This is a genomic window from Brevibacillus sp. MS2.2 (genome assembly GCF_013284345.1).
GTDB lineage: Bacteria > Bacillota > Bacilli > Brevibacillales > Brevibacillaceae > Brevibacillus > Brevibacillus brevis_C.
On record NZ_JABSUZ010000038.1, the window covers coordinates 1 to 51,273 of the forward strand.

A 51,273-nucleotide genomic window follows, 5' to 3' on the forward strand; every position below is an offset into this window, starting at 1 on the left:
ACGTATGTGCTCCACCTGCTGACAAGCGTGCTATCTTACTTTCAACACTAACTACATGCACCATGGCATTTATGATTTTTCCTGAATGAGCAATCGTAATAGAGGTACTTCCCACTTTTAAACCTGTTAACAATCCATCGGTAGTAACAGAAGCAATTGTTTGATCTTCTAATGAATACGAAGCTTTATTCGTTATGTCCACTTCTGTACCATCCCAAAAAACTGCTTTTACAAGTAAATGCTTTGTACCGTTTTCTAGCATTAAAATCTTTTCTGGGGTAACCTTGATGTCTTGCATTACATTCTCAGTAGCAACAACAACAGGCACAACCACACTCGCTCCCCCAAAGGAAACAGTGATGTTCGTACTACCTACCTTAACAGCCGTAACCACTCCGTTTGAATCAACAGTTACCACTGTGGCATCTCCTGGCAAGTAGTCTGCTTGCCCTGAAACATCAATATTTTTGCCATCCTTATAGGTCGCTGTTACTTGTAGTTGTTGCGTCTTCCCAACTAACATGTTCAGACTGACTGGTGTAACCACCAAGCTCTGCACAGGCTCTGTGACCTGAACAGGAATCGTAACGATTTTCCCACCAAAATATACTGCTACAGTTGAAGATCCGACCGCCACCCCAGTAACGGATCCACTTGCTCCAACACTTGCAATAGCAGGTTGCGAACTCTGATAAGTCGCCTGATTCGTTACAATCGTTTGGCTGTTATCACTGTAGGTCGCCTTCACTTCCAACTGTTGGTTGGCTCCTTTGCCAATGCTCACTGTCGCTGGCGTAACAGTCAAAGACACGAGACTGATGGCATTTCCTGAAACCGTAATAGGAATGTTAGTACTTCGCCCACCGTAGCTTACAGTGATTTGTGTATCTCCTGGCGAAAGTGCCGTAACCAGTCCACCAGTATTCAGTGTTGCAATATTGGCATTAATGATTGAGTACATTACTTTATTTGTAATATTTTCCTCTATCCCGTTAGAGTAGGTCGCCGTTACATGAAGTTGTTGAGTACCACCTGGAATCAACGATACTTGCATTGGAATTACTTTAATTTCTTGGATAGTAGCCCCTTGAACATTTACCTGGCTAGATGCATGTTTACCATCATAAGAAACAGAAATAGTTGCTGCTCCTGCTGTAATACCTGTTACGACACCCTGGCTGCTTACCTGAGCAACAGATGAATTCGAGGTGTCATAGCTAGCATCGCTACTAATGTCTCTGGTACTTCCGTCTGAGAAATAAGCGGATGCGTACAAGCGTTGAATCTGACCTTCTGTAATGGTAGATTGCACTGGTGTAAGACTGATCGCTGTCAAGTGAACGGCCGGTGCATCAACCGTAATGGTTAACATCTTCGACTGCCCTCCGTAAAACAACCTGGCTCGCGTCGTCCCACCGTTAACTGCAAACACAATCCCCTTGCTGATGTATGCAACCGAAGGATCCTCCACGACATATACAGCCTGTGAGCTTACATCCACCTGATTCCCATTGTCCAATGTTGCCATGACCTTAATCGTTTTGGAATTACCGGGTGATACATCCACTTTCTCCAGATCAAGACTTAAGGCAGAAGCCTTGGGTGGTGGTGAAGCTGTTTGTTTTGTGCTACTTGTGATATTTCCATTCTCATCATGCGAAAAAATAACGCTTTCGACGCCATTTTCTTTTATCGCCTTAATACGATTATTTTGGTCGTACACATACTCGTAAACAGTGCCCCCAGGCGCTGGAGCAAAGACAGTAAAAATTACGTTGACTGGATAACTTTCTGTGTTGACCAATCTAATCACATAGCGTCCAGGAACCAAATCATAAATGACTTCAGATGTACTTGGCATCTCCTTTGGGGCCACTTGCTTTCCGTAAGAATATACCGTTAAGACAGGATATTTATCGCTTGGATTTTTCAATTGTGTGACCATGCGATACCTACCTGAAACTGGGGCATTCATGTTAATATCTACAAGTTGTTTACCTTGAATCGTGATATCGTTTGGCTTATTAAAGACAAAGGAATCGCCTCCTGGCGTTGCCAGAAGCGTGCCGTAAAAGGTACTATTCCCTACAATCTTCAAATAATAGGTTTTCCCTTCAACAAATACTGGGTTCACTCTTCCATTACTGCCTGAAGAGACTTCCTCATGCGCCTGCAAGCCTGCCCCTTTATAAACAGATATTATTGCGTCTGCAGGTAAACCTGAGTCATTGTTTAATGTGAACTCATACACTCCGTTCGTTCTCGCTGTGATTTTAAAGTATTTAGCCTGGTTAGCAGGAAAATGCATTCTTACCGGGTTATACTCGACCAACAGATTAAAATTACTTTCTGCTGGTTTCGTTTCAACCGTAATAGAACTGCTATAACTGCCGATACCAGATGAATTGTATGCCCAAAGCCTAATGGTATAAGCTCGTGCCGGTTGTAGGCCCGTGATCGCATAATCAGTAACATTACCTACCCGCTTAATCCCACCACCATCTACTTGTACTCCGTAGTCAGTTGCTCCTATGACAGGACTCCAAAATACTTTAATAGAATTGGTATCTGCTTCCACACTGATAATACTCGGCGCATCTGGTTTATTTTCAACAGTTAAGCTTCCGGGGTAAACTGCTACAAAACCACTTTGACTTGTTACTTCAATGTTCGAATAGGTACCCTGTCCGAGCTCTCTTCCCGTCCAGCTTAGAGACCAATGTCCAGAATTTCCACTGGTAACAAATTGTTTAGGACCTTTATTTCGATTCACTCTTCCTGAGATGATATCTCCTGAGTCAAGACGGGTATAGGTTCCATCCAATGTAAAGGTCTCATCAATATCAATGACTCTTTTTACCCCTGGGGTATGGATTACAATCTTTGGCAGAGCATCTACCAATCGAACAGAGTAATTAACTGGTGTTGTCCATGCCCCTCGATTATCCTGTGCCTGGACAGTCCAATAAACGGTCTGATACAACATATCTTTTGTGATTGGGAAAAAGTATCGATTACTCGCATACCTATCTTGGGAAGCTTCGGAAATCATCTCTTCTTTCTCCCCGAGTTCGTTCCCACCCGGTGTCAGACCTACTCTTAATTTGGTAGATACGATTTTGTCTGTAACATCATTCTCTTTAAACGAATAATTGATTAATCCTTGACGACCACTGTCCATCATTTTTAGCTCTGAAATATCTACAACTGGTGCTTGATTGGTAGTTAGTACATTGAACTCCAGTTTAGCGGTACCACCAAAGACATAGGGAGGAAGATCATCCTCCATTATCGCTCTCACTCGCACATCGATAAGTGCGTTTTTCTGTATAAAATTTGTATCGAATACATAAGAGCGTGCTGTTCCCGTTAACTTTTCATCTACGATTGAAGTGACATACCCGCGCTCGCTAATATAAATTGTTAATTCTTGTGAGGCAATTCTACTTGAGAACCCTCTATAGCTAGAGTAATCCCAATTAATTGTAACCTGGCTTCCTTTTTGAAATTCTTCTCTATCTTTAGGAGATTTCCAATGGGCGGTAACAAGTATATCTTCTCTCTCAGCTTGAGCTCTCATATCCAAATTAAAGTCGACTTTTTCAACGAGAGACTTACTGGATTTATGATCCACTGCCCAGACACGCAGGGAGTATAGATGATCCGCTTTCAAATTGCTGATGGGCAAATTGTACAAAAATTCATTCGAGCTCTCCGTTGCCGTAAATCGAGTTAGTTCTTGAGGATCTTCGCCATCAAGCTGATACCAAACATGAACTTGATCCCCCATATTCGGATCATTCGCCAAACCGGATATGACGATGACATCCTCAGAATCAATGGTTGAGACAGCCTTACCAATAACAGGAGAGGTCAGATAAATTTGTGGAGCGGAATTATCGTTCACCTCATTTGTCATATAGGTGATTTCAGGTGTCCACTTAAGAAGATCTCCCACACTGCTTTCTTTCTGATTCACTTGGAAAATCAGCACATCGCCTTCTTCAACAACAAGCTTCTCTTGGAGTTCAACACCAATGTCATCGTTAAAGTCAATCGATTGCCAACCTGAGGATGGCCAGATTTGAAGATCATCTTTCATTAATCTGACGTTGACTCCGTCTCCCTCGTCGACTTGAATCTTGGAAATCCAACCGCTAACGTGAATTTTTCCTGAGCGTGGCGCCTTCCATTTAAAGACAGGATCTGAGCTCCCGACTTTTATCCAGGTATTTCCGATTGCCGTTCCGCTACGTTCACTCTTCCACTCTTCTGCGGCTTTATCCCAACTCAAGTCAGTAAAGCGACCTTCACTTACCTCTTCATAGGACCAGTTGTTCTTTCCTTGTTGATCAGAAAACTGTAACCATAAAGCATAAGTATCATGTATGGGTTCAACAACAGTGATTGTCTTCTCCATATTCGTTTGTTTTCCATCTTTTTCAGTGACTAGGACATTCAATTGATGTTTCCCCAATTGCATCTGGTCAACTTCCAACAGATAGGAGAAACCTGGCTTCAGATGAGGTGACTCTGGGTATTGACGTAGAATATCTGGTCGTTCAAGGCTATATTTCGCCTCGCCCAGCTTTTCTCCGTCCATCAAAACTTCTACTTTCTCAACACCACTAGAAGAAACGAACCATCCTGTAATGTTGTAATCCTTACTAATCAGTTCATTATCTTGCGGACTGTCAATAGCGCCCCCTGTAATCAAAACGTTACCATTTACCTGTATGGGGTACTGCTTAACTATGCCAGCATAAGAAACAGTAAGGACAGTACTCCCTGATGAAAGACCTGTTATTAATCCAGCTGCATCTATTTTAGCAATAGTTGGATTGTCGATCGTGTAGGTTACTTCTCCTGTTACATCCTTTGTACTCTTATCCCGATAAGATGCAACAACTGTGAATAATACCGTCTTATCTTTCTCCAAAGAGACATTGGTATAATTTGCTGTAATTCCAGTAACAGGACCAATGCTTACGTTTTTTTCGAGCACGAGAATTTCCGAACCAATATTTTCTATTACTTTAACCGTTATTTTGTGATTGCCTTCCGGAAACAATGACGTATCTAATAAATATTGGAAACCGGCATTGGCATTCTTATAGAGTGGATACATTGCCAAGATATCTGGTCGAGGTCCTCCATAAACTGCCGTTCCCTGTAATTGCCCGTCCACGAAGACTTCGATTTTTGAGACACCATTTGGATTAAGCAGCCATCCTTGTATTGTTGTAGTCCCGCCAATAACTGTATTTTCCAATGGGATATCAATTTGCCCTTTGGCTGTCAGAGAACCTGATTGTGTTTCTGTCACTACAACAGGGATGGTAATTGTCTGACTACCATAGTTGACAATTATTTTTGTCATTCCCACCTTCAGCCCTGTTACATTACCCAATGGGCTAACATAAGCAACATCCGGGTTCTCGACTGTATAAACAGCTTCTCCTGTAATGTCTCTCGTGTGTTGTTGAACTTCAAAACTTGCAGTAATTTGTAGTTTCTGAATAGAGTCTTTTGCTAGGTTAATAGCTGGCTCTGCACTTTGCAAACTGACCGCCGGAACGGTATTTCCGATTACGAAGCTTTTTTCTGCTAATGGATATTCTTTGCCTTCACTATCCTTCGCGATAACAGAAACCGTATGATTACCTGGCTGCAGTTCAGATAAGTCAACTGAATAACTGAATCCTGCATGCGTGTTTTTATAATCCGGATGCAGCAGTGCAATATCAGGTCGGGCGATACCCAGTTCTGCTTTCCCGCTTTCTAATCCATCAATGAGAACTAGATACTCCGTGATCGTAGAAGGATGCAGGAACCATCCTGAAATTTTATTGGTACTACTAACAATCGCACCATTTACAGGCGTTTCTATCTCACCAATGGTCTTGAGTGCTTCTGCTTCTGTCACCACTACAGGGATTTTGATATTCTTATCCCCATATTTAACAGTTACACTTGTATTTCCTTGTGTTAAAGCAGTAACAAGCCCGCCTGTGTTTATCATAGCTATCGATTCATTTTCTATGTTATACAAGGCCAACTTGGTTACATCATGCGTACTCTGATCATCGAGTACCGCCATGATTGTGAATTGATGAGTTTTCCCTTGAGGAATTTTTAGCTCTGTAAGGTCTGCCTTTAATCCTATAGCTGGTAGCAATTTAACTACTTGAATCGTTCTATGTCCTAGCATGACTTGATTTCCGGACTTACTCGTTCCTCTAACAGAAATAGTGTGTGACCCTTCTTGCAGATTTCTTGTATCGAGACTATAGGAAAATCCAACGTTTCCGTCAATCATAGAGACATCCGTAATTTCTATCTCTGGACGAGGAATGCCATACGTCGCTTCACCACTAACGACACCATTGACTAATACTTCAACCCGTTCAACTCCAGTCGAGTCTATAAACCAGCCTGTGACGGGATAAACACCACTGATCAATGCATTGTCTGCGGGACTGTCAATTCCTCCTTGTGTCAGACCTGCCGCAGCTTTGACCAAGACAGGTATTGTGAGCGTTTGTTCTTGGTACTTCACGATTACACTTGTTTGACCTACTTCAAGACCCGTAACTACACCTTTGTCAGAAATGCTGATGATTGAAGGATTCTTAGCAGTGTATTGAGCCTCTCTAGTCACATCTTTCGTTTGTTGATTCTGTAAAACAGCAGAGATAAATAATTGCTGTGTATTGCCTTGTATTAAATCAATTTTGCTTACATTTGCCTCAAGACTTACGGCAGGTTCTGCGCGGCCAATTTTGACTTCACGTTCTGCAAGAACATGCTGAGCGCCATCCTGTTTGACGGCCGTTACCTTAATGGAATGTATCCCTTCATTTAACTGTGTTGTATCAAGAGAGTATTCAAATCCAGCAGTAGCATTCTGGTATTGAGGATAAGAAGCTTCGATATCTGGACGGTTAAGCCCATAAGTAGCCTCCCCTATCGCTTCTCCATTTAAATACACTTCTATCTTTGATACTCCTGATGGTTCTAGGTACCATCCTCTTATGAGTGCAGTCCCTGATATCGTGGAATTACTCACTGGCGTTTCTACTTCCCAACGCGGTGTCAGTGGTTCTTCCTTTTTAATCGTGACCGGAATCGTAATAGATTGCCCTTCGTAACGAATGGTAACAACTGTATTACCATACCCTATTCCTTTTACAACGCCTGTAGAGTCTACTGTAACGATGCTTTCATCCGAAGAAGTGTATTCTGCAAGACTCGTAACATCTTTTACCGTTTTATCTTCTAAAACAGTAGACACAACTAGCTGATGTGAGGCTTCAACTGTCAGGTCTAAACTGGTCACATCTGCATGAAGTCCACTTACGGGTTCCATGTCTCCAACATAAACTGTCGTTTCTTCTATAACAGTTTGTTGTCCATCAGTATTTTGAACTTTAACCGAGACGGTGTGCGTACCAACAGTTAAAACTCGCGTATCCAATTGATAATGAAACCCTGCATTACCATTCTGATAGGCTGGATATTGAGATTCTATGTCTGGTCTTACATCTCCATAGGAAGCCTCTCCTATTTTCACCCCATCAATCAAGATACTGATTGTGGATACACCTCTTGGATCAAGATACCATCCCTTAAGTGTATATGTGCCGCTGATTAACTCGCCGTTCTCGGGGCTATCTAGAGCACCTCTTGGGATTAATGGAGCGCTTTCAGTTACAGAAATGGGAATATCAATGCTTTTTTCACTTAACTCAACGGTCAGTTGTGTATCTCCAATTCCACTTGCCGTTACTAAACCTGAAGGCGCTACCTTCGCGATATTTTCATCTTTACTCTTATAAGAAACTTCCTGGCTGACATCTCTGCTGCTGCCATCTGTCATAATCGCTGTAATCTTCAGTTGAAAATTTCCGCCCTCTGGCAGACGCAATTCTTTTGTAGAGGATTCGAGTGATGCAATCTGAGGGCTCTCTATATTCCCTACTCCCAAAGCTTTTTCCAGATTTACAAGGCCTTTTCCATAAAAGCGCGACTCCCCTAGATCTGTTGCCGTATCGACTAAAAGATCACGTACTTCTTGATTAGTGGTATTCCCCATTTTTGACCAAATGACAGCGGCTGCACCAGCTACATGAGGAGTTGCTAAAGAAGTGCCTGAACGTTGTTCATATTCTCCATTAAGCGATGTACTTAGGATATTAACACCAGGAGCCATTAGGTCCAATCCTCTACCAACACTTGAAGAACTAGCACGCTGATTATCCTGATCAATAGAACCAATGGACAGTGCCTCATCATACTGAGCAGGATATAGCTGGGTCTGTCCACCCATTCCTTTATTTCCAGCTGCCGCAATGACTAATATTCCGTGATCGTTCGCTCTTATTATCTGGTCATGTAAAGCACGACTATCTATAGAACCACCAGCACTAATCGAAATGATATTCATCTCGTTCTGAATCGCCCACTCAATACCTTGGATCATACTGGAATACTTACCATGACCTTTTTCATCAAGTATCTTAATGGAATAAATTTCAGCTTCTGGCGCAACGCCTACAATACCGAAGTCATTATTTTTACCAGCTATAACTCCGGCCACTGAAGTTCCATGTCCGTGATCGTCAGAAAAATCTTCATTTCCCTCTACAAAGGAAATGCCTCCACTCACTTCGATGTCTTCATGATTGGATATACCCGTATCCAAAACTCCAATTTTGATATTTTGACCAAAGTAATTCTTCTCGTGAGCTTGAGGTGCTCCTATGTGCGCAATCCCCCACGGAATCTTCTGGTTTTCTGACACGCTTGTTTCCGCTAACTCTACTTCACTATCTTCTTCAATGTAGGCTACATTCTCGTCCTGGGACATTGCTTCCATTTCACTCTCAGTTAACTTAGCAACCATAACTTTTGAACTAAGTTGCTGAACAGATGACCTCTGAATTGCTTTTACTTTCGCTCTCTTGTTTTCTTTAAATCCAATTAAATACGTTTTGCTATTTGCACTTGCCATACCATGCTCAGGTACAAGTTGTAAAAACAGTAAAGCAAGCAGTAGGAATACATTTACACTACTGATTGAGCGGATGAATCTCTGGTTCATTCCTATAGCTCCTTGTCTTATTGTGATGAACTTAGGTACTAATCCTTATTTTTTTATAAACACCTCCAGTCACTTTCCATCTCCTCCATAAAAGTAAGTACAGATAAAAATGTAAATTTTACCTAAACAATGCATTTAGAATTATAAATAATTCCTCATATGGGATCAATAGGAACTTAGTTCAAACTAACTAATATCTAGTAAAGTGACATACTTCTAGCTGTAATATGTTACAATTTGCTTCTATCTCAGTACCCTTTTGAACATCATCAATCTTTTTGGAAAAGCATTCGTTACACTTATGTCAATAGAATTTTTTATAAACCATTAATTAAACAAAAAGACGCCCTTCTGGAAGAACGTCTTTCCCAACCACATATTATCCCCTCATCTGCCCCGCGATCGTCAAATGCGCCTCACCTGCTACCCGAATAACCGGCTCCTCTCCAGATCGATCAACCGTTACATACAGCTTTCCTGGCCGACCAATCGCATGTCCTTGCCCTACAACGAGCTGTGTCACTTTTCCAGCAGGTAGCCTTTCTTCCAATGCCAGATAGCCAGCCAGTGCGCCGTTTGCAGCACCTGTTACAGGGTCTTCCGCAATCCCGATTGCAGGCGCAAAATCCCTTGTATACAAGTCATAGCCTTCAGGAGCATCACACGTAAACAAATGGGTGGTTGTGATACTGTGTTCCCTGTTCATTTCTGCTAGTGAAGAGAACAATGGCTGCGCTGCATCGATTGCCTGACGAGTGCGGACTGGAACGAGTAGATGCCTATTACCTGTGGAAGCGAGCTTCATCGGATAGCGATCGTCCAGATCAGCCAGTGTAATACCAACCAGCCTCGCTACCTCTTCTCTGTCTAAATCAATTTCCTTCACAGAAGGCTTGATTTGAGTCATTTCCACTCGCTGTAACTGACCATCCTCCCTCACCAATTGAACAGGAATCAACCCAACGTTTGTCTCAAACACGATACGGCTTCCCTTTTCCAACCATCCCCGTTCTGTCGCCAATAGCCAAGCAGAACCCACTGTCGCATGGCCGCAGAAATCGATCTCAACGGAAGGAGAAAAGTAGCGAATACGAAAATCTGCTTCCGGATGGTCGGACGGCATCAAAAAGGCAGACTCAGGAAGATTCAACTCATTGGCAATTTTCTGCATTTGTTGTAAAGTCAAAGTACCTGCTTCCGGGATGACACCTGCTGGATTGCCAGCAAACGGCTCTCTCGTAAAGGCGTCCACATGGTATACACTCACATGATTCATGGTTGTCTCTCTCCTTTTTTAAACGAATGCTTCTCTTGCTTTTCATCTTAAAGGGATGTAACTGCGCTGTAAAATGAAGCTTTCGCATACGAACCATGATAAAAACTTCATGAAAGGAGCAGCTCCATGACTTTGTTTCAGATGGAAGTCCTTGTGGCGGTCACGAACGCTGGTAACTTCACGCGAGCAGGAGAACAAATCGGATTGAGCCAGTCGGGAGTGAGTCATACCATCGGCGCACTGGAGAAGGAGCTTGGCATTTCCTTGTTCACCCGCAATCGCAGCGGTGTTAAGCTGACCACAGCCGGTGAAAAAATTGTCGCCGCTGCCCGGACCATATTGGAAAACGTCTCGCTGATAAAACAGGTGGCTGCCGAATCAAGCGAGCATTTGGAGGCAATGCTCCGGATTGCTTCTTTTCCCAGCGTAACCGCTCAGCTCCTGCCTAAATTGCTAAAGGCGATGCAGAGTCGCTATCCACATATCCAAACAAAGCTATATGAAGGAAGCTATCAAGAAATCAAAGAATGGGTTCGCTCAGGGGTTGTCGATGTCGGTTTTCATGTGTGGCCCGATGACGAGCTGGAGGGAATCCTGCTGACGACAGACGCCCTGTATGCTGTCGTGCCAGCCAATCATCCTCTGGCAACGGAGCGCTCGCTTACCTTGGAACAATTAGCCTGTGAATCGTTTCTCATGCCCATGGCGGGCTGTCACTTGTTGATTGGCGCGGAGTTTGCCAAGGCTGGGCTTACGCCGAATGTTTCCTATGAAATCGCCGACAATACAACGATACTGGCCATGGTAGAAAGCGGTGTCGGGGTGACAGTCGTGCCGTCACTGACTCTACCCACGCAACTACCCGATGTCGCTGTCATACAAATCACGCCGCCTCTCTCCCGGCAAATCGGCTTGGCTGTACGTTCGCTTCGTGAAGCCCCACCTGCCGTTCAAGCTTTTTTGCGGGAAGCAGAGCGCATTGCACCCACACTATAAAAAGGACGTGCTTCTTCGTTGAAAAAATGGCTCATTCTCCTACTTGCTCTCTCCGTGATCAGCAGTGTGATTTTAGGAATTACCATTCAAGCCGGTACGTTGGTGCCGTTGATTAATCAGAGCTTTTTAATCGGTCTTTTCCTGTTAATCGTTGGGAGTATTGCCGTCGTTACACGCTCTGGATTTTTCACTATTTTCCTGCGTGGATTCAAGCAACTGAAAGGGATGTTTTTCCGCAAACCGCGCATGATGGACAGTGACATCGTTCAAGCTATCGACCCTGCTTTCGAGGAAAAGAAAGAGTCATTCGTACGAATCGGAACCTCGCTTTTTCTCACATCAGGTACTGGACTGATTGTCTTCTCAATTGTTCTCACCTGTTTCTACTATTTATAATCTCACTAGAAAGGGCTGTCCCATCGATCGGGAACAGCCCTTCTTTCTCTCCTACGACTCTATCAAATGACAAGCCACCCAATGCCCGGGTTGCGCCTCCTGCCACTTCGGCACTTCTTCCGCACAACGAGGTTGTACGAGTGGACAGCGTGTACGAAAACCGCAGCCACTCGGCTTGTTGGCTGGACTCGGCAAATCTCCTTGCAAAACGATACGCTCTCGCTTCACCGTCGGGTCAGGCACCGGCACAGAAGAGAGCAAAGCCTGCGTATAGGGATGCAACGGACGAGCGTACAGCTCATAGCTCGATGCCAGCTCAACCATTTTCCCTAAATACATGACGCCAATCCGGTTGGAAATATGTTTGACCATGGACAGATCATGCGCGATGAACAAATAGGTCAATTCGCGATCATGCTGCAAATCCTCCAATAAATTGACGACTTGCGCTTGAATCGAGACGTCGAGAGCGGAGATCGGCTCATCGGCAATGATAAATTCCGGCTCTACTGCCAACGCCCGCGCGATTCCGATCCGTTGACGCTGTCCCCCACTGAATTCATGCGGAAAACGCTGCGCATGATCCTTATGCAAGCCCACTAGCTGGAGCAGTTCCGCCACACGCTCTCGTCTCATCCCGCGATTCAAATGATGGATGTCCAAGCCCTCTGCAATGATGTCCTCCACGGTCATACGCGGGTTCAGACTTGCTTGCGGGTCCTGGAAAATCATCTGGGCATCCCGATTGAACTGCCCCGCTTCTTTTCCCCGAAGCTGATGAACATTCTTCCCTTTGAACAGCACTTCGCCATCTGTATGGTCATACAGGCGAATAATCGTCCTGCCTAGCGTAGACTTCCCGCAGCCACTTTCGCCGACCAGACCGAACGTCTCTCCTTTGTTAATCGTAAACGAAACACCATCGACTGCTTTCAAATCAAATCCCGTTCCAAGCGAAAAATACTTCTTCAAATCGCGAACATCAAGCAAAGCCTCTGTCATACGCCCTGCCTCCCTACTGCCACTAGGTCCTCTATTCGCGGTGCTCGTGGATCGTGGAGCCAGCAAGCTGCCTGATGTCCACGCCCGAATTCCCCCGTCACGGGCATCTGCTGTTCGCATATCTCCATCGCAAAATCACAGCGGGCAGCAAACGGACAGCCGACTGGCGGATGGAACAAATCTGGAGGGCTGCCTTCGATGGGAATCAGCCGTTGCTTTTCGCCCTCATCCAGACGAGGGAGGGAGCGCATCAGTCCCCATGTATACGGGTGACGAGGATTCGCAAAAACGTCCTCAACCGTCCCAGTCTCGACAACCATCCCCGCATACATGACAACCATGCGATGAGCGATCTCGGCTACGACTCCCAAATCATGCGTAATAATCACAACGGATAACTCCTGTTCCTCTTGCAGTCGCTTAAGCAAATCCAAAATCTGCGCCTGAATCGTCACATCCAGTGCTGTCGTCGGCTCATCAGCAATCACCAGCTTGGGTTGGCAAGCAAGAGCAATCGCAATGACCACACGCTGACGCATACCTCCGCTGAATTGGTGCGGGTACTGATCGATTCGCTTTTCCGGATCGGGAATTCCTACGAGCGAGAGCATCTCGATCGCTCGCTTTCGCGCTTCCTCTTTTGATACCTGGTGACTGCGAACGAATCCCTCTACGATTTGTGTCCCTACCTTCATCGTGGGATTGAGTGCTGTCATCGGGTCTTGAAACACCATGCCGATCTGCGTTCCGCGAATACCCAGCAGCTCTTTTTTGGGCAGATGACTGATTTGGGCTCCTTCAAATACAACCTTTCCCCCGACGATTTTTCCGGGTGGATTAGGGATTAAGCCCATAATCGCTTGAGCCGTAACGCTCTTGCCACACCCACTCTCCCCTACGATGGCAACTGTCTCCCCTTTATCCACGTAAAAGGACACGCCCCGCACGGCTTGAACCTCGCCGCCATACGTCTTGAAATTCACCCGCAAGTTATCGATTGTCAGCAAATGCTGATTCATCCTCATTCCTCCTGTCGTCTCTAATCGCGTAGACGCGGATCAAGTGCATCCTGCAAACCGTCGCCAAATACGTTGAAGGCGAACATCGTCAACGAGATCATCAATGCCGGAAAAAACAGTCGCCACCAATCACCCGTCAAAATAACGCCCAAGCCATCGTTTGTCATCGTACCCCAACTGGCGACGGGAGCTTGTACACCGAGTCCAAGAAAACTGAGAAAAGATTCCGCAAAAATCGCCGATGGAATCGTAAAGGTCAAATTGACGATAATGACGCCAAATGTGTTGGGAATCAAATGCTTCAGCAAAATTCGTGAAAACTTCGCTCCCAGTACTTGGGCAGCCAAAATGAACTCTTGGTTTTTCAATTGCAGGATTTGCCCGCGCACTAACCGCGCCATGCCGACCCACCCAGTAGCAGATAGGGCAATAATAATCGTCAGCATACCCGGCTCCATCACAACCATGAGCAAAATGACGACTAGCAAATACGGCAGCCCATACAAAATCTCGATAATACGCATGATAATCGTATCGATGCGATCCCCTCGTTTGCCTCGTCCTGCCATATAGCCTGCAATTCCCCCGACAGTCACTCCAATGACCAGGTCAATTAATGCCGCGACAATGCCAATCGTCAAAGAAATCCTCGCCCCATACCACGTACGGGCAAACATGTCACGTCCCAGCTCATCCGTACCGAACCAATGCTCCGCGGAGATTTCCTGATTTTTGGTCAGCAAGCTCTGGTCGGAATAACTATACGGCACGAGATTCGGTCCAATGATCGCCATGCCAACCAAAGCGAGAATAATGAACAGCCCGAGCATAGCCAGCTTGTTTTTTAGCAGCTTCCGAACGACCTGCTGCCCATTGCTGAGACTCGGTCGTGCAATGACATTCGCCTGCGTATTTTTCGTCAACGGGCGAAATAACGGGTCCACTTTGTGCTCCATCGCCACAGTTTATCTCTCCTTGTTGGTCAGCTTGATTCGCGGGTCAATCAGGGTGTATGCGATATCAATCAGGAAAATGGTAAAAATCAGAATCGCACTGTAAAAAATCGTCGTACCCAAAATGACCGGATAATCACGGTTGAAAATGCCGTCTACGAAATACTTGCCAATGCCAGGAATCGCAAAGATTTTCTCCACGACAAAGGTTCCCGTTATCAAACTGGCAATCAAAGGTCCGAGAAAGGTGACAACAGGCAGAATCGCATTGCGAATTCCATGTCTGACGACGATGATAAACATGGGAATCCCCTTTGCCTCTGCTGTTCGAATGTAGTTCTGGTTCATAACTTCAATCATGCTGGCACGCATATAGCGGGTAATGACCGCAACTGGACCAAAGGCAAGCGCCAGTGACGGCAGTATCGTATGCATCCAGGTACCCCATGTCGCAACGGGAAAGAGCGGCAGCTTGATCGCGAAGAAATTGATCAGAAGCGGTGCCATAATGAAGCTCGGAATCGCTACCCCCAATACAGCAAGCGCCATAGCCACGTAGTCCAGCCATTTATTTCGATTGAGCGCTGCGATAATACCCAACGAAATCCCGAAAAGGAGTGCGATCCCGATCGCTTGCGCACCCAACCACGCAGATGCAGCAAAGCCATCGGAAATCATGTCATTGACTCCACGAGAGTCTGATTTGATGGATGGGCCCAAGTCGAGCATTAACAGATTTTTCAGATACAAAACGTATTGAACAGGTAACGGCTCGTCCAGATTGTATTTGGCACGTAAATTATTGAGAATTTGCTCTGGTAGCTGATCCGACTCGGAGGCAAACGGGTTCCCCGGAATGGCATGCATCAAGGCAAACGTCAGCGTCACGATAATCCACAGGGTGACGAACATCATCAAAATACGTTTTACCAGATAGTTTGACATGGAAGTCCTCCTCGTTTACTTAGCCAGCTCGTAAATGGCATGCGCGTAAATGGCCATAGCACGCAGCAGGTCGTCAATCTCGGCATATTCATCAGTCAGATGAGCCATGGATTCCTTGCCCGGAAAGAGCGGGCCGAAAGCAACACCATACGGCATGATTTTGGCGTAGGTAGCTCCTCCTGAGGAAAGGAGGGTTGCTGGTTCTCCCGTGTGCTCCTCGTACACCTGCGACAAGGTTTGGATCACAGGATGATCTTTGGGTACATAATGCGACTTGGATGTCCGTAAAGCGGAAATCGTCCAGCCCAGCTCTGCTGTCCTTTGCTTCAGCTTCTCAACGTACTCCTCACAGGAAACTGTCGCCGGATAGCGTATATTGAGCCGAACTGTCCCCCCTTCGCAGGAATCATATCGCAAAATCCCCGCGTTGACCGTCAGCTTGCCTGACACTTCATCCTCGCAAGCCATATGTAGATGGTGAGCAAAATAATCTTCATGCAGGACATCAGCCAACATCGTAAGAAAGGACGAACAGGAGCCACCAAACGGATACAAGCGCAAAAAAGTCGCCAACAAGGTTCCCGCATTCACGCCTTGGAATGGTGCCATCCCATGAGCCGGCTTTCCTGCCAGCGTGAACTGCAACTGTCCCAGCCCTATCAGTTCCATACGACCTGTTGTGTGGTTTTCATTCAGAAACATTTCCCACTCTTCCGCCAATCGGGAAAGGACGATCTCCTGTCGCGCCTGAAAGTCCAGTCGTACAAGTGCGACTGCTTTTTCGGGAACACTGTTTCCTTGATCACCGGAGACAAATGACGCTAACTGCCAGGCTCCATTTCGTTCGATTGGTTCCATCGCTGGAATCGTCAATGTCGGGTTGATCTGTCCCTTCTCTGCATGTGTCATCGGAAAGGAGGAATCAGGTGAAAAGCCAATCGGCGGAATGCGATCATGCTGGGCAAAATGCTTCATGCACAGCCACCCGCTCTCTTCATCTGTTCCGATGATCATTCGCACGCGTTTTGTCAGTGGCAAGCCTGAATCCTTAACCAGCTTCAACGCATAGTACGCTGCCATCGCTGGGCCTTTGTCGTCAATCGCTCCACGCGCATAGATACGACCGTCGCGAATGTTCGGTTCAAAAGGCGGGGTCGTCCAACCTTCGCCCACAGTGACGACATCGATATGAACGAGCACGCCGATCTCTTCTTCCCCGTCGCCGAACTCGATTGTCCCTGCGTAACCATCCAGGTTCTTGGTCTGGAAGCCATCCAGCTCACCGCGTGCGAGCATTGTTTCAAGCGCTGCGGCAACACCTTCTCCAAATGGCTTTCCTTCTTTTGCCGTCGTCATATCTTCGATGCTGTTTATGGAAAGAAAGGATTTCAAATCATCCAGGTACTGCTCTCTTTGCAGAAGCGCTTGCTGCTTCCAGTAATCACTCATATGCGTTCCCCTGCTTTCATCCGATCTAGATAGGCAAGAAACGATTCACCTTTCGAGGAAATTTGACTCCCTTGTCTTCCTTTTCCCACTTGAATCAGCTCATCCTGCTGCAAAAGCTTCAAGCGATAGCGTAGCTGTTGCAAGGTAACTGAGTGGCCTCTTTCTTGCAACTGCGCAAGTAGCGTATAGCGTCCACCGCTCCCTTGTCCCAGCTCCTTCAAAATAGCCGTGATTTCATCCAGAAATCCTCGTTTTTTATATGCAGTGACGATACTTTCACATTCATTGTATAGACCATCTACAGGCAACGGCGCTTCCGGTATTTCCCGCAGAAACGGCAAATGATACGGATACGCTTCATCCTCCACGACGTGTGCTAAATACTCGATCACATTTTCGAGCTCGCGAATATTTCCTGGCCAATCATACTCATGGAGTGCCCGCATCGCTTCATTGGTCAACGTAAACGGCGGGCGGCGCAAATCATAGGAGTATTTCTTTATAAATTGATGAGCCAACCACGGAATATCCTCCCGTCTGTTCCGCAGAGGCGGCAAATGAATCGGCAAGATATTCAGGCGATAATACAAATCAGCTCGGAAGGCTCCTTCCGTAATCATCCGTTGCAAATCTTGATTCGTTGCTGCGATGACGCGAATATCTGTCGGGATGATCTTGCTGCCGCCTACGCGCATAATCTGGCGTTCTTGCAATACACGCAACAGTCGGTTTTGAATAGCCGCGCTGGCATCTCCGATCTCATCAAGAAAAATGGTTCCTTTGTGGGCTAATTCAAACCAGCCGATATGTCCACCTTTACGCGCTCCGGTAAAAGCTCCTTCTTCATAGCCGAACAGCTCGCTTTCCAAAAGAGATTCCGATATGGCAGCGAAGTTGACCCCAACAAACGGCTCTCTTCGACGTGGCGAAGCATTGTGGATAGCCTGGGCGAGCAATTCCTTCCCTGTCCCTGTTTCTCCCAACAACAGCACAGTGGAGTTGCTTCTTGCGATTTTGCGGGCAATCTGAATGACTTTTTGTACAGGCGCGCTCTCCCCATAAAAATCATCAAATTGGTATTTGGCTACCAATCCTTTGCTGTAAAGGCGCATGCGATAATCATGCTCCAGCTTTTCAATTTCTGCGGCCTGGCGAAACAAGAGCAGACTCCCGAGAAAGCTGCCTTCCATGACGATGTGCATTTTGCGGAAAAAGTAGGTTTTGTTCGCCCAATCTACCAAAACATCCTTATTCTCTTCACACTGCCGGATCAACTGATAAAAATTCGCAGGCAAGCAATTGGACGCCCGTTCACCTACGACTTCATTCCCTTCCATCTGCAACGTATCGATTGCTTTCTGATTGACAAAACGGATGTTTTCTTTTTCATCCATGGCAATCACTGCGTCCTCGATCCGATTGACGATGGCCTCCAAATATTTGCTCAACAGATGCGCATGCTGAATCTCGTTGTTCAGCTCTTTGGTGATATCGACCAACGATTGCATGGCGCGTGCGGTCACCTTTTGAAAATTGCCGTATTTAAAATGAGAGTAGATGGCAAGCCACGTAGATAAATCGATGATCCGATACCCGATATCGACAACTTTGCGAATATGCGGGGGGACATGCTCTGCCTCTCCTGGCGTTACCGCAATCTCGATGTCTGATGGATAGTCAGCACCTGGATAATAAGGATACAGTTCAAAATCCATCCCAGAGGCACGTAGCAATTCCACATTTTCTTCAGCAGTCTCCTTGGTGTCACTGACGAGAAGCACTTTCACACCTTTCGGAATCTCCAGCATGCCGCGCAAATTATGATACGGCAGCATTCGCTTGGCTACGATGATGCAGGATTCTTTCGGCACATACGGTTGTACAAGTGGGACTATGCTTTTGGTGGATACAATAACGAGGGCACCAGGCGTGATCGGGCGCAACGGAAGCTGGTCGACTCGCATCGCCTCGACATGGATATCATCGCCGATTCCCAATTCATGATATTGACTAACGACGGACTGTAGAAACTCATCCATTCTTGCAATAAATATGATCGATTTTTTGTCCATATCAGCCGCTCCAAGATGTAAAGTGAAGACAAGAACGTTTCAAATATTCGTTCTTGTCTTCGCTTATTTTACTTATTACTTATTGCCGATTTCTACCCATTTGTAGTCAATCGTGCCGACTGGGTGGCGAATGATGCCTTTAATGTTTGGCTGCTCCATAAATACTTTTGTGCCGAAATAGATAGGTACAAGTGGCATATCATCCATGAAAATTTTCTCCGCGTCATGCATGAGCTTGAAGCGCTCGGGTTCGTCGGCAGTGTTGCGAATCTTCTCGACCAGTGCGTCATACTCTTTGTTGCTGTAATTGATACGGTTTCCAGGATGGTCAGTCACGAACAGCTCAAGGTAGTTGACCGGGTCTCCATAGTCGGCAGGGATCGTCGAGCGGGAGAATTGGAGAGTACGAGCACGCTGTTCTGCCAGGAATACTTTCCATTCTTTGTTTTCCAGCTTCACATCTACCCCGAGATTTTTCTTGTACATTTCCTGCAAAACTTGCGCGATGGCCTTGTGCGCATCACTGGTGTTATACGTCATGGTGACAGGTGGGAGGGTTGTCCAGCCTTCTTCTTCCATCCCTTTTTTCAGCAGTGCTTTTGCTTGCTCTACATCGTTATCCTGGAAGAAATCCCCACCCTTTGTGCGGAAATCCGTTCCGTCTGGCTCCGGGAAGCCCAATGGCACGTGAGCCATGGCAGGTGTTTGTTTCCCTTGCACGACATTGTCAATCAGTGTCTTACGATCGATGGCCAGCGCAAATGCTTTCCGAATGTTGGCGTTCGTGAATGGAGGCATTGTGGTGTTCATCCTGTAGTAGTAGATGGAAGCTTCCGTCTCTACCTTTGCTTCTCCAGAATCGATCAACTGTTTCTTCATATCATTAGGGACAGTCTGGATCATGTCGAGCTGACCCGTTTTGTACATTTGGAATTGCGTATTTTCATCGTTGACCATGACAAACTCGATCCCCGCATATTTGATCGAATCACGGTCCCAGTAGCCGTCGTTTTTCACCAGCTTTACTGATTGGTCATGTACCCAATCTTCCATTTTGAACGGTCCATTCGTTACGATACTTGCAGCGCCTTCCGCCCATTTCGGATTGCTCTCTACGACTTTTTTATTCACCGGGAAGAAGGTCGGCTGCGTCAGGATGTGGAGGAAGTAACCTGTTGGCGCCTTCAGCTTTACCTCAAACGTCTTCTCGTCTACGGCTTTTACCTGTACGCCGTCTGCATTTCCTGTTCCTTTGTTGAACGCTTCTGCTCCATCGATGTAATAGGCGAGGAAAGCAGACGGGAATGCATTGTTCGGATCGACAATGCGCTTAAACGCAAACTCGAAATCCTGCGCTGTCACGGGTTCACCATTCGACCATTTGCTATCGCGCAATGTAAAGGTATACGTTTTTCCATCCTCACTCACTGCCCATTTCTCGGCCATGGCTGCTTGCGGCTTGTGATCCTTGTCCAGTCGAACCAAGCCTTCCATTGTGGCATTCAACACTTCATTGGAAGTACTGTCAAAGCCTTTTGGCGGATCGAGCGAAGGTGGTTCGGTCTTCAGGTTGAGCTTGAGTTTTGCAGCGGCGTTGGCTTGTCCACCTGTATCTGTGGACGCTTGACCTGCTGTCCCTCCCCCTGCTGGCTGTGTCGGCGTTGCCGACTGACTACAACCGGTAATGGCAAGGACAGTGACAAGTGCAGCGGTACTAAGAAGCTTCCATCCTTTTCGCATGTTCATTGCATGTGACCCCCTTTTCTTTTTTAAACAACAATTAGACTTTGTTGCTTTATGGATAAACGGCACCGCTGGGAATGCCATTTATACACGTAAAGAAAAATCTGTCTTGACGAGGCGGAAGGACGTCTCAATCCGTCCAACAACGTTACCACTCATGTTTGTAATGGGCGGGTTGGTATATTCCGCGAGTTTGTCCAAAGGACCGTCCATGCCGATTCCCAGTTGACGAAGCACTTCATTGACGACCGGATTGATCGCCCGTGGTCCTCCATCCTCGATTTTGATGGCAATGCCCAATCCTGTTTCTCTATCGCCCAGGCAATACACGGACTCTGCGCCTGCCTTCCCTACGATACGACCGGCAAAGGCTGACATGAGGTCTGTGCAATATCGATTCTCGCCTCCGACCATTTCGGGATGAGCGGTCATGGCATCCGTAATTCGCTGAACCGCTTTTCGTCGCTCTGGATTCTCGATCACCTCTGGTCTCGCCAGCTTGGCGAATGCCCACGCGTAATGGGCGAGCGGCAATTGATGGACAGGAACCCCACATCCATCTGTCCCGAGGTTGATTTTGTCTTTGGGGTAGCCTGTTATGTCCTCGACGACTTCGAGAATCCGCTGCTGCACTGGATGCGTAGGCAAATGATAGGTAGTCACGTCCTCCCCCATATGTGTTGCAGTGGCAACCATGCCGGAGTGCTTGCCGGAGCAATTCGAGAAGATGGGTGTAAGTGGCTTGTCTTCCCGAATCAGTTGTTTGTAGCTCTCCTCATGACGTGGCACATGTGTCCCGCATTGCAATGCCGCTTCTGGCTGACCTGCTCGCGCAAGCATCGAGAGCGCCCGCGTGCGATGGCGCGGCTCTCCACTATGAGAAGCGCAACAGAGCGAAAGATCAGCCGGCTCAAAACCATACCGATCTGCCGCACCCGTCTCGATTACCGGAATCGTCTGCAACGGCTTCATACTGGAGCGTGCATATGTAAGGCGATGGGGATCACCATACGAATAGAGCAATGTCCCCTGCGAATCAACGACTGCGATATGTCCGAGATGTGAGCTCTCTACCTGTTCTCCCCGGTATACGTTGGCAACGACGTTCATAGCAAGTCTCCTTTGAGTGCGAATAGTAGAATGTTTGCACTTTTCTACAGTAAGCAATTAACGTGCCAACGTAAGGATATGACAGTTAATAATGAATTTTCTGCTATTTTATCTATGAGTAACGGGACAAAAATAACAGACCGCACGATAAACAAGCCACCCTATACATATTAATGAGTTGTCCTTTTAAATGATTAGGCTACCTCTATCATCAAACAAAAGAAAAACACCCCTTTTCATCCCGCAATCGGAAATAGGGTGTCCTGAATAGCCTTTCTCTTATTGTTTGGCAACCCGCTGCAAATCCGCTTCAACCATCATGTGAATGAGCTCTTCCAGCCTCGTTTTCGGTGTCCAGCCGAGCTCTCTTTTCGCTTTTTCCGGATTGCCCAACAAAATGTCCACTTCTGCTGGCCGGTACAATTCCGGGTCGATCACGACGTAATCCAGGTAGTTCAACCCAACATAGTCGAAGGCGATTTTGCACATCTCTTCCACTGTCGAAGTTTTTCCTGTCGCAATGACATAGTCATCCGGCTTATCCTGCTGGAGCATCAACCACATCGCTTCCACGAAATCACCAGCAAAGCCCCAATCCCGCTTCGCCTGGATATTCCCCAGCCGCAGCTCCTTTTGCTTGTTCGAGGCAATTCTTGCGACAGCATGTGTCACTTTCCTCGTAACGAATTCCAGCCCACGTAAAGGTGATTCATGATTGAATAAAATGCCGTTGGTGCTAAACATCTGAAAGCTTTCCCGATAGTTTTTGGTCATCCAGTAGCCAAACAGCTTGGAGACTGCATATGGGCTTCTTGGGTAAAAAGGTGTTTGCTCCGATTGCTGTGGCTCCTGGATTAATCCGTACAGCTCACTTGATGAAGCCTGATACATTTTGATGGCAGGGTTCGTTTCCCGAATCGCCTCCAGAACATGCAGGACACCCATTCCTGTTACTTGCGCGGTCAAAATAGGCTGCTCCCACGACGAACCGACAAAACTCTGCGCACCTAAATGATACACTTCCTCTGGTTTACATGCCTTCAGTGCACGCGTCAACGACGACACATCCAATAGATCACCTTCCTTGTACTCGACGTGATCTGCGATGTTCAAATACTCCAGCCGCCACCTGTCCACCGTGCTCCGGCGTGGTACCAGTCCTACCACATGGTACCCCTTTTCAAGCAAAAATTTTGCCAGATAAGCGCCGTCCTGACCTGTGATTCCTGTAAGGAAAGCTGTTTTCATCCGCTTCCACTCCCCTTCTTCAGGCTGTGCCGTAATGTTCATTCCGGTAAGTTCCCTGAGCATCTCTTAAGCTTATGCCGGACCATGTTCATACGTTCAGTTGTCAGGATAGGGTCAAGAATAGAAGTCCGAAATAAACTAATGAAGGCAAACCATTGTCATTGATCAAGGAGGAGATAAGCAAGTGATAGATATTTTAAAATAACCAAAAGAGGTGTTTCGACTGCCATGTCGCGCATTACTGTCGTGATTCCAACCTATAATCGGGAAAAGTATCTTTCCACAGCCATCGAAAGTGTGTTGAACCAGACGCACAAGGAATGGAAGCTCCTCATTGTAGATGACGCCTCTACTGACCACACGCATGCCATCGTAGAAAAGTACCTCGATGATCCCCGCATTCACTACGTGCTACTCCCTGAAAATTCAGGGATCGGCAAAACAATGGCTGCTGCTCTGGAACGAATTGACACGCCCTACTTTGTCTCACTTGATTCGGATGACTGGTTCGACGAAAAGACCTTAGAAATTTTGTTGGATGAAATGGAACGCCAGCCCGAAACCACGAACGTCGTGTTCTCCAACACTGTTTTTTGGAAGGAAGTGGGTGACACGCGAGAACTGTCCGAAATCATGCGGCCTCCGATCTATAAAGATAAGTATGATTACCTGGAAGCTCCGATGGTTTGGCCTCGTTTTTATCGGACACAAGCGGTTCGTGATGTCGGCGGATTTGAATGTGATGATCCTATGCAGGGAAGGTTTTCTCATGACAAATACATGTTATTAAAATTGATCGGAACAGGTGATATTCACTGGGTCGATGCGAACCTCTATCATTATTTGATTCACGAGAGCAACAATTCCCACACAAAAAACTGGCCGCAATGGACAAAAGCAAGAAAGTACATCCTTACGAAAATCTTGAAACTGTGGGGCGACGAGTACGAGCCTGTTTTTGTGTACACACCCGAGGGATGGATTTATGTAAACGAGCTCATTCCGAAAAAAAAGCCTTCCTAACTATTCTGCGACAATCTGTTTAAACAAGGTCAATGCCCGCGCCACAGCTTGATCCATGTTGTAGTATTGATAATCCGCGAGCCTGCCCGCAAAAAGTACTTGATCGCGTATTTGCTCCGCTTCTCGTTTATAGAAGCTGTATTGTTGGCTATTTTCCTTGCGTGGAATGGGGTAATAAGGCTCGTTTTCGCCAGGTGAATACGGCTGTGGATATACGAAGGATATGGTTGTATGAGGAACGACTTGACCTGTGAGGTGCTTTTGTTCGAGGATTCTGGTGAAATCATACTCATTGGGATAATTGACAGTCCCCACTTCTTGGTACCATGCCTTTTGATGCGTTTCAAAATGAAAGCGCAGGCTTCGATAAGGCAACCGTCCATGCTTATAGCCAAAGAAGGTATCGATCGGGCCTGTGTAGATCATTCGTTTATACCTGATTTCATCCGCGATTTCTTGATAGTCCGTATTGAGGAGCACCTTTATATTCGGATGGTGGAGCATGCGATGGAACATTGCCGTAAAGCCATGCAGCGGAATTCCTTGATACGTGTCCTGAAAATACCGATTGTCCCTGCTGACATACACAGGAACCCTTGCGGAAACAGACTGATCCAGCTCCTCCGGCTTCAAATCCCATTGTTTGATCGTATACCGATGAAAGACTTTTTGATAAATGAATTCAGCTAAAAAACTAAGCTCTTCATGTGCACTATCCCGAAGCTTCAGAATCGGAATCTTCGCCCCGAATCCATAGTGACGGATCAGTAAGCTCTCCAGTTTCTGCGCATATTGCGGGGAAAACAAAGCGGACAATGCATTTAGATTGAAAGGCAACGGTATTTTTATGCCATCGACATAGGCACGCACCTCATGAAAGTACGGCCGCCACTGGGTAAAACGCGACAAGTAGTCCCAGACCAGCTTGGAATTCGTATGAAAGGTGTGCGAACCGTATTTGTGAATCAGTACCCCCTGCTCGTCATAGCAATCATAGGCATTTCCTCCGATATGATTACGCCTCTCTACCACCAATACTTTCTGATCAAGCTCATTGGCAATCCGCTCTGCGAGTGTAGCACCCGTGAATCCAGCTCCGACAATCAGCCAATCCACCTTCATGTTAGACTCACACCCTCCCATCTTAATCACATCCACTCACTCACTTACCATTTCGTTAATACCCTAGTAAATGATGTCGTACTCTACACGCGGGAGTGAACTCTACATGAATGCAAACTGGCACGCACACTACACACGCTGGAACGAGTGTGAATCCCTCGATCCAGAGCTTCGTCAGCAGTTAACCGCCATGCAGGCTGATGAAAAGCAGCTTGCGGATTGCTTCTCTGCCCCGATTGCATTTGGAACCGGAGGCATGAGAGGGGTCATGGAGCCGGGAATAAACCGCATCAATTTATACACGATTCGCAAAGCAAGCGCAGGGCTGGCTCTTTATTTGCTCGAAACATACCCGGATCAGGCGGTCAAAAAAGTCGTCATTGCCTATGATTCACGGAAACACTCACAGTTGTTTGCCAAAGAAACCGCCAAAGTTCTCGGTCAGTACGGGATTACTACATGTATATTCAAACAACTGACTCCTACCCCTCTGCTTTCCTTTGCCGTGCGCCACTTTTGCGCGTGTGCTGGCATTGTCATTACAGCAAGCCACAATCCTCCCGAATATAACGGCTACAAAATTTATGGCGCAGACGGGGGGCAAATTACGCTCGCGACAGCCGAACGACTGATGGAACAGATCGTTGCAGCCGGAAATGAACTCGAAATTACCCCAGCCGATGAGCAAGAGCTGTACAAAAACGGACTTCTCCACTACATTGACGATTCTCTCTTGCATGCGTATTTGGAAAAAGTAAAGCAGTTGCGCGTCCATCCAGACTTATCACCTGCCATCCGAGAGCAAGTGAAGATCGTCTTTACTCCCCTGCACGGTACAACGCATGACTCGATCACACGCGGATTGGCATTGTTCGGGTATACACAAGTGAGTGTCGTGGAAGAGCAGGCTGTCCCCGATCCTAACTTTTCGACTGTAGCCTCGCCTAATCCCGAAGAGCCTGAGGCCTTTCGAATAGCGATTTCATACGCCAAGCAGGTGGATGCCGACGTAATCATGGGGACGGACCCTGATGGAGATCGCCTCGGTGTGCTCGTCAAAAATCAGGCAGGAGACTACAGCGTCCTGTCAGGGAATCAGTTGGGAGCCTTGCTTCTTCATTACCTGCTGGAAACCAAACAAAAAAAGGGGGAGCTCCCCTCTAACGGCATTGTATTGAAAACAATCGTCACGTCCGAAATGGGCAGAGCCATCGCGACAGGCTTCGGTGTATCGACAGAAGACACTTTGACAGGCTTCAAATATATTGGTGAAAAAATCGAAGCCTACGAGAAGAGTGGAGCCTACGTCTTCCAATTTGGTTACGAAGAAAGCTACGGATACTTGATCGGCGATTTTGTCCGGGATAAGGATGCCGTTCAAACTGCTTTGCTGCTTGCTGACATGTGCGCGTATTACAAATCACAGCACAAAAGCCTCGATGACACATTGAATGACTTATTCAACCGTTACGGTCATTATGCGGAGGAGCTGATTTCTTTCACGTGCAAAGGAGGGGATGGGATGCAAAAAATTTCGGCAACGATGTCCTCCCTGCGCAATCAGCCGCCTTCCCAACTCGCCGCTCACCCCATCATAGCCATCGAAGATTATGCCAGTGGAATCCGCACAGATTGTCAAACAGGTACAACCACGCCACTCACCTTGCCTGCATCAGATACCATCAAATACTTTTTCCACGATCATTCGTGGTTTTGTGTCAGACCCTCAGGCACGGAGCCAAAAATCAAAATCTATTTAGGCGTGAAAGGAACGAGTAAGCAGGAAAGCCAAGAAAAGCTTTTCACCTTGAAACACGCTGTCTTGCAGTTGATCGGATTCTAGTATGGACTAGATCTCCAAGTACGGACCGGATTGAGGAGGATGTCCGCCCGCGACTGTTCCGTAACGAGGAGGATGATAAGCTTGTTCTGGTGTTCGTTCAGGAAAACCCGATTGAAGAAGCAAGTCGCGTCTTACAAAAAAAGCGTTGACGCCCTTTGAATCTGTTCCCACCAAGGCATATCCCAAGCTGGTTCCCAAAATCGCCAAGGAACTCAGGCTGGCACCATAGTAGGTATTGCCACCCCATTTAAAATCCGGCTGATACACGATCACCATTTTTTGTGGAGGCGGAAAAGCCGCATTGTACTCAATCACGACAAGTCGCGGGGTGTAAGCAGAAAGAGCTTGCCATACCCAGTAGTCATTGCCGTCAATGTCGATAGAAAGCAGATCAAATTCTTTTTGGACACCATTTTTTTCGAATAAACCAGCAATATTTTCTCTCGTGATCAGCTCATTCTTGATGATGACCTGGGGATAGGAAGCATAATCCGCAGACATTTTATTGCAACTGTTCAGGTCGCCTTCCATCGCCAATCCACTCCATCCGTGCTGCGTGACGAGATTTTTGAGCATACATTCCGAGCCATCCCCAACTCCGAATTCTACACAATAGCGATTCGTAGTTCCGATTCGCGAAAATATTTCTTCAATGATGCCGTCTTCTCCATTTTGGGAATACACTCGTTTTTCATATCGGTTTAACACATCCATTCTCCCCATACCTCCATTTACAACATCCGTCTTTACGTATCTTATTTTTCTTTTGGCGGATACGATTGGTCATTTAATGAACAGGCTGCAAAACAGGCTATTTGCATGCATCTCATACAAAATGTTCCAAATAAGAGGCGCCAGCCGTTTCAAGGCCCTCCTCGGGACAATATAGTAAGGATAAAGTTTATCAATAGGAGCCTAGTAGGCATTTTGTAAGACAGAGGAGATGTATAATTGTGAGTTTGCCCATCGTGTTTATTCACAGAACGGCTGAAGCGCATGTAGGATTATGCATGCAACAGGCGAAATACAGCAACCCTTCTTCTCGTGTCATTCTCATCGGAAGCCCAGAAAACAAGTATCTTTCTGCGGAAAATACAGAGCACTTCCTGTTGAGGCATTTCTACCAAAGCGCCCAAGCTTTTTCTTATGTTTACAAGCACTCCACTTCCAACACCTACGAATACAATCTGTTTTGCTTCCAGCGCTGGTTTATTTTGCGCGATTTTATGAGGAGTCAAGGGATAGAACGTTGCTGTTACCTAGACTCGGACGTAATGCTATACACCGATATCAGTAAGCGAGACAACGAGGAGTTCGATGACTTTACATTTGAGTATACCTGGACGACCGTATGCGACCTGGAAATACTCAATCAATTTTGCGATTACGCGACCAAATTTTTTCGCGACCCTCTTCACTACCAGACTCTGCTTCAATTCGCAAAAGAAATCGGAGATGCCCCCGTTTCTGACATGGTGTTGTTTATCCTGTTTCACAATTACGCGCTTCGCCGCAAAGCTACGTATGGTATCGTTGCCAACGGCTTTTTCGATCATAATCTCAACTGTCCTTTTGCTCCAGCCTGCCCGCAGGCTGACAACCTAGATGGGAAGAAGCAGATTTATCAAAAGAATGGCGCACTCTATTGCAAAATAACCGGGACGCCTGACTACCTTAGCGCTCATTCCTTGCATTTTCAAGGACATGCAAAAGCATATATCCCCTACTTTCGCTCACAGGACATCCCGAACACAGATGATTTCATGTATTTCGATTATCCGACCTGCAAATGGGTGCCGGCCCAACCCTGATCCCTATAAAATTCCCATTGGAAACGAGCTGTGCGCCGTTCCCTTTTTTCACGTTTTTCCATATTCATAATATGTTAAGCTGTTCATCCATCGCTATGAGCATCATGGACAGGGGGGATTCGACTCATGAAGGCATTGATTACCGGAGTAACGGGATTTGCCGGCAGTCACTTGGCTGAGTATCTACTGTCGCGGGGAGATGTAGATGTTTACGGCACATTCCGGTCCCTTACCAAAAAAGAGCAGCTGGGGCACCTGATGGACCGTGTGCAAATGGAAAACTGTGAATTAAAAGATCCCCAATCTGTAAATGAACTCATCCAGAGAATAAAGCCCGATCTCATTTTTCACCTGGCCGCTCAAAGCTTCGTCCCCACCTCGGTGTCGTCTCCTGCAGATACGATGGTGAACAATATTGTTCCACAGTTAAACTTATTCGAGGCGGTACGCAACCATGCTGTTCCGTGTAAAATTCAAATCGCTTGCTCCAGTGAGGAATACGGTCTGGTTTATCCGGAGGAAATCCCCATTAAGGAGACCAACCCCCTCCGTCCTCTCAATCCATACGCGGTCAGTAAAATTGCCCAGGATTATCTCGGGTATCAATATCATCACAGCTACGGTTTGGCGATCATCCGTACACGCACATTTCATCATACAGGTCCGAGAAGAGGCGAAAGCTATGTGACCTCTAATTTTGCCAAACAAATTGCCCAGATTGAGCTTGGTCTGCAAGAGCCAAAAGTACATGTCGGCAATCTTGAGGCGATTCGAGACTTCACGGATGTACGAGATATTGTCAAAGCGTATTGGTTGGCGATTACCCGAGGCGAACCGGGTGATGTATACAATATATCCGCAGGTACTCGTTATACCATCGAAGACATGTTAAAGACGCTACTGGCCTTGACTGATGTGCAAGTACAAATACACGTTGACACCAATCGGTTGCGCCCCTCTGATGTAGACATCGTATTGGGAGACTCTTCTCTATTTCGAGAAAAGACGGGATGGGAGCCCGAGGTCTCTTTCCAGCAAACGATGGAAGATTTATTGAATTACTGGCGCTCTGTACTACGCCAACAGAACAGTTCTTAAAACGTCGAGTGGATGAGTAGAAAAAATCAGGAGGGAACTTTTTATGTCCATGCAATCCCTTCCTCTCGTCAGTGTCATCACCCCTTCGTACAATCAGGCAGCTTTTATCAAACGAACGATCGAGAGTGTATTGACACAGGACTATCCCCATATTGAGCATATTGTGGTAGATGGCGCCTCAACTGACGGTACACAGAATATTTTGCAGCAATACAGCCACCTAGCAGACCGCTTCCGCTACGTTTCCGAACCAGATCGCGGCCAATCCCATGCCATCAATAAAGGATTGCAAATGGCACGTGGTGAGATTATCGGATGGCTCAATTCAGATGATACGTATTTTCCCGGTGCCATTCGAAAGGCTGTGGCAGCCTTGCAGCAGCATCCCGATTGGGGCGTAGTATACGGAAAAGGGCTCCACATTGATGAGGATGACAAAGTAAAATATCCGTACATTTGGGTGGAGTTTGACAGAAAAAAATTGTTTAATTTCAACATCATCTGCCAACCCGCTGCTTTCCTGCGAAAGCATGCTTTTGAAGCAGTTGGTGGTGTAAATGAAGAACACGACTGGTGCATGGATTACGATTTGTGGAACCGGATTTCCTTGCATTATCCGATTGGAACGATTCCGGAATTCTTGGCTAACTCACGCTTATATGACGCGTGCAAAACGTTTGTCTATGAATTGGAGCCAGGGTTTTCCGAAATCTTGAAAACAAGCGTGAAGCATCATGGGACCATCTCGAACGAATGGCTTTATCACTACACGCAGAAGCATTACAAGCAAGGAGCCTTTTGGTTTCTCAACAAGCTGAAAGCGTATCATGCATTCGGACCCTCTCCTCAAATCATTGCATCCAACCGCTACTCAGACTCGTGGGCTCCCCAAAACCTGCGAATGACTATCGAAGCCAGTCATGGACCGATGCACGCCTTGCTTATAAAAGGAAGCAACCAAAATATCGCCCCTCTTCTGCATTTCCATGTCATCAGGAATGGGAAACTCGTACACAATTTCCAAGTTACCCAATCGCGTTTTCAAGTCGTAATTCCCATTACCTCAGAGGGACAGCAATGTGAAGTGAGTATTTTTTGCAGCCAGCAGATCCTTCAGAACCACCCCAACAATCCTAAAGTCAAACGATCTGTCAGCTACCACCTGGAAGAAATCCTCCCGCTTTCCTATGAGGAGTACCAATTTTATCAGGAATTTACCAAAGGCAAGGCCAACATCGAAAATTGGGTAAATCGCAGAGTCCCTTCGCCTCGAATTTGAATGCGGACGAGAAAGGCAGGTTGACACGAATTGAATCTGGCGAAAAAACGGATTGTGGTTACTGGTGGATCAGGATTTCTAGGAAGCCACGTCGTTCATCAATTGCGCAAGCTGGACTGTACGGACATCTTCATCCCTAGAAGCCATGAATACGATCTTCGCAAAGAACATGATGTAAACAAGATGTTGCAAGATTTCCGTCCCGATATCATTCTTCACTTGGCTGCCGTGGTCGGCGGAATTGGCGCGAATCAAAAAAACCCCGGAAAATACTTTTACGATAATTTGATCATGGGGACTCAGCTCATGGAGCAATCCCGCTTATTGGGTGTCGAAAAATTCGTAGCCATCGGAACCATTTGCTCCTATCCGAAGCATGCGTCTGTACCGTTCCAGGAAGAAGATATATGGAATGGTTACCCTGAAGAAACCAATGCTCCATATGGCTTAGCCAAAAAAATGATGCTGGTGCAATCGCAAGCCTATCGCGAGCAATACGGGTTCAATTCCATTTATTTGCTTCCTGTCAATTTGTACGGTCCAGGCGATAACTTCGATTTGGAAACCTCACACGTCATCCCTGCCATCATTCGAAAATGTGTGGACGCAATTCGCAATGACGAGAAGAAGATCGTTCTCTGGGGAACGGGCAGCGTCACACGGGAGTTTATTTATGTAGAAGATGCCGCACAGGCGATTATTGCTGCAACTATGAGCTATGATCAATCTGAACCGGTCAATATCGGTTCTGGTCATGAAATCTCCATCAAAAGCTTAGCGGAAACGATCAAGCAGCTAAGCGGCTTCCAAGGAGAGATCGAATGGGATAAAACCAAGCCAGACGGACAACCGCGCCGCCTTTTGGATGTGACCAAAGCAAAAGAACGGTTCGGCTTCGTGGCACAAACGTCCTTACTTGCTGGTTTGGAGAAAACGATTGCCTGGTACATGGCACATCCTCACGTGCAAGGGAGGCTCCCTACATGAGAGTCGGAATAAACCTGATGTCAGTGATTCCTGGCAAAATCGGCGGGATGGAACAGTATGTCAGAAACTTGCTGGCCTACTCGATGAATGCTGGCGACGGCCATCAGTGGTTTCTTTTTTTATCCTCACACAATTTCCATACCTTTGAGGCGCAAAAAAATGTGCGCAAATTCATGGTCCCCGATCACGGTAATGCACACGCGATGCTTCATTTCTGGATCAACTCCCTGAAGTTGAATTTGTGGTTTTGTCCGCTGCTTGTATTGAATCCATCCGATGTCACAATTCCTTCTGTTATCAACATTCCAGATATCCAACACGAGTATTACCCGGAGTTTTTCGATGCTCATTCCTTGCGCTGGCGACTAGACAACTACAAATCGTCTGCAGAGCGTTGCAGTGCCGTGCTGACTCTCTCGGAGTTTTCCAAGCAAACGATCCTCCAAAAATTCGGGCTTCCTCCGCATAAAGTACATGCGATCCACCTGGATGCCTCGCGGGAGTTTTCCATGCCACATAATGAGGCACTCAACCAACAGGTCATACAAAAGTATAAGCTGCCCAGCCAATATGGCTTTTTCCCCGCGAATACATGGCATCACAAAAATCACCTGAATGTCTTCAAAGCACTTGTCACTTTGCGGGATAAACACCATATACGAATTCCCATGGTTTTCACCGGTTTTGCTCAAGAGGCTCATCAAAACGTCATGAATTACATCACAAATAACCAGCTATGGGACCAAGTCAAATGGCTCCATTACGTACCGCAGGAAGAGATGCCGTATTTGTACCGGAATGCTCAGTTCCTTTGCTTCCCTTCCCTCTTCGAAGGCTTTGGCATTCCGCTGGTAGAAGCCATGAAGTCCAACATTCCAATCGTTTGCTCCAATGCAGGGAGCATTCCTGAGGTCGTGGGTGACGCTGCTCTCACCTTCGACCCGAATATTTCAGATGATATCGCAGTGAAGCTCGCCCATCTTTATTTGAAACCTGAGGCAAGAGCAGACCTGGTTACCAAAGGCATCCAACAAGCCAAGCATTTTTCGTGGGAGAAATGTGCGCGCGAAACACTGGCTGTCTTTACTTCCGTCGCACGCTAATGTCTTTTGAAAGGAGGTCTTCTTCGTATGTCACGCATGCAACAAATTCGGGAGACGTGGAGGAAGGAGCGCCGAATCCCGTTTCCCTTAACTGAACAAGAGACTTGGGATTTTTGGCTGTTGGAAGCACCGACAAACGATTTGAAAAAGTCGAAGATCAAGCATATTGCAAAAACGATGGGCATCCGCACCTTGATCGAGACCGGTACGTTTAAGGGAGACATGCTGCAAGCGATGAAAAACCATTTCGACTTGCTCGTTTCCATCGAGCTGGATGAAGCCTTGTTTATCGCGGCAAAAGAGAGATTTTCAGGCGACAGCCACATCCATATCCTCCACGGTGACAGTGGAGAAGTGTTGACCAACCTGATGTACTCTGTCACAACACCTTGCCTGTTTTGGCTGGACGGCCATTACATTCCCCGCTCATCTGAGGCAGCCAAAGGAGACCTGGACACCCCTATCTTGCATGAGCTGACTGCCATTTTGCAGCATTCTGTCCAAAATCACGTCATTTTGATTGATGATGCTCGTTGCTTTATTGGTCCCAATCCATTGTTGAACGATTATCCCACTATCCAGGAACTACGAGAATTCGTTCATTCTCTTCGTCCCGACCTCTTATTCGTCGTAGGAAATGACATCATCATGATCTACAATCCACTTGAAGGAGCAACGAATTCGATGAAGAAAGTTGACTTTCACCTGCCGTTTGACAATCAAACCTTTACCGTCTACGGGGACGGCTCCGATCAAAGCGTCCTGTACTTTATGGAGTATTACCAAGGATACTATGAAGACTACGTTATCCTTCCTCTGAAAAAAATCGTACAACCTGACCATGTTTGCCTAGACATCGGAGCGAACATCGGTCCGATCTCGCTCGCACTGAGCTATCTCGCGCCTCAAGGCAAGGTGTACGCATTCGAACCCTCCGATGTCAATTATCCTTATCTCCTGCGCAACCTGGCCGAGAATCACATCACCAATGTCGAGCCACTCCAGCTCGGAATAGCGGACCGGAACGGGAACATTCATTTTACTGACGACCCGCGCGGTGGCGGATGGTCTTATATCCCGCATGAGCCAGAAGCCGTGGAGAAATCCACCCAATTCATATCATGTGTCAGGCTGGATGACTGGGTAGAGCAGAATATGATCTCGCGCATCGACCTCATTAAAATTGACGTGGAAGGCTCAGAGGTCATCGTCTTGGAAAGTGCCATGCGAACGCTTAAGCAGTGGGACCCGGATGTAATCATTGAATTCAACCCAGATAGCATCAAGGAAAACTTCGGCAGACATCCACTCGTGCTATACACACTGCTGGAGAAATTGTTTACCCATCTGTATATGTTTAAGCGGGACAATACGGTGGTAAAAGTGAAGAACTACAACCACTTGCTAGACGAAATGAAACCTTTCCACGCTGATCTGTTCTGTACGAACAAGACTTTCCTCGATTAAGCACACATGATAAAAACATGGCTGAAGGCTCGCCATGTTTTTTGTTTCGTTGCTATTTGAAAGTGGCCACTACCTTTCTCAATCCATCCTCCAGCTTTACACGCTGATTCCACCCTAGTGCTTGCAGCGGTCGAATATCTGCTTGTGAATGCATGATTTCCATGTCGGTATACGCAATCGATCCGAACTTCAGGAGCGTGCTTGATTGGGTTATATGCTGAACCAGTTCTACAAACTCTCGGATCGAGGTTGCTGTACCTGTCCCTACCTGGAATTCCGTAAATCCTGCGGGTAGACGAGCAGCATGCGCCAACAGCACACGAAAGGCAGAGACTACATCGTCCACATAAATAAAGTCCCTTGCTTGCTTTCCTTCTGTTAGCCTTAGTTCGGGTTGATTTTCGAGACAGCTTTTGATGACAGAAGTGACAAACTTATTCGGATTATCATACGGACCATACACATGCTCCAGCCTGACGTTGATGAATTGCAAGGAAGATGTATCTGCTAGACATTTTCCCCATTCTCGAAATTGACGCTTCGTCAAATTGTATGGTTGTAGATGTTTGGGTAATCGGACGGGCGCACTGGAAAACGTATCTGTATTCAGAAAAACAGGGGTTCCAGAGCGTATGGCCACATCCAGCAGTTTCAGCGGAAAGGTCACATTGGTATCTACGATCGTGGCATTGCTTTCGTTGTTGCGTCCATAACAGGTTGCTGTATGGATAATCGCATCGATTCTCCCCTGCTCGAAAAAAGGAGCTTCCCATTGACCTCGATCCGTATCATAGGTAATCAAATCAGGTAATATGTCCTGGATACGCGAGCAATCGGAAGTGCTCCTTTTTAAAATGATGACAGTATGTCCGTCCAATCGCAGCGCTTTTACGAGCTGGCTTCCGAGAAATCCTGTCGCACCGGTCACAAGTATCTTCATTTGGGATCGCTCCCCTTCACCTGCTTGGCACTCTTCTTATATCCAGTTCAAGTCAATGTTGTGAATTTGTTTTTCTTGCATGACCCTCCGAAAGTGATCGGCTTTCGTTTTCAAGCCTTCAATCAGCCATTCATGATTTTCTACGACGATTTTTTCTATTTGAAGGTGTAAATTTTGCTCCACGATTTTTTCCAACAGTTCAAATTCTGCCCCCTCAATATCGATTTTGATCAATTTGATCGGGCGGTTGAGCATTTGGATGAACTGTGTCAAATCGATTACCTCTACGTCTACATATTTTTCAGGATTCGTAACCGGATGATTGGTCAAAAGAGAAGAGGCATACGCAGACCCTGCCGGATCCGTATGGTAATGTTCATGCAAATGCAAGCGCAGCTTGTCGTTTTTATGCCAAACCGCTTTGTTTATACATACGACATTGGGATAGGAACCAACCCTTTTTTTCAATTCCTCAAATACGTATGGATTCGGTTCAAACGCAAAGACGAGGGCGCCTTTATCCGCCATTTTTTGAGAAATGACCCCGTAATTTGCCCCACAATCGATAGTAATGTCCCCGTATCCGATCGGAGAAAAAACCTCTTCACTGTTCTCGTTTAATCCGCCCACTCCTGCTTCCTCCTTCATGTTCGGCTGGTTGCCCATGCTGCTTTTCCGGATTTCCACAGTTCTTCCAAGTAGTTTTTATCTCTAAGCGTATCCATCGGATGCCAAAAACCAGTATGCTTGAAGGCCATCAGTTGATTCACCTTGGCCAAGCTCTCCAGCGGCTCTTTTTCCAATACCGTCTCATCACCCGCAATATAATCGAATACGCCCGGTTCCATAACAAAAAAACCAGCATTGATCCACCCACCGTCCCCCTTTGGCTTCTCCTGGAATCCTGTTACAGTGCTCCCATCGGCAATATCCAATGCTCCGAATCTGCCTGGCGGTTGAGTCGTGGTGATCGTTGCGAGTTTTTTATGCGCGCGATGAAATTTTACCAGCTTTTCAATATCAATGTCGGATAAGCCATCTCCATACGTCAGCATGAAGGTGTCTTCTCCCACATACTTCTGAATGCGCTTCACCCTTCCACCTGTCCCTGTGTCTTTCCCTGTATCAATCAATGTGACTCGCCACGGAGCAGCATTATGATTGTGAAAAGTGACCTGATTATCGTTACGAAAATCAAAGGTCACATCAGAATGGTGAAGGAAGTAGTGCGCGAAGTACTCCTTGATCATATAGCCTTTGTACCCGAGACAGATGATGAAATCATGAAAACCATACTTGGAATAAGTGGACATGATATGACAAATGATGGGCCATTCACCGATCTCAATGAGCGGTTTCGGACGAAGATGCGTTTCTTCTCCAATGCGTGTGCCATACCCTCCTGCTAGGATGACGACTTTCATTGGCTGCCCTCCTTCCTCTGGTGTTCACTGGCCCTATCTGTATACGCTGCGATTTGGGCCAAACAGATCTCCCTTACGCATTGCTTTTGCTGATAAGCCTTATGCCACGAAATGATACTGTCCAAGGTCTGTTCGAGTGACCACTTGGGCTTCCAGCCTAGTACGCTTTTGGCTTTGGAACAGTCCAGCTTTAAATATTGGGCTTCGTGCCATTGTGGATCGGTTCGCTCTGCTTCAGAGCGGGCACCAGCTCCCCATCGTTCACACAATTGCCGAGCGATCCACTCTACCGATCTGGCATCGTCCTCATTCGGACCAAAATTCCAGCTCTGCGCGTAATCCTTGCCATTCGCCCACATTTTTTCAGCGAGCATCATGTACCCTTTCAAGGGCTCCAGGACGTGCTGCCATGGCCGAATTGCTTTTGGATTACGGATGGTGATTGTCTCTCCCTTTATCAAGGCACTCAGGCAATCCGGTATCAATCGATCAAGAGCCCAATCACCGCCACCGATTACATTGCCTGCTCGTGCTGAAGAAACGGCTACGCCATGCTGGTGATACTGGTCGGGGTGAAAGAAAGCATTGCGATAGGAGGCAGTCACTTGCTCCGAGCATGCTTTGCTGTTGGAATATGGGTCATAGCCACCCAACACATCCTGCTCACGGTATCCCCACACCCATTCCCGATTTTCGTAAACCTTATCCGTCGTAACATTGATGATCGCTTTGATTTTCATTCCATCCTGAACAGCGACTCTCGCCGCTTCGAGTACATTCACCGTACCCATGACATTGATTTCGTAGGTTTCCGCTGGATATTGATACGACAAACGCACTAGCGGCTGGGCGGCCATGTGAATGATGATATCCGGGTTTGCTTGGTTGATCGCTTTTTGAACACTTTCCTTCGATCTGACATCATCAATGATTGAATCAACCAATGAGCTGATTTGGGCACACTCAAAAATACTCGGATTCGTCGGCGGCGACAGCGCATACCCTGTTACCTTCGCCCCTAAATGATGCAGCCATAAGCATAGCCATGCCCCTTTGAACCCCGTATGACCTGTGATCAACACTTTTTTGTTTTGCCAAAACGCTGGATCAATCATCGTGATCACCGTGCTTCCCAATCTGCTCCCGAATCGCTGACCACGTCATTCCGAGTCGAACGATATCTTCTTCCACTAGCTGACTTCCCATCTGTACCTCGATGAATTCCAGCTCGGTCGTGGCTTTGATTGCATGTTTGGCTCCTACCGGGATTTGCAATACGTCACCTGGTTCAACCTGGCTCAACTGATCATCCAAGATGAACTCGCCGCAGCCTTCTACGATGATCCATACTTCGCTACGATGGTGATGGTACTGATAGCTCAAATTTTTCCCGGCGTATACATGGATTCTTTTCGTTAATACTTCCACATCGTCTTCATTCTTCTGAAAATGCATAACTTGATACCATCCCCAGCGCCGCTCTTCATACATTGGGCGCTTTGTCCAATCCAAGGCCAAATTTTTGACCATATGACTTTGTTCCTTGGAAGAAACGAGGATGCCATCAGGACTGGCCGCCACGATCATATCCGATAAGCCGATGGACACGATAGGTATGTCCAATTCGTTGATAACGTGCGTATTCGTGCAACTCTCATCAAGCAAAACCTTACCGATTGCATTCTCGCTCATTTCTTCCGTGAGCGTATTCCACGTCCCTAAGTCCTTCCAGTCTCCGTCATACGGGAGAACGACTACTCTCTCTGCCTTTTCTACAATCTCATAGTCAAAGCTGATGGCAGGCATTTGGCTATATTGCTCAAGCATGCGGTTGTATTCAGTAGGCAATCCTTTTTGCTCTAATTCGCGAATGAGATAACCCAATCGAAAAGCAAAAATTCCACAATTCCATAGGGCCTTCTTTTCTACTAAATCCTGCGCTTGCTCAAGTGACGGCTTTTCTTTGAAGCTTTTTACTTTTTGATAGGCATGAGGCCTTTCACCCTGATCCGACTCTGATTCTAGCTGTGGAACAATGTAGCCGTATTTCGTAGATGGATACGTAGGCTTCACTCCGATTAATGCGAGATTCGCGCCTGATTTGAGTATGGTGTTCTCCAGCTCCTTGATCCTGTCCATGAAGCGATCCTCAACGAATGGATCAACAGGCATGACGGCTATGACCTCATCCGGGTCCAGTGTCAATGCAGAGTACAAATAGGTCACCGCTAAAGCAATGGCAGGGAAGGTATCTCTTTTTTCCGGCTCCACGATCAAAGGAACGCCTTCTCCAAGTTGGCTTTGAAGCAAGTCAACATGCGAGCGGCCTGTTGAAATATAAACAGGCTCCGACCAATTGCGGGAGGCCAGTTGCCTCCACACTCGTTGAACCATCGCCTCTGGTTGGGAATGTGCATTGCCTACCAACTTCAAGAACTGTTTGGACCTGACATCATTGGAGAGCGGCCACAGCCTTTTCCCTGAACCACCCGATAGCAATATCAGTTTCACCCAGGCCACCTCTATCCGTTTATATCGTGTTGTATGCACCATCTTATGCGTCTGTCGCAGTCGATGCTCTATCGTCCAATGAAAATGGTCAAATAACACGAGGAATGATAGAAGCCTATAGAAACTGAATCCAACGATTCGAAATATAATCGAAAATATAAGAACCTGCTTGCGGGAGATAGGGAGCCGTGAAAAACTTCATATGGTGCTTCGTGTATCCTTGAAAATGAAGAGAAAACAACGGCAGATATAGATTCGATGCCTTATCCTTGCAGCACAGGACTCCATTTATCGAGTAAATTTTCTTAAAGCCATACAAATTCTCCACCGAAGCAGACTGCTGAATATTGCCGTCAATAAAGCCATCATGAAACAAGCCGTTCGTCATTTGGTAACCCTTGAATTGTCCAAGAAACAGCAAGGCCAGCACCATATCTGTAATTAAAGGCTGATTGAATCGGACATGTTCCTTTCTCTGCATCGTGAAATGGACGACTTTCGCAAAGGATATCGGATTGGCAAACTGAGATGTCATAAATTCGCAAAACTGTTCTAGCTTCTGCCTATCTAAGAAATTGGTCCATACGAATTCCATCATAAAGTTGTTAAAGCGCGGATGGTTCACGTCGGTAAACAGCATGACATCCGTATCGATATAACAGCATTTCGAAATCTGATGCTTTTTCATAAACGTCAACAAAATAAACCATCGTTGAAAACAAAACAGATTGTACTCATAGGGCATGAAATGAATATGTTTATAGACTCTCGTCATTTCACTAGCGCCATGCATGTAATCGTCTATCATTTCGTGAATAACGCCGTTCATCGCATACCTTCGGTTTCCTCCATTCCCTATCAGATAGACGGGCGAATGGGGATTACTTATTTTCGCTTGCTGCAAGCTGTATGTGAGATAATCATCGTCCCCTCGATGGATGATCACGATAGGCAAGGGCATACTCTTTCCGCCTCCTTTTTCTCCCCATACTTTATGTAAGTGAAAGACAACGAGAAACGGGCATATGCCTCTTTTCCGGAAACCTGCATGCTTGCAAGCAACTTTACACTTGATGGGGACGAAATTAATGCATTTATATCATTTCCCCCAGCAAAGTCCGAACATATCGTATAGGGCAAGCACTCTGCAATGAAGGGGGACATGTCGATGGGAAGATTTTGGACAGATCAGGAAATTCTCGATGAGATCAGCAAACGGCGGTGGTACCATAAGATCGCGCTGCGACCCGGTATTGTCACACCCGGGATTACGCTTCTGGAAGGTATATGGAATATGACGAGACAATCCAGAGAATACATCCAATATTCGGGGAAACGCGTCCTTGATCTCGCTAGCTTTGACGGAATGTGGGCGTTTGAAGCGGAGCAAAGAGGGGCGAGTCTTGTCGTAGCTACGGACTGTATGCAGCCACTCTATTTGAATTTCGAGTTTTGCAAGAACATCCTGCAAAGCAAAGTTTTGCCGCTGTACAATACCAGCCCTTATAAACTATGGGAAGGGCTGCAAGTTTTACTGATGGACGATTTTATAGAACCACTGCCATTTCCTCAACAAATACGGCACAATCAATTTGATGTCGTCCAGCATCTTGGACTGCTCTATCATCTGCGTGATCCAATGTGGACATTGTCGCAATGCCGAAGCGTGATTAAACCAGGTGGGCACCTCTTGTTGGAAACTGCCTGTATTTTGGATACAAACCAATCGATCATGGTCTACAACGGAGCTCCTGGACAAATGAACCGGATTTATAGGGACGATACGACTTGGTGGTTACCATCCGTCCTCTGCATTGAGGAGATGCTGAAGGGCACATTGTTTGAAGTTATTCCTGAATCGGTTCGGACCATCCCCTCTGGCAAAATAAACAATTACGATGCAGGTCGTATCAGCCTCGTGGCAAGAGCCATTCCTGGCAGCTCGATCGACCCTAACTGTCACGCGGAATTGCTCCGTATTTTCCGCAATCCAGGGATCATTCCAGACTATTTGTAATGAAATCGGGTGCACAAGATCAACCATGCTTGTGTACCCGTTTTTCCATTCTTTCATAGTCTGAAGGTAGTGCATGCATTTTTATGATGGAAAGATGGGAGTGAATCTCGTGTCCCACTCACAGCAACCATTAGTGAGTATCATTACCCCCTCTTACAACCAAGGCCGGTTTATTCGTGAGACGATAAATAGCATATTGACCCAGGACTATGCAAACCTTGAGCATATCGTGGTAGATGGAGGCTCGACTGACGATACGCTCTCCATCTTGCAAGAATATGCACAAAAAGATCCGCGCTTCCGTTATATTTCCGAACCGGATCGCGGACAGTCTCATGCGCTGAACAAAGGTCTGGCAATGGCAAGAGGGGAAATCATTGGCTGGCTGAATTCAGACGACACCTATGTACCCGGCGCCATCAACATGGCTGTTCACGCTTTTGCGAGTAACCCGAGCTGGGGAATGCTTCACGGCAATTGCCAGGTGATGAACGAGTACGGTCAAGTATCCACCACCTACCCGTCAGAACAAGCTGATTCCAAGAAGTTGTATCAGAGCTGCGTGATTTGCCAGCCATCCGCTTTCATCAGGACCCACGTTTTCAGGCATATGGGGGGCGTGGATGAAAAATTGCAATTTTGCATGGATTACGACCTGTGGATGCGCATCGCCAAATTTTATCCCATCGGTTATGTGCCTCACTACTTAGGAAACGCCCGAATCCACACGACCTGCAAATCAGCTACGCAATGGCATTCTGTCGGCGTACCTGAAGTATTGCGATCACTTGCGAAAAATTATTCGTCCATCCCCAGCCATTGGATATCGTATGTTCCACAATACAAAGGCATGGGTGTACTCGACCTGTTGCGGCTCTATAAGTCCTTTCCATCTAATACAACCAGAATCACAAGCATGAATCGGGGAATGGACTTGTGGGCGCCTCCTGTCCTGCGCGCAATTGTGGAATCAGATCCGTCTGCGCCAGCTCAAATGTTGTTAGTGAAGGGCAAAATCCCTGGCTCCCCCGTAAAATTGCCAAAGCCCATTGTTTTGACTGCGCTCGTGAATGGCGTAAAAGTAAAAAGTTTTACCGTTGATAAACCCACCTTTGTCCTCGAAATTCCACTCGATCCGAATGCCACGACGATTCGTGTGGACATCGCTTCTTCCAGTGTCGGTGTACCGAGCACCCCTCAAGTCCAGCAGAGAATCGTGGGGGGATACATGGCCGAAGAGATTATTCCACTTTCGTATGACGAAGTGATCGTGTACAGAACTTTTTCAAGGAGTTAACCATTCAACTCGTATATAGCTTCGTTTCAATGACAGCCGCCGCTCCGGCTATGGCAAGCAGGAGCAACAAAGGATAGGCGGCTGGCACATACATATACAACCCAACAACCAAAGCTCCCACCCAAATTCCCACGCACCAATGGCAGCTCAACAATTTGCCTATCCATTGGCGCAACCTCCCTCCTTTAAATTGAAAGTCCCGGACCATTTGCCCCGACTCATCGGGTACATATAACACCTGGTAAAATGGGTTTCGCAGAAAAGACGTGATCTCATCAAAAACAATCAAATGCGTGAGACGAAAGCTTGCCAGCACGAGAATGATTAGGTCGATCCAAGAGAGGTCAAACATTCCACCCCCACCTCTTTCCAATATTTTGTGCTTTTCTCATTTGTTCCACATTTAGTACCATTGTGATGCGACAAACCAGAGAAAGGCGTGATGAGATGAATCGCAACATGAAAAAAATGGCAACCATCCTTTCCCTGTCCGTCCTCGTAACCATGATCGGACAACCTGCATTTGCGAAAACAAGCTTTACCTCTTTGAAAAAAGGGATGAAGAGCTCGCGCGTGCTTGAAGTGGAAAAGATGCTCGATGCACTCCATTACGACTACAAGCTGGTAGTGGACAAGACATACAACAGCTACACAGTTTATAACGTCAAAGCTTTTCAGAAAAAATACAAGCTACCGCAAACCGGAATTGTAAACAAAACCACTTACGATAAACTGAAGAGCGTGTACCAAGCTCGCAAGCAAGAGCAGCCGACACAGCCAAGCACACCTTCTAAGCCTAGCAAGCCTGCTGAGTCCAATGATTACGCTACACTGAAATTGGGTGCTAGCGGTGAGAACGTGAAGCAATTGCAAAAGATGCTCGCTGGCCTCGGATACAAAGTAACTGCCTCGGGTTATTACGATGAATCTACGCGCTTTGCCGTCATGCTATTCCAGTCGCGCAATAAACAACCGTTGACTGGTGAAGCTGATGCCAAAACCTATACGGCCATTCAAACGCAATACAAGAACAACCCAGTGCAGCCCGGGCCAGATACGAAGCCAACCACGCCAACAAATCCAACGACTCCCGTAACACCAAGCAAGCCTGAGCAACCACAAAACCCTGGTGCTGACACGCAAGTTCCTCTTCCCGCTGGTTTGACGGCTGAGGAAAAAGAAATGGTTCAGCTCGTGAATCAAGAGCGCACCAGCCGCGGACTCGCACCCTATCAAGTGGACATGCAGTTGGTGAACGTTGCACGTGTGAAAGCCCAAGAGATGGTAAGCAAAGGTTACTTTAGCCACACCTCTCCCACTTACGGCTCACCGTTTCAAATGATGGATACTTTTGGTATTCGCTATTTAGCTGCTGCTGAAAATATTGCTCAAAACCACTCTGTAAGCAGCGCTCATCAAATGTTCATGAATTCCTCCGGGCACAAAACCAATATCATGAGTCCGACATACGACTACGTAGCCATTGCTGTTGTGAATGGCGGTCCGCACGGGAAGACGTTCGTGCAAATGTTCTTGAAAAAATAGAGGCGCGGAGCGGAACGGAAAAGCCATCATTTCTACTGAAATGGTGGCTTTTCTTCCCTATTAGAAAGACACGGCGATCCGGTTATTGGCGGAAAAGTGTACCGTCTGATCGTTGCACAGCACGACACCCTCGACGACGATTCCCTTCCCCGTTTCTTGTTTCATAAAAGAAATCTGGAAGTTTTGGAACGATTCCGTCGATTCCGGTGTAATGGTTACGGGTTGGATCGGCGCTATCCAGTATTCCCCTCTCTCCATCGCTTGGGCAAACCAATCGTCTTCCAAGTATCTCCATCCTTTTAAGCCCGATGTACCTTGCACGGCCATCGTCTCCACGAGCTTCGGTGGCAATACCTGCCCTCCCATTTTAATTGAATCGACAGGCGAGACACGCAGGCAAACGATTGGATTTTTCAGTTCTACATTCCCCGTATTCTTCACCTGAAGTGTCCCAATCAACAGGTACGGCTTCTCAACTGATTCAGAGTGAATCAATGTGTAATCAAAATACACTTCTGCCGCTGTACGAATTTCAACCTGTTCAGGCACTTCTTCGACCGGATGAATGGTCACTACTTGTTCGAGCAGTTCTTCCTCTGCCAAGATCAACAGCTCTTCCCGTTCACTGTCTGATTCGCTGATTCCTTCTCTATTTGAGTCACTGGCCTCAGCAGTCGGCTGGTCACTTTCCTGAATCATGATTTGTTCCTCTGCTAATGCCTTTTCATTAGCCCCCTGCTGACTTTCCTCATCAGAGGTAAAGAGCATCGTGGAATAAAACAGCTTTAAAATGTTGGGTGGTAAAAACGCCATTGGTTGAATGTGCAATCCATTTTGGAAATACTCCAAAACCCCTGACGCTAAATGTAGCGCAATTTTTTCCGCATAAATTTTTCGCTTGTTCACTTCCGTATAAAGCGGCAACTGCAACTGGATGTGAACGATCGTTGGTTGCTTTTGGTTTTTGGTTATTTTATAGTGACACGGGATTCCTGACTGCTGCATTTCTGAACGCAAGCACTTGACCAAATCTTGCCGCTTTTCATCCTCCGACTGAAAGAAAATCAGTCTAGGTTTTTCCAGGGCCCGCATTTCCTTCAAGCTAAACCGTATGGCGACATCCGTATTTTTCGCCAGAGACGGATTGTTTTGGCTTAAGACGACCTCCATCCCGCTATCAGAGAGAAATTTTTGAACGTTCCCCAATACTTCCCACTCGTAGGCGGTCCCTCCTGAAGAGATACCTGTAAAAAGGACGCAAACTTTACCTTTCAACCCCGAATCCAGGTCCACTCTTTTATTCGTCGAATCCCACTTCAATTGAAAGCCATTTTGCTTGCAAAATAAACGAAACGCTGGCAGAGCCGCATACGGCATGGACCCGCCACGTTGACCACTGTAATATACCTCAACATCCATTTCCATCTCTCCTCACGACACTTTCCTTCAGTCCGCGATATTGTATGAATGCCTAGTGTCCAAAGTGAACATTTTTGGCGATGACTGTTCCGAAGAAGCGCTTTGCGCATACGATGCTACAGAAAGGAGTGGTCATATGCCCACCTCACAAATGCCCCTAATCTCCATTATCATTCCTGTAAAAAATGAGGGGGACAATGTGCGTTCTACCATCACTTCCCTTTTAAATACAAGAACCACCTATCCGTATGAAGTGATCGTAGTCGATGATGCCTCAACAGATAACGGTTGTCACTTTTTACAAGGCCAAGCGCAAAATGAAAAAATAAAATTAATCACAACAGAAGGCATTGGTGCTGCAGCAGCAAGAAACCTGGGTGTGAATCATGCCCGCGGCAACTACTTCATTTTTTGCGATGCCCATCTGTCTTTTGAAAACTTTTGGATCGATCGCATGATGGAGCTCATCCTTACCAAAAAAGCAGATGGCGTTGCTCCGGGAATCGCTTCCATGACGGAGCCACATAAAATTGGTTATGGGCAAAATTTGAATCAAAAGTTGGAGATCACCTGGTATCCAAAGCCAACAGGCCCGGCACAGGTTGCGATATTACCAGGGGGATGCTTCCTGGTCACTAGAGAAGCTTTTATGAAAGTCGGGGGTTTTGACCGTGGTTTTCGCATATGGGGATTTGAAGATATCGAGTTTTCCATCAAAATGTGGCTATTCGGTTATACGTGTATGGTCCAGCCATCCGTAAAAATCTTGCATTTGTTTAGGCAAGTTCATCCTTACACAGTTGCACATGAGCACATTTATTACAACATGCTTCGAATGGCGTACAGCCATTTTAGCGAGCAGCGGATTGAGGCTGCGAAAAAACTTGTGCTCTACGCAAATGCCAGTGAAATTGCGGATGATGTGCTGACTAGCGGGGCTGCCGCTCAGCGTGTTCGATACTCTGCCCAAAGAAAATTCGACGACAATTGGTTCTTTCAAAAATTTCATATTCCATTCTGACAAGATAGTGACCTAAAAAATAGGCGCATGCTCAACATGCCAAACTCCCGTTGCCCACATAGTATGTAACTGCAAAGCAAACTCCCTAGGAAAGGAAGGATTCTTACGGTGAAACATCACGTGAAGCCCATTATGGGTCGCCAGCTCCCTACACCGACGCCTACAGCAACTCCTCCTATACCGAACAACCTGCAGGAAGAGTGCATTCGCGTCAATAAGGTGTATGACTGGGTAGTATTAGCGAACAGCTACCGAAACAAGATTGCCCTTCCCGACGATTGTCAAGCTCTGGTAGACGCTGCCATTCGTGCAGGGCAAGATATCACGCTCTCCTGCGTTGAGCCAGTTACTCCTGGTCCTACTTGCAGAGTCGTCAGTATTCGCCGCGAGAACATTACAGTCAATGGGACCACTGTTCGGGTCGGAGTCGTTCGCTTTGTGTTCGGAGCCACTGTGCTCGTTCGCGTCTTCGCAGACGGGACACCTCTCTGCGAATTCACAACGACAGTGCAATTCGATCAGGAAGTCGTTCTCTGCCTGCCTGAACCGCTTGATGAGGACAATATCTTGTGCCGAATCAGTGCTTTCGAGTGCTCACCGACCGGTACTGTTCTCCTCGGAGGCATGGTTCAACTCGACGTCATTGTCTGCGTAGAAATCCAGGTAGAAGCAGAAGTCAAACTGGAAGTATTGGCGAAATTCTGCGCTCCACGTCCAAACAACATTCCAATTCCATCGCCAACGCCATCTTTCCGTTGCCCGCCGATCACATTCCCGCCACAATGCCCACCAATCTTCCCAGTACGCAACTGCGATTGCCAGGCGTCCGTCAATGCGTTGGTACCAAACGTCTCCATTTCTATTGGTATCCCACTCGCCGTTGCCGTCGGTACGATTCAGCTCATCGCAGATATCTGCCCAAGCTGCGATCCATCCAGCAGCTCGTTTACCTTTAACTTCTTTGATGCTCTCCTGCCTGATGTCCTTGGTGATCAAAGCTTCAGCTTCTCGCCAACGACTATCAGCTCTCCGACATGCATTTCCGTACTGCCTATCCTGCCAATTGTGACAGGTCTGGTCGTAACAGGTACTGGTGTACGGACATTCACAGCAACAGGCGCTCAAGAAACGCTGACCTACTCTCTGACACTCGCCGAAACAGGAATCGGCCTGCCAGACGTGATCATTCTGACACTCACAGACTCTGCTGGTGTCCTCGTCTTCAGCGGCACTATTACAGTCGTTCCAGACGAACAATTACTGGTTGCCGATTGCATCACGTTCGGAGATATTGTCATTACCACTCCGTAAGAAAAAAATATTTGTTTCCAATCAGGCGGGAGAAGACCAGCACTTCTCCCGTTTTTTCTATAGATGAACCTTCACTACAATACAGGCACCAATTCTTCCCCCGTACATATGTCTATATGGGAACGCCAGACGGAAAAAGGAGGACAACACTGTGTACAAAAGGAGAATCTCCAATGCGAATAAGCCGAAAGAAAATGAGAAGCTCCTCCTGCTAAAAAAACAAGCACACTACTACGAGGACAAAGCAAACCAACTCATGCAAGAAGTGTGGCACCTACAGAAGCAGATAGAGGAAACGTCCCAAAAAAACGGAGCATATAGAGAGCAGCTTGAACAATTGAACCAAACCCTCCACGATTTGGACAGCAAAGGGGCAGAATGGAAGCAGCGCTTAAACGATTCACAAGACATGCTTCAAGAAATGAAGAGCAAGCTCGACTACTACGAACGTCTCCTGAAACAACGGGAAAATACCATAACCGACCACCAGGAAACAGAGGCAAAACTAAAGAGTTCGATCGACAGCTTGCAAACTGAGATCAGAGAGCAACGAAAAGGTCCACGCCTTGAAGAAATCATGTCCAAACATCAAGCACAGGAAGCACACTTGCGCGAGCATATTGAATTACTCCAGCGGCGTGTACAAAGCTACGAACAAAAAGAGGCACAATGGCAAAAAGAGTTACACGAGCAAAATCAGCAGCAGCTGAGTCAAATCGAGGAGATCCTGCATGAACGCCAGCAGCATTTAGACATGATCGCACATCTGGAGCAGCAACAGCTTACATGGAAACAAGCTTTGGATCATGTAAATGAAGAGTTTGAGAGTGCGCAGATGAGGCAGCACGAACAACTATCCAAAATTGAATCATTGAATCAGCAGTTGGAGGACGCACGAGCACGGGAAGAGCAGGCACTCTCTGACCTACAGCAGCATACAGAAACAAGCGCAAATTGGGAACAGCGGGAGCAGGAACTTCACGATCTTGAGCAAGAGTTGCATGCTCAGACGCAACACCTACAAAAACGGGAACAGAAGCTTCTCGATCTTGAACAAGAGCTTCAGACGCAGTGGTTAGAATTGCATTCTCAAGCGGATCACCTGCAAACGAAAGAACAAGAGCAGCTCACTCTCAATCAAGAGCTCCAGACGAAGGGGCTAGAACTGCAATCTCAGACACAAGCTCTTCAAGCACGGGAGCAAGAGCTTCTCAGTCTTGAGCAAGAGTTACAGGGGCAAAGCCAAGAACTGCAATCCTTAAAGCATAACCTCCAGACCAAAGAACAAGAACTGCTTGTTACCGAGCAAAAGCTCGAGGCTAAGGAGCTCGAGCTGCATTCTCAAACACAAGAACTTCAAGCACAGCAGCAGGAACTTCTCGATCTTGAACAAGAGTTACAGGGGCAAAGCCAAGAACTGCAATCCTTAAAGCATAACCTCCAGACCAAAGAACAAGAGCTGCTTGTTACCGAGCAAAAGCTCGAGGCTAAGGAGCTGGAGCTGCATTCTCAAACACAAGAACTTCAAGCACAGCAGCAGGAACTTCTCAGTCTTGAGCAAGAGTTACAGGGGCAAAGCCAAGAACTGCAATCCTTAAAGCATAACCTCCACACCAAAGAACAAGAACTGCTTGTTACCGAGCAAAAGCTCGAGGCTAAGGAGCTGGAGCTGCATTCTCAAACACAAGAACTTCAAGCACAGCAGCAGGAACTTCTCGATCTTGAACAAGCGTTGCAGGGGCAAAGCCAAGAACTGCAATCCTTAAAGCATAACCTCCAGACCAAAGAACAAGAACTGCTTGTTACCGAGCAAAAGCTCGAGGCTAAGGAGCTGGAGCTGCATTCTCAGACACAAGAACTTCAAGTACAGCAGCAGGAACTTCTCGATCTTGAACAAGCGTTACAAGCACAAGGACTAGAGATGCACTCTCAGGCACAAGAACTCCTTGCACGGAAGCAGGATCTTCTCGTTCTTGAGCAAAAACTCGAGGCTAAGGGGCTAGAGCTGCATTCTCTGACGCAAGACCTCCATGCACGGGAGCAGGATCTTCACGTTCTCGAACAAGAGCTTCAGACACAAGGCCAAAACCTTCAATCCCTTGCTCATAACCTTGAGACAAAAGAACAACAGCTCCAGTCCAAAGAGCTAGAACTGCATTCTCAAACCCAAGACCTCAACGTACGGGAACAAGAACTTCTCGGTCTCGAGCAAAAGCTTCAGACACAAGGCCAAGAACTTCAATCCCTTACTCAAAATCTGCAAACGAAAGAACAACAGCTCGAGTCCAAAGAGCTAGAGCTGCATTCTCTGACGCAAGACCTCTATGCACGGGAGCAGGATCTTCACGTTCTCGAACAAGAGCTTCAGACACAAGGGCATGACCTTCAATCACTTGCTCAAAACCTCCAGACGCAAGAACAACAGCTCCAGTCCCAAGAGCTTGAACTGCATTCTCAAACACAAAACCTCAACGCACGGGAACAAGAACTTCTCGGTCTCGAGCAAAAGCTTAAGACACAAGAGCAAGACCTTCAATCCCTTGCTCAAAACCTCCAGACGCAAGAACAACAGCTCCAGTCCAAAGAGCTAGAGCTGCATTCCCAGGAAAAAAACCTTCAAGCACGGGAGCAGGACCTTCTCGATCATGAGCAAACACTCGAGGCTAAGGGGTTAGAGCTGCATTCTCTCACGCAAAACCTCAACGCACGGAAACAAGAACTTCTCAGTCTCGAACAAGAGCTG

The 51,273-nt window shown here is 46.8% G+C and carries 36 protein-coding genes and 1 pseudogene; 16 read left to right on the forward strand and 21 right to left on the reverse strand.

The annotated features are described in order from the left end of the window. Together HP568_RS24875 and HP568_RS24880 are read right to left on the reverse strand one after the other, a co-directional pair. The coding region (locus HP568_RS24875) for an Ig-like domain-containing protein (RefSeq protein WP_173630512.1) at positions 1-9,103 on the reverse strand (9,103 nt) is incomplete at its 3' end. A gap of 379 nt (positions 9,104-9,482) precedes the next feature. Then, positions 9,483-10,379 carry a PhzF family phenazine biosynthesis protein gene (locus tag HP568_RS24880; protein ID WP_173630513.1) on the reverse strand — a complete coding sequence of 299 codons (897 nt, stop codon included), beginning with the start codon at positions 10,377-10,379 and terminating at the stop codon, positions 9,483-9,485. A 126-nt stretch (positions 10,380-10,505) separates the two neighbouring features. Between HP568_RS24880 and HP568_RS24885 the strand changes: the two genes are divergently transcribed. After that, positions 10,506-11,375: a LysR family transcriptional regulator gene (locus HP568_RS24885; protein WP_173630514.1), complete on the forward strand. Its 870-nt coding sequence runs from the start codon at positions 10,506-10,508 to the stop codon at positions 11,373-11,375. An 18-nt stretch (positions 11,376-11,393) separates the two neighbouring features. Next, complete coding sequence (locus HP568_RS24890) at positions 11,394-11,771, forward strand: DUF3899 domain-containing protein (RefSeq protein WP_048032053.1); 378 nt, start codon at positions 11,394-11,396, stop codon at positions 11,769-11,771. 51 nt (positions 11,772-11,822) lie between these two features. Here the strand turns inward: HP568_RS24890 and HP568_RS24895 are convergent, their stop codons facing one another. The 9 genes from HP568_RS24895 to gmd form a co-directional block, all read right to left on the reverse strand. Next, positions 11,823-12,773, reverse strand: a complete 951-nt coding sequence (locus HP568_RS24895; RefSeq protein ID WP_173630515.1) for an ABC transporter ATP-binding protein — start codon at positions 12,771-12,773, stop codon at positions 11,823-11,825. After that, entirely contained in the window at positions 12,770-13,792 is a 1,023-nt protein-coding gene (locus HP568_RS24900; protein WP_173630516.1) for an ABC transporter ATP-binding protein, read from the reverse strand. The genes HP568_RS24895 and HP568_RS24900 overlap by 4 nt, the downstream gene beginning before the upstream one ends. A 20-nt stretch (positions 13,793-13,812) precedes the next feature. After that, positions 13,813-14,748: an ABC transporter permease gene (locus HP568_RS24905; protein ID WP_217366765.1), complete on the reverse strand. Its 936-nt coding sequence runs from the start codon at positions 14,746-14,748 to the stop codon at positions 13,813-13,815. 9 nt (positions 14,749-14,757) lie between these two features. Beyond that, positions 14,758-15,690, reverse strand: a complete 933-nt coding sequence (locus HP568_RS24910; protein WP_048032049.1) for an ABC transporter permease — start codon at positions 15,688-15,690, stop codon at positions 14,758-14,760. A gap of 15 nt (positions 15,691-15,705) precedes the next feature. Continuing rightward, positions 15,706-17,139: a dipeptidase PepV gene (pepV, locus tag HP568_RS24915; protein ID WP_173630518.1), complete on the reverse strand. Its 1,434-nt coding sequence runs from the start codon at positions 17,137-17,139 to the stop codon at positions 15,706-15,708. Further along, positions 17,136-19,211 carry a sigma-54 interaction domain-containing protein gene (locus HP568_RS24920; protein WP_173630519.1) on the reverse strand — a complete coding sequence of 692 codons (2,076 nt, stop codon included), beginning with the start codon at positions 19,209-19,211 and terminating at the stop codon, positions 17,136-17,138. Before HP568_RS24920 ends, pepV begins: the two co-directional genes overlap by 4 nt. A 75-nt stretch (positions 19,212-19,286) precedes the next feature. Further along, the gene (locus HP568_RS24925; protein WP_048032046.1) at positions 19,287-20,957 is read right to left on the reverse strand and encodes a peptide ABC transporter substrate-binding protein; all 1,671 of its coding nucleotides are present in this window, start codon (positions 20,955-20,957) and stop codon (positions 19,287-19,289) included. 81 nt (positions 20,958-21,038) lie between these two features. Further along, the gene (locus tag HP568_RS24930; RefSeq protein WP_048032045.1) at positions 21,039-22,064 is read right to left on the reverse strand and encodes an asparaginase; all 1,026 of its coding nucleotides are present in this window, start codon (positions 22,062-22,064) and stop codon (positions 21,039-21,041) included. A 279-nt stretch (positions 22,065-22,343) separates the two neighbouring features. Beyond that, positions 22,344-23,312, reverse strand: coding sequence for a GDP-mannose 4,6-dehydratase (gene gmd / locus HP568_RS24935; protein WP_173630533.1), 969 nt, complete (start codon positions 23,310-23,312; stop codon positions 22,344-22,346). Positions 23,313-23,540: 228 nt separating this feature from the next. On the opposite strand from gmd, the gene HP568_RS24940 reads away from it, so the two are divergent. Next, positions 23,541-24,335, forward strand: coding sequence for a glycosyltransferase family 2 protein (locus tag HP568_RS24940; protein ID WP_173630520.1), 795 nt, complete (start codon positions 23,541-23,543; stop codon positions 24,333-24,335). Here the strand turns inward: HP568_RS24940 and glf are convergent, their stop codons facing one another. Next, positions 24,336-25,457, reverse strand: a complete 1,122-nt coding sequence (gene glf, locus HP568_RS24945; protein ID WP_173630521.1) for a UDP-galactopyranose mutase — start codon at positions 25,455-25,457, stop codon at positions 24,336-24,338. 106 nt (positions 25,458-25,563) lie between these two features. Between glf and HP568_RS24950 the strand changes: the two genes are divergently transcribed. Further along, entirely contained in the window at positions 25,564-27,300 is a 1,737-nt protein-coding gene (locus HP568_RS24950; RefSeq protein WP_173630522.1) for a phospho-sugar mutase, read from the forward strand. A 6-nt stretch (positions 27,301-27,306) separates the two neighbouring features. Here HP568_RS24950 and HP568_RS24955 read toward each other — a convergent pair whose 3' ends face one another. Further along, on the reverse strand, positions 27,307-28,014 hold the full coding sequence (locus HP568_RS24955; RefSeq protein WP_173630523.1) for a hypothetical protein: 708 nt from the start codon (positions 28,012-28,014) through the stop codon (positions 27,307-27,309). Between the two features lie 239 nt (positions 28,015-28,253). On the opposite strand from HP568_RS24955, the gene HP568_RS24960 reads away from it, so the two are divergent. The 6 genes from HP568_RS24960 (at position 28,254) to HP568_RS24985 (ending at position 35,045) form a co-directional block, all read left to right on the forward strand. Further along, positions 28,254-29,111 carry a hypothetical protein gene (locus HP568_RS24960; RefSeq protein WP_173630524.1) on the forward strand — a complete coding sequence of 286 codons (858 nt, stop codon included), beginning with the start codon at positions 28,254-28,256 and terminating at the stop codon, positions 29,109-29,111. A 126-nt stretch (positions 29,112-29,237) separates the two neighbouring features. Further along, positions 29,238-30,209 (forward strand): GDP-mannose 4,6-dehydratase, encoded by a 972-nt coding sequence (locus HP568_RS24965; RefSeq protein ID WP_048032039.1) that lies wholly within the window; start codon positions 29,238-29,240, stop codon positions 30,207-30,209. Positions 30,210-30,252: 43 nt separating this feature from the next. Further along, a complete protein-coding gene (locus tag HP568_RS24970) occupies positions 30,253-31,488 on the forward strand; it encodes a glycosyltransferase family 2 protein (RefSeq protein ID WP_048032038.1) in 1,236 nt (411 codons plus the stop codon). A gap of 30 nt (positions 31,489-31,518) precedes the next feature. After that, a complete protein-coding gene (locus tag HP568_RS24975) occupies positions 31,519-32,475 on the forward strand; it encodes a GDP-L-fucose synthase family protein (RefSeq protein ID WP_173630525.1) in 957 nt (318 codons plus the stop codon). Then, positions 32,472-33,578: a glycosyltransferase family 4 protein gene (locus HP568_RS24980; protein WP_048032036.1), complete on the forward strand. Its 1,107-nt coding sequence runs from the start codon at positions 32,472-32,474 to the stop codon at positions 33,576-33,578. Before HP568_RS24975 ends, HP568_RS24980 begins: the two co-directional genes overlap by 4 nt. Before the next feature lie 27 nt (positions 33,579-33,605). Then, complete coding sequence (locus tag HP568_RS24985) at positions 33,606-35,045, forward strand: FkbM family methyltransferase (protein ID WP_048032035.1); 1,440 nt, start codon at positions 33,606-33,608, stop codon at positions 35,043-35,045. 52 nt (positions 35,046-35,097) lie between these two features. On the opposite strand, the gene HP568_RS24990 is transcribed toward HP568_RS24985, so the two are convergent. From HP568_RS24990 to HP568_RS25015, 6 genes are all read right to left on the reverse strand, one after another. Next, entirely contained in the window at positions 35,098-35,985 is an 888-nt protein-coding gene (locus HP568_RS24990) for an NAD-dependent epimerase/dehydratase family protein (protein ID WP_173630526.1), read from the reverse strand. A gap of 36 nt (positions 35,986-36,021) precedes the next feature. After that, positions 36,022-36,633: an FkbM family methyltransferase gene (locus tag HP568_RS24995; protein ID WP_254551487.1), complete on the reverse strand. Its 612-nt coding sequence runs from the start codon at positions 36,631-36,633 to the stop codon at positions 36,022-36,024. Further along, entirely contained in the window at positions 36,630-37,409 is a 780-nt protein-coding gene (gene rfbF, locus HP568_RS25000) for a glucose-1-phosphate cytidylyltransferase (protein WP_173630528.1), read from the reverse strand. The genes HP568_RS24995 and rfbF overlap by 4 nt, the downstream gene beginning before the upstream one ends. Then, positions 37,406-38,524 (reverse strand): CDP-glucose 4,6-dehydratase, encoded by a 1,119-nt coding sequence (gene rfbG / locus HP568_RS25005; RefSeq protein WP_173630529.1) that lies wholly within the window; start codon positions 38,522-38,524, stop codon positions 37,406-37,408. The genes rfbF and rfbG overlap by 4 nt, the downstream gene beginning before the upstream one ends. Then, positions 38,517-39,920, reverse strand: a complete 1,404-nt coding sequence (locus tag HP568_RS25010) for a sugar phosphate nucleotidyltransferase (RefSeq protein WP_173630530.1) — start codon at positions 39,918-39,920, stop codon at positions 38,517-38,519. The genes rfbG and HP568_RS25010 overlap by 8 nt, the downstream gene beginning before the upstream one ends. Before the next feature lie 115 nt (positions 39,921-40,035). Next, a complete protein-coding gene (locus HP568_RS25015; protein WP_309142238.1) occupies positions 40,036-40,866 on the reverse strand; it encodes a hypothetical protein in 831 nt (276 codons plus the stop codon). Between the two features lie 222 nt (positions 40,867-41,088). Here HP568_RS25015 and HP568_RS25020 point away from each other — a divergent pair, with 222 nt between their 5' ends. Together HP568_RS25020 and HP568_RS25025 are read left to right on the forward strand one after the other, a co-directional pair. Then, positions 41,089-41,937: a DUF1698 domain-containing protein gene (locus HP568_RS25020; RefSeq protein WP_048032028.1), complete on the forward strand. Its 849-nt coding sequence runs from the start codon at positions 41,089-41,091 to the stop codon at positions 41,935-41,937. Between the two features lie 109 nt (positions 41,938-42,046). Further along, positions 42,047-43,234, forward strand: a complete 1,188-nt coding sequence (locus HP568_RS25025; protein ID WP_173630531.1) for a glycosyltransferase family 2 protein — start codon at positions 42,047-42,049, stop codon at positions 43,232-43,234. A gap of 4 nt (positions 43,235-43,238) precedes the next feature. Here the strand turns inward: HP568_RS25025 and HP568_RS25030 are convergent, their stop codons facing one another. After that, a complete protein-coding gene (locus HP568_RS25030) occupies positions 43,239-43,586 on the reverse strand; it encodes a DUF1360 domain-containing protein (RefSeq protein ID WP_048032027.1) in 348 nt (115 codons plus the stop codon). Positions 43,587-43,693: 107 nt separating this feature from the next. Between HP568_RS25030 and HP568_RS25035 the strand changes: the two genes are divergently transcribed. Next, positions 43,694-44,779: a peptidoglycan-binding protein gene (locus HP568_RS25035; protein WP_254551489.1), complete on the forward strand. Its 1,086-nt coding sequence runs from the start codon at positions 43,694-43,696 to the stop codon at positions 44,777-44,779. 60 nt (positions 44,780-44,839) lie between these two features. Here the strand turns inward: HP568_RS25035 and HP568_RS25040 are convergent, their stop codons facing one another. Then, the gene (locus tag HP568_RS25040; RefSeq protein WP_048032025.1) at positions 44,840-46,198 is read right to left on the reverse strand and encodes a hypothetical protein; all 1,359 of its coding nucleotides are present in this window, start codon (positions 46,196-46,198) and stop codon (positions 44,840-44,842) included. A 136-nt stretch (positions 46,199-46,334) separates the two neighbouring features. On the opposite strand from HP568_RS25040, the gene HP568_RS25045 reads away from it, so the two are divergent. The 3 genes and pseudogenes from HP568_RS25045 to HP568_RS25055 form a co-directional block, all read left to right on the forward strand. Further along, positions 46,335-47,219, forward strand: a complete 885-nt coding sequence (locus tag HP568_RS25045) for a glycosyltransferase family 2 protein (protein ID WP_048032024.1) — start codon at positions 46,335-46,337, stop codon at positions 47,217-47,219. 120 nt (positions 47,220-47,339) lie between these two features. Beyond that, positions 47,340-48,530, forward strand: coding sequence for a BMQ_0737 family morphogenetic spore coat protein (locus tag HP568_RS25050; RefSeq protein ID WP_309142239.1), 1,191 nt, complete (start codon positions 47,340-47,342; stop codon positions 48,528-48,530). A 151-nt stretch (positions 48,531-48,681) separates the two neighbouring features. After that, positions 48,682-51,273 (forward strand): annotated as a pseudogene (locus HP568_RS25055) (hypothetical protein); the annotation flags it as partial.

Bases quoted from the DNA above. Each gene is read 5' to 3' on its own strand.
- HP568_RS24880 (WP_173630513.1), bottom strand. From the start codon at position 10,379: ATGAATCATGTGAGTGTATACCATGTGGACGCCTTTACGAGAGAGCCG.
- HP568_RS24885 (WP_173630514.1), top strand. From the start codon at position 10,506: ATGACTTTGTTTCAGATGGAAGTCCTTGTGGCGGTCACGAACGCTGGT.
- HP568_RS24895 (WP_173630515.1), bottom strand. From the start codon at position 12,773: ATGACAGAGGCTTTGCTTGATGTTCGCGATTTGAAGAAGTATTTTTCG.
- HP568_RS24900 (WP_173630516.1), bottom strand. From the start codon at position 13,792: ATGAATCAGCATTTGCTGACAATCGATAACTTGCGGGTGAATTTCAAG.
- HP568_RS24905 (WP_217366765.1), bottom strand. From the start codon at position 14,748: ATGGAGCACAAAGTGGACCCGTTATTTCGCCCGTTGACGAAAAATACG.
- HP568_RS24910 (WP_048032049.1), bottom strand. From the start codon at position 15,690: ATGTCAAACTATCTGGTAAAACGTATTTTGATGATGTTCGTCACCCTG.
- pepV (WP_173630518.1), bottom strand. From the start codon at position 17,139: ATGAGTGATTACTGGAAGCAGCAAGCGCTTCTGCAAAGAGAGCAGTAC.
- HP568_RS24920 (WP_173630519.1), bottom strand. From the start codon at position 19,211: ATGGACAAAAAATCGATCATATTTATTGCAAGAATGGATGAGTTTCTA.
- HP568_RS24925 (WP_048032046.1), bottom strand. From the start codon at position 20,957: ATGAACATGCGAAAAGGATGGAAGCTTCTTAGTACCGCTGCACTTGTC.
- HP568_RS24930 (WP_048032045.1), bottom strand. From the start codon at position 22,064: ATGAACGTCGTTGCCAACGTATACCGGGGAGAACAGGTAGAGAGCTCA.
- gmd (WP_173630533.1), bottom strand. From the start codon at position 23,312: ATGAAAACAGCTTTCCTTACAGGAATCACAGGTCAGGACGGCGCTTAT.
- HP568_RS24940 (WP_173630520.1), top strand. From the start codon at position 23,541: ATGTCGCGCATTACTGTCGTGATTCCAACCTATAATCGGGAAAAGTAT.
- glf (WP_173630521.1), bottom strand. From the start codon at position 25,457: ATGAAGGTGGATTGGCTGATTGTCGGAGCTGGATTCACGGGTGCTACA.
- HP568_RS24950 (WP_173630522.1), top strand. From the start codon at position 25,564: ATGAATGCAAACTGGCACGCACACTACACACGCTGGAACGAGTGTGAA.
- HP568_RS24955 (WP_173630523.1), bottom strand. From the start codon at position 28,014: ATGGATGTGTTAAACCGATATGAAAAACGAGTGTATTCCCAAAATGGA.
- HP568_RS24965 (WP_048032039.1), top strand. From the start codon at position 29,238: ATGAAGGCATTGATTACCGGAGTAACGGGATTTGCCGGCAGTCACTTG.
- HP568_RS24970 (WP_048032038.1), top strand. From the start codon at position 30,253: ATGTCCATGCAATCCCTTCCTCTCGTCAGTGTCATCACCCCTTCGTAC.
- HP568_RS24980 (WP_048032036.1), top strand. From the start codon at position 32,472: ATGAGAGTCGGAATAAACCTGATGTCAGTGATTCCTGGCAAAATCGGC.
- HP568_RS24985 (WP_048032035.1), top strand. From the start codon at position 33,606: ATGTCACGCATGCAACAAATTCGGGAGACGTGGAGGAAGGAGCGCCGA.
- HP568_RS24990 (WP_173630526.1), bottom strand. From the start codon at position 35,985: ATGAAGATACTTGTGACCGGTGCGACAGGATTTCTCGGAAGCCAGCTC.
- HP568_RS24995 (WP_254551487.1), bottom strand. From the start codon at position 36,633: ATGAAGGAGGAAGCAGGAGTGGGCGGATTAAACGAGAACAGTGAAGAG.
- rfbF (WP_173630528.1), bottom strand. From the start codon at position 37,409: ATGAAAGTCGTCATCCTAGCAGGAGGGTATGGCACACGCATTGGAGAA.
- rfbG (WP_173630529.1), bottom strand. From the start codon at position 38,524: ATGATTGATCCAGCGTTTTGGCAAAACAAAAAAGTGTTGATCACAGGT.
- HP568_RS25020 (WP_048032028.1), top strand. From the start codon at position 41,089: ATGGGAAGATTTTGGACAGATCAGGAAATTCTCGATGAGATCAGCAAA.
- HP568_RS25030 (WP_048032027.1), bottom strand. From the start codon at position 43,586: ATGTTTGACCTCTCTTGGATCGACCTAATCATTCTCGTGCTGGCAAGC.
- HP568_RS25035 (WP_254551489.1), top strand. From the start codon at position 43,694: ATGAAAAAAATGGCAACCATCCTTTCCCTGTCCGTCCTCGTAACCATG.
- HP568_RS25040 (WP_048032025.1), bottom strand. From the start codon at position 46,198: ATGGATGTTGAGGTATATTACAGTGGTCAACGTGGCGGGTCCATGCCG.
- HP568_RS25045 (WP_048032024.1), top strand. From the start codon at position 46,335: ATGCCCACCTCACAAATGCCCCTAATCTCCATTATCATTCCTGTAAAA.